Below are 56,721 nucleotides of genomic sequence, written 5' to 3' on the forward strand. Positions count from 1 at the left end.
GCTCTTCCGATCTACGCCCAGCTCGCTCTGGGCGTGCTGGGCGTCGCCGTGCTGATGACGCGGCTGGTGCCGCTCGAGGGGATGGGCGCCCACAAGGTCATTGAGGTCGACAATCTCGTGGTGCGTGCCGACCAGCGCGGGCGCCGGGTCGGCCGGCGTCTCCTGGCCGCCGCCGTCGAATGGTCCCGGCAGCGTCGCGCGGTGCAGGTCGAGGCCGTGGTGGGCGAGGGTGCCGCCAAGCGTTTCTACGAGAATTTCGGTTTCGCGGTGGCCAACGACCGGCTGGTGCTGGCGGCGTGAGCGTCACGACCCGCCCGGCGCGTCGCGACGATTACGAGACGCTGTGCACCCTGTTCGACGAGCTGGACGAGTTCCACCGCCAGGCGCGGCCGGACTTCTTCCGCCCGTTCGACGGCCCGGCGCGGCCGCGCGAGCAGGTCGAGCGATGGTGCGAGGGGCCGGGTTCGGCGGTTCTCGTGGCGGAGGGCGACGGCGAGGTCGTGGGACTTGCAGTCCTGCTGACACGCATGCCGATGGCATTTGCAGGTGCTGTCCCTCGGCACGTCATCGAGCTCGACAATCTCGTGGTGCGGGGCGATTGGCGCAGCCGCCAAGTGGGTCACCATCTGCTGGAGGCGGCGACGCAATGGTCCCGAGAGCAAAGGGCCACGCACGTCGAGGTGTCCGTCCATGCCTTCAATCGTGACGCGCGGCGGTTTTACGAGCGTTTTGGCTTCCTCCCGTCGATCGACCGGCTGATGCTGGCCGTTTGAGGGCCGGTTTCGCGATGTGAACAATGAGGGGTTCGCGTCGGACAATGTGTTATGGTTGGTTTTCTTGCACATCCAGTGCCGGACAATTGTGCAGGAGTAGTCGTGGCCAAACATTCGAAGCAAGCGCCCGAAGCGAAGGCGCCGGTTGGCGTCAAGCAGACGATGGCCAAGCCGATCTCGAGCTACACCGATCCCGAGCAGCTGCGCACCTTGATGCAGAATGCCAAGCGGATGGGGCGGGACGACATCTGGCGCCAGGCCTTCGACCAGCTTTGCTCGCTCGAAGGCGCCGACAAGGAAGATCCGCTGGAGCGGGCCTTCTACAGGACTCTGGCGGCCTATGAGCTGCTGCTGACGCAGAAGAACGGTCGTGCGACGCGGGCGAGCCGGACTCGCCTGAAGCTCAAGGGCAAGGGCGTGGTCGCCTGCCTGGAGGACTGGGCGAAGAGCAAGGAACCGCCCGAGTCCTTCGAGCTGCTGGTGGCGAATGGCATGGTCGAGCTGACGGGAGAGCAGCTGGTGCTGACCTATCCCGACAGGTTCTCGGCGGAAGCGGTCGCGGGCGCCACGGCGCGCCTTGCGACGCTCACCCAGACGGCGCCCGCAAGCTGACGTCTAGGCCGGCTCGGCGTCGCGGGCCGCCCACATCTTCTTGAAGGCCGGACGGGCCTGGCAGGCGGCGAGCCACGCCTTGACGCGCGGCGCGGTCTCGAACAGTTCCGGCGCGGGCTGGGCGTAGCGCACGATCTCGGCCGTGTTGAGGTCGGCCACGGTGAAGCGGTCGCCGACCAGCCAGCCACTCTTGGCCAGCGCCTTGTCGAGCACGGCGAACGGACCCTTCAGCGCCTCCACGGCGGCGTCGGCGATCTTCGGGTCCTTCACGCCGGTCGGATTGCCCAGGCGGTGATAGAGGACGTTGATCGCGTGCGGCTCGACGCCGGTCGCGGCCCACAGCGACCACATGGCGATCTCGCCTTCCTCGGCGACGGTCGCGCCGGCGACCGGCCCGCCATGCTTTCGCGCGAGATAGAGATTGATGGCGAGTGACTCGTGCAGCACCAGCCCGTCATCGTCGATCGAGGGGATGAGGCCGTTCGGATTGATCTTCAGGAACTCCGGCGACCGGGTGTGCAGCATCCCGGCCGGCACGCTGCGATAGTGCTGGATGACAGGGACCTGCTTGAACGGGATGCCGAGTTCCTCGGCCAGCCAGATGTTGCGCGACGCGCGGGACCGGTAGACGCCGTAGATCGTGAGCATTGAACTTCCTACTTTATCGAACTGTCTTCTTGACGGGATCGCGCCCGTTCTTAAGGCTTGCGACGTTCGAGGCACAGCAAAAAACCGGACCGGGCTCTCTCCAGGAAGGAGGATCGACGATGTCGGCACCAAGGACACTCGAAGCGGTTAAAGATGCCAGCCACCTCTACGAGGTCGAGCGGCGTGCCTACCACCTGCAGCGGCCGGGCTTCCGCGTCGCCGAGCTACAGCTCTCGCCCACACAGAAGGTGCCGTGGCACTTCCACAACAACATCAGCGATACGTTCTACGTGGTCGAGGGAACGATGCGTCTCTTTCTGCAAGAGCCCAAGCAGGAAGTGATACTGAAACCGGGCGAGAGTTTCGTCGCCGCGCCGGGGAGGCCGCACCTCGTGACCAACGGCGGCGACGTTTCGCTCACTTTCCTCATCATGCAGGGCGTCGGCGAGTACGACTACGTGCCGCTGGTTTGACTCAATGTCATCCTGAGCGAAGCGAAGGATCTCGCGCCGGCAACGGAGTCCGCTGGTCGCTCGGCAAGGTCCTTCGCGCTGCTCAGGACGACGGGGAGCGAACCGCCCTAACTGATCGCCGGGGCGTCCCGGCCGACGAACTGCGACCGCAGCTCGCGCTTCAGGACCTTTCCGGTGGCGTTGCGCGGCAAGGCGTCGACGAAGGTGACGGATTGCGGGACCTTGAACTTGGCGAGGCGGGCGAGGCAGTGCTGGATCACGTCGCCTTCGGCGAGGTCCTGGTCCGGTTTGCGCACGATGATCGCCATGCCGACCTCGCCCCAGCGCTCGTTGGGCACGCCGATGATCGCGGCGTCGGCCACGGCGGGGAGCTGGAACAGCACGTTCTCGACCTCGGCGGGATACACGTTCTCGCCGCCCGAGATGTACATGTCCTTCCAGCGATCGACGATGTAGACGAAGCCTTCCTCGTCGAGCCGCGCCGCATCGCCGGTGTGCAGCCAGCCGTCGGTGAAGCTGCGCTCCGTGGCCGCGGGATTGTTCCAGTAGCCCGGCGTGATGTTGGGTCCCTTGATCAGCAGCTCGCCGATGCCGCCGGCCGGCACGTCGTTGCCCTGGTCGTCGACCACGCGGATCGCGGTATGCAACAGCGCCTTGCCCGCCGATCCCAGCTTGCGGATGGCGTCGGCGGCGTCGAGCATCGTGCCGGCTGGGCTGGTCTCGGTCATGCCCCAGCCCTGGACCAGCGGTACGCCGCGGCCGGTCCAGGTTTCGAGGATGGCGAGCGCGCAGGGGGCGCCGCCGACGCCCGCGATGCGCAGGCGCGAGAGATCGGCCCCCTCGAACTTCGGATGCTGCATCATGAACTGGTAGGGGGCCGGCACGGCGAAGAAATGCGTGATGCCGAGCGCCGGATCCGAGAGGCAGTCGAGCGCCTGGCCGGGGTCGAAGTTCCGCATCACCACGATCGCGCCGCCGGCGTGGAGCACGGGATTGGCGTAGCAGTTGAGACCGCCGGTATGGAACAGCGGCAGCACCACGAGCTGCACCGTCTCGGGCGTGATCAGCGCGGGGATGCCGAGGTTCACGCAGTTCCAGAACACCATGCCATGCGTGATGATGGCGCCCTTGGGATGGCCGGTCGTCCCCGACGTGTACATGACCATGCCGATGTCGTCGTGTGTCAGCGGGGCGGCCGGTGGCGGAGGTGCTGCCGCGGCGAGCGCGCGCTCGTAGTCGCTATCGGGCCGCTCGTGGTCGATCTCGATAAGGTTCTTCGACAGCGCGGCGGCCTGTACCGCAAAGCCCTTGTCGTGGATCAGCAGCTTCGGTCCGGCATCGCCCAGGATGTACTCGAGTTCCGGCACGGTGAGCCGCCAGTTCAGCGGCAGCATGATGGCGCCCAGCCGGCCGCAGGCGAACTGGAGTTCGAAATACTCGGCGCAGTTTGGTGCGAGCAGCGCGATGCGGTCGCCCTTGGCAATGCCCCTTGCTGCCAGCGCCGAGGTCAACCGGCCGATACGGGCATCGAGGTCGGCGTAGGAGAGCTTCCGTCCGGTATGCAGGTCGTGGATCGCGAGCTGCCGCGGGCGCCGGCCCGCATGGTGCGCGATCCAGTCGTAGTAGGGAATCGAAGCCATCAGTTCACACCCCTGGTGAGACCCTGCCAGTAGGGTTCGCGTAGCTCACGCTTCAGGACCTTGCCGGCGCCCGAGAGGGGGAGCGGCGTGTGGCGGAAGTCGACGCTGCGCGGACATTTGTAGCCGGCGATCCGATTGCGGCAATGGTCGATCACCTCGTCGACGCCGAGCGCGACGCCCGGCCTCGGGACGACGATGGCATGGACCCGTTCGCCCCATCGTTCGTCGGGAATACCGATCACCGCCACCTCGGCGACACCCGGCATCGTCGAAATCGCATTTTCGACCTCGGCCGAATAGACGTTCTCGCCGCCGGAGATGATCATGTCCTTCAGCCGGTCGACGATGAACACGAAGCCTTCCTCGTCCATGTAGGCTCCGTCGCCCGAATAGTACCAGCCATCCTCCAGCACCGCCTCGGTCTCGACCGGCTTGTTCCAGTAGCCCTTCATCACGTTGGCGCCGCGGACGGCCAGCTCGCCGGTCGTGCCGCGCGGCACTTCCAGCCGGTCGGCATCGACGATCTTCACGTCGCAGGCGAGCGCGGCCTGGCCGCACGATTTGAGCCGCCCGGCGAACGGACCGTCGAGCACCGTGTAACGCGGGTCGAGCAGGGTGACGATGGGCGCGGCCTCGGTCATGCCGTAGCCGTGCATCAGCCTGACATTCGGCATCTTGTCGATCGCCTTGCGCAGCACGCCCTCCGGCATCGGCGAGGCGCCGTAGAGGATGAAGGAGAGGGCGCCGATGTCGAACTCGCCGAAGCGCTCGTGGTTCACCAGCATGTTGATCATGGTCGGCACGAACTGCGCGTGCGTCACCTTTTCGGTCTGGATCGTCAGCAGCACCTCGACCGGCTCGAAGCGCGGCACGAAGGCGTGGCGTCCGCCCGACAGCGTGACGCCGAAGGTCGAGGCGCCGTCGGCGAGATGGAACATCGCGCCCGAATGGAGGTAAGCCGTGTCCGCATCGAAGCCCATGCCTGCCACGCCGTTCAATGCGTTCACCACCAGGTTGGTGTGCGTGAGCATGACGCCCTTGGAGCGACCGGTCGTGCCGCCGGTGTAGAAGAGGCCGGCCAGATCGTCGTCACAGGCGCCGGCATCCTCCATCGCCTCGTAGCTCGTGAGGTCCTCGTAGCGGAGGATGCCTTCGGGGCTTGCCATGTCATCGAGCCAGACGACCTCGCGTACCGTAGGCGTCTTCCCGTCGAGCGCCGTCAGGTGATGCGACATGCCGGTGTCGACGAACAGCGCGGCCGCGCCGGAATCGTTCAGGATGTATTCGATCTCCGGCGTCGCCAGTCGCGTATTGACCGGAACCATCACCGCTCCCATCCAGGGCAGGGCGTACATCAGTTCGAGATAGCGGTCCGAATTGAGGGCAAGGATGGCCACCCGGTCGCCGCGGCGCACGCCCAGTGCGGAAAGGGCGCCGGCGACCCGGCTGATCCGGTCGGCGCTCTGCTGCCAGGTCCGGCGGCGGCCGGCGAAGGACGTGGAAAGACCGTTGGGTTGGGTCTGGACGGCGCGGCGAAGTCCCTGGGTGAGTGCAAACATGGTGCGATGCTAGGGGCTCGTTCGTTCGCGCGGCAAGGGGCTTCGTGGTAGAGAAAAAGGATGGACACCATCGCCCAGCCGACCGCACCTGCGAAGGACCTCGAGTTCAACCCGCTCGACCCGGCCTTCATCGCCGACCCGTATCCGTTCTATCGCCGGCTGCGCGAAGCCGCCCCGGTGCTGAAGACGCCGCAGGGCTTCTGGCTGATCACGCGCTATGAGGACGTGGCGCTGTCCCTGCGCGACAAGCGCTTCGGCAAGGACTTCGAAGGCAACATGCGTCGCCGCTACGGCGAAGACCGCATGAGCGAGCCCGCCGTGGCCAGTCTCGCGAAGACGATGCTGGTGCAGGATCCGCCGGATCACACGCGGCTGCGCGGGCTGGTCACCAAGGCCTTCACGGCCCGCCGCGTCGCCGACATGCGGCCGCGCATCAAGCAGCTTGTGGACGAGCAGCTCGACAGGGTCGCCGACAAGGGCGAGATGGACGTGATGCGGGACCTGGCGCATCGCCTCCCGGTCATCGTGATCTGCGACATGCTGGGCATTCCCGAAGAGCATCGCGCCCCCTTCCTCGCGGGCAGCAACGTCAATGGCCGCATCCTCGAACCGGTTCCGATGACGCGCGAGGAGCTCGACCAGGCCAACCGCAACACCCAGATGGCCGGCGTCTACTTCAACCAGCTGTGCGAGCTGCGCCGGCGGGAACCGCAAGACGATCTCACGACCGAACTGGTCAAGGCGGAGGAGGCAGGCGACAAGCTCACGGCCGAGGAGCTGCAGGCGAATATCGGCCTGCTGTTCGGCGCCGGGCACGAGACCACCACCAACCTGATCGGCAACGGCCTGCTGGCGCTACACCGCAACCCCGATCAGTGGGAGCGGCTCAAGGCCGACCCGTCGTTGATCCCCAACGCCGTCGAGGAGCTGCTGCGCTACGATTCGTCGGTCCAGATCACAGGCCGCGTCACCCATGCCGAAGTCGAGCTGGGCGGCGTGACGATCGGCGCGGAGCAAAGCATCGTCGCCCTGCTGGGCGCGGCCAATCGCGATCCGGCGCAATATCCCGATCCCGACCGGCTCGATGTCGGCCGCGAGCATATCCGGCCGATGTCGTTCGGCGGCGGCATCCATCACTGTCTCGGCGCGCAGCTCGCGCGACTCGAAGCCGAGCTGGTGTTCGCGGCGCTGATCGAGCGCATGCCGAACATGACCTTGCCCGAGAAGAACACGCCCGCCTGGCGCCGCAGCTTCACCCTGCGCGGCCTCAGCAAGCTCCCGGCAGTCTGGCACTGAAGGATTCGCTGAAAACATGACGACGCGATGGCGGGGCGAGGGCGGCCAGCATCAGGGCGCCCGCCCTTACCAGGAAGACAGTTGGCGTCTGGTGACGCTGGGCGACGGCTCGCTGCTGGCGGTGGTGGCCGACGGGATGGGCGGACATGCCGGCGGCGCGGTCGCCAGCCAGCTAGCGGTCGACGCCTTCATCCATGCGATGGAGCAGGGCGGCGGGCTGGACGACGGGCTGCACGACGCCAACCAGGCGGTGGGCCGGGGCGCCCTCGCGCGGCATGAACTCACCGGCATGGGCGCCACCCTGGTCGCCGCCCAGTTGCGCGGCGACGAAGTGCGCTGGATCAGCGTCGGCGATTCGCCATTTTATCTGGTCGAAGCCGGCAAGATCGTCCGGCTGAACGCCGATCATTCGATGGCGCCGCAGATCGACGCGCTGGTCGCTCGCGGCATGCTCTCGGCCGAGGATGCCGAGAATCATCCCGGCCGGCATACATTGCGCGAGGCGGTGATGGGCGAGCCGCTGACCCTGGTCGACCGCGGCAGCCGCCGGCTGGGGCCGGACGCGCGCTTGCTGGTGTGCAGCGACGGCGTGCACAGCCTGAGCAACGAACAGCTGCTGGCGCAGGCATCGCTGGCGGTGGATCGGATCATCGCCGCGGTGCTGGCGGTGGCCAAGGGGCATCAGGACAATATCACCGTTGTAAAGCTGGAGCGCGTGCGATGAGTAGGGGCCCTGTCGTCATCGAAGTCACGCGCGGACCGGTCGTCGAGAGTCGGCACGAGGGCATCGCTGCGGTCGTGAAGGCCGACGGCACCGTGGTCGAGTCCTGGGGCGACATCGATGCCGCGATCCTGCCGCGCTCGGCCAACAAGCCCATCCAGGCGATGGCCTTCGTCGAGAGCGGCGCGGTCGAGCGCTTCGGCCTGGGCGACGAGCACGTCGCTTTGTCCTGCGCCTCGCACAGCGGCGAGACGCGGCATGTCGAGACGGTGCGTGCCTGGCTGGCGAAGGTGGGCCTCCGCGAAGCCGATCTCGAATGCGGCACCCATGCGCCGCGCCTGCAGTCGAGCATCGAGGCGCTGGCCCGGGCGAATACCCTGCCGACGCCGGCGTTCAACAACTGTTCGGGCAAGCATAGCGGCTTCCTGACGACGGCTGCGCACTATGGCGAGCCGACCAAGGGTTACATCAAGTACGACCATCCGGTGCAGCGCCGGCTGCGCGAGACGATGAGCGCGCTGTGCGGCCTCGACGCCGACACCTTTCCGCACGGCACCGATGGCTGCGGGATCCCGACGCTGGCAACGCCGCTCAGGAGCCTGGCGCAGGCGATGGCGTCGATGGCCGATCCGTCGCGCCTGTCGAGCAAGAGGGCCGACGCCGCCAACCGCATCCGCCAGGCGATGAACGCCGAGCCCTTCATGGTGGCAGGCACCGGCCGCTTCTGCACCCGCATCAACGAGGCCGCGCCGGGCGTGATCCAGGTGAAGACCGGCGCCGAGGGCGTGTTCTGCGGCATGCTGCCGACGCTCGGTTTCGGGGTGGCGCTCAAGGTCTGGGACGGCGCGGGACGCGCGGCCGAGGTTGCGATGGCGACGCTGCTCGACCATCTCGGCGTGCTGCCGGCGGCGCAGCGCGACGAGGTGCTGCATCCGCCGATCAGGAATGTGGTCGGCCTGCTGGTCGGTGAGATGAGGCCGGCGAAGAGCTGGCTGGGCTGAGCTCCTCCCTCATGAGTGCATCGTGAGTATCACGCTCGACATCCTGGAAGTCGGCGCCCGCGGCGACGGCGTCGCCGATCTCGAAGGCAAACGCTACTTCGTCCCGTATTGTTTGCCGGCCGAGACGGTCGAGGCCGAACCGCTCGATAAACGCGGCGACGGCATCGCCTGCGAGCTGCTGGAAGTGCTGGCCCCGTCGCGCCATCGCGAGACGCCGCCCTGCGCGCATTTCGGCACCTGCGGCGGCTGCGTGCTGCAGCACTGGCGGCGCGACATCTACACCGGCTGGAAGAGCGAGCTGATTTCGAAGGCGCTCGCACAACGCGGCGTGAGGGCTCCCCGCTTCGAGGCGCCGGTCGCCTGTGAGCCGGGCGAGCGCCGTCGCGCCGACATCGTGCTGCGCCGCGAGGGCAGGCGGATCTTGGCCGGCTTCCACGAACGCGCGAGCCAGAGCGTGGTCGATGTCGGCACCTGCGTCGTGGTGCGTCCCAGGATCAGCGCCGCGCTCCCGGCGCTGCGCTCGGCCATGGCCGCGATCCTGCGCGACGGCACCTCGGCCGACGCGGTCGTGAACGAGACCGACACCGGCCTCGACGTGCTGATCCGCCCGCATCGCCGCTTCGACCTTACCCTGCCGATCCGCGAGGCGCTGATCGCGCTGGCCGAGAGCGCCGACTTTGCCCGGGTGAGCTGGGGCGATCGCGCCCGCGCCGAGCCGGTCGTCGTGCGCCGCACGCCGCTGCTGGTGCTGGGCGACGCGACCGTCGAGCCGCCGCCCGGCGTGTTCCTGCAGGCGACCAAGCGCGCCGAGCTGGTGATGCGCGCGGGAGTCACGGCCTGGGCGGGCGAGGGCGTACACATCGCCGATCTCTTCGCCGGCATAGGCGCGCTGTCGCTCGGCAAGCCGGGCAAGGCGAGCCTGTTCGAGAGCGACAAGACCGCGGTCGCGGCGGTCGATGCCGCGCTGCGCAAGGGGGCGACCAACCGCGCGACCGTGCAGCTGCGCGACCTGTTCCGCAATCCGCTGCGGCCGCCGGAACTCGCCGCCTTCGACGCCGTCGTGCTCGACCCGCCGCGCGCCGGCGCTGCGGCCCAATGCGCCGAACTCGCCGCCTCGACCGTGAAGCGGGTGGTCTACGCCTCCTGCGACCCCGCCAGCTTCGCCCGCGACGTGCGCACCCTGCAGGATGGCGGATACCGGCTGGAGAAACTCATGCCTATCGACCAATTCCTCTGGTCGGCGCATGTTGAGCTCATTGCTTTGTTGACCAAATGAATCGAGGAGACGACCGATGATGTTCGACCTTACCGGAAAGGTGGCCGTCGTGACCGGCGGCAGCCGTGGCATCGGCCGCTCCATCTGCGAACAGATGGCCGCCCATGGCGCCAAGGTCGTGGTGTCGAGCCGCAAGCTGCCGGCCTGCGAGGAGGTGGTAGCGGGCATCAAGGCGAGGGGCGGCGAAGCGACCGCCGTCGCCGCGAGCATCTCCGACAAGGCCCAGCTCGAGAACCTCGTCGCCGAGGCGCGCAAGGCCTACGGCCGCATCGACATCATGGTCTGCAACGCCGCGTCCAATCCGTATTTCGGCCCGCTCACGGGGCTGAAGGACGAGGTTTTCCTGAAGATCATGCAGAACAACGTGATGTCGAACCTGTGGCTGATGAACATGGTCGGCCCGGAGATGGCGGAGCGCAAGGACGGCGCTTTCATCATCGTTTCGTCGATCGGCGCTCTGGTCGGCTCGGCCCACATCGCGGCCTACAACATGAGCAAGGCGGCCGACCTGTCGCTGGTGAAGTCGCTCGCCATGGAGTGGGGCAAGCACAACATCCGCGTCAACGCGATCGCGCCCGGCCTGATCCAGACCGACTTCGCCAAGGCATTGTGGGACAATCCGCAGATCCGCGCCGCCCAGGAGAACAAGGCGGCCCTGAAGCGCATCGGCCAGCCCGACGATATCGGCGGCGTTGCGGTGTTCCTGGCCTCCAAGGCAGGCAACTTCGTCTGCGGCCAGTGCATCATCGCCGACGGCGGCGTCATCGGCGCCGGGGCGGAGTAGCTACGCGGAAATGATAGAATAGCCCGTCGTCCTGAGCGAAGCCGCCCGAAGGGCGGCGCAGTCGAAGGACCTATTTTCCGGCGCACGACGCGTCAAAACGAAAAGAGGTCCTTCGACTTCGCGCCTTCGGCGCTTCGCTCAGGACGACGGGGATTTTGCTAAACCACTCGTCTGGATCAAGCCGCCACGTCCAGTTCGCACCACACAGGGACGTGGTCCGACGGCTCGGTCTTGCCGCGTTCGGCTTTGTCTATGCCCACGGCGGTGAGGCGGTCGGCAGCCTGTGGCGAGAGCAACAGGTGGTCGATGCGCAGGCCGTTGCCCTTCGCCCAGGCGCCGGCCTGATAGTCCCAGAACGTGTACTGCTCACCGTCGGGATGGAACGCCCGCACCGCATCAGTTAGGCCGAGATTGAGCAGCTTGCGGAAGGCCGCGCGCGACTCGGGCTGGCAGAGCGCGTCGTTGGCGAAGGCCTTGGGATCGAAGACGTCCATGTCAGTCGGGCAGACGTTGTAGTCGCCGCACAGCACGAACATCTCCTCGCGCGCCAGCAGCTCGCGGGCGTGGGTAAGCAGCCGCTCCATCCAGGCAAGCTTGTAGGTGAACTTCTCTGTGCCGATCGGATTGCCGTTGGGCAGGTAGAGCCCGCCGACCGTCAGCGGCCCGCGCGGCGTGTAGACCTTTCCCTCGACATAGCGCGCCGGCTCGTCCTCGGCGGCGCCGGGCAGGGCGCGCGCCGTCACGTCGAACGCATGGTGGGACAGGAAGGCGACGCCGTTGAACCCCTTCTGGCCCACGATCGCCGTTTTGTAGCCGACGGCTTCGACCTCGGCGGCGGGGAACTGCGGCTCCTGCGCCTTGATCTCCTGCAGCACGACGATGTCGGGCTTGGCTTCCTCCAGCCACGACACCAGGTTGCCGGTGCGCTTGCGGACGGAGTTCACGTTCCAGGTCGCGATTTTCATGAGTTCAGGCTGCCTCTCTTGCCGCCCTCATAGCATGCCTCAGTCCTGCGGCTCGATCTTCGCGTCCTGCACGACCAGGCCCCGTTCGAGCAGCTTGGCGTGCGCCGCGGGAATGACGGCCCGCACCGCGCCGTTGAGGCGCTCGACGACCGGGGCCGGGATCTGCGGCGGGACCGAACAGGCCGACCCAGCCGCCCAAAGGTCCCTAGCTACGCTCGGGATGACAATTTTCGCCTAACTGACATCCCGCGCCATTTTCCCCGGACAGGCCTGTATTCGAATGGGAAGTGCCCCGTCTTACCGGACGATGGGGCCAGAACGGTCGTTCGTTCTTCGGCGCTCCCAGACATCGCTTCGCGATGTCTTGCCGCTCAACAGCCGAGCTTCGCTCGGCTTAAACGCTGAACGAGTTGCCGCAGCCGCAGGAGGAGGTCGCGTTCGGGTTCTTCACCTGGAACGCCGAACCCACCATCTCGTCGACATAGTCGAGCTGGCTGCCCTTCAGGAACTCAAGCGAGGTGCTGTCGACCAGGACGGCGGCGCCGTCGCGCTCGATGACCAGGTCGTCGTCGTTGCGCGCTTCCTCGAAGGAGAAATTGTACTGGAAGCCCGAGCAGCCGCCGCCCAGGACCGCCACCCGCATCATCACGGGCTTGGGCTCCTTGGAAGCCAGGAAGGCGATCCGCTTGGCCGCGCTGGGGGTCACGGAGAAGGTGGTGTCGGTCATGCCCACAAGATGTGGTTGGCGAGGCGATTCGTCAATCCCGACAAAAACCCTAGGAGATTAGGGCTTTTTTGCGCTGTCGCGCCCTGACCCTCTCACGGTGGAGAATGTAGAGGCCCGAGCCGATGACCAGCGGCAGGCCGTACCAGACGGTCCAGGAGGGCTCTTCCTGGAACCACAGATAGCCGAAGGCCATGGCCAGCACGATCGAGGCATAGTCGAAGGGCGCCAGGACGGCGGCTGGGGCCAGCCGCCAGGCCCGGGTGATCAGGATCTGGGCGACGCCGCCCAGCAGGCCGAGGGTCAGCAGCCAGACCCAGTCGAGCGGGGGCGGCCACTTCCATTCGGGGATGGCGCAGGCCAGCGATACGACGGTCCCCACGATCGCGAACCAGAACAGGGTCACGACGTCGGGATCGTGGCGACTGAGCCGGCGAACCAGCACGGTCGACAGGGCATAGCAGAAGGTGGCCGCCAGGATGACCAGCGAGACCAGGTGGAACTCGATCGCCCAGGGATCGAGCATGATCAGCACGCCAGCGAAACCCACGCCCACGGCTGTCCAGCGCCGCCAGCCGACCGGCTCGCGCAGGATCGGCACGGAGAGCGCCACCATGAAGAGGGGCGCCGCGAAGGAGATGGCATAGGCGTCGACCAGCGGCATGCGCGGGAAGGCATAGAAGAAGCCGAACATGCTGCCGAAGCCGATGCCGACCCGCAGCGCCTGCAGGCCCGGCTTGCTGCTGCGCACCACCCTGAAGCCGCCAGCGTGCCAGATCAGCACCGCAACGGGCACCAGCGCCACGGCGCTGCGGAAGACCATGAGCTGGAAGGAGCCGTAGGTGCCGCCCAGCCCCTTCACCATCGCGTCCATCGTGCAGAAGAGCACGAGGGCGCACATCTTGAAGTAGATGCCGTGCAGGGCTGTCTGGCTGGGGGCGTGCGGCAAGGTCGCGCTATTTGGCTCGCGCGCCATCCTCTGTAAAGTGAAGTTCGTGGGGGAGCAGAGGGTCAAAGGCGCATGAGCTGGTTGCTGCGCTGCATCAATGCGCCGCGTGCGCCGATCGTCATTGCGCTGCTCGTGCTTCTGGGGGCCCTCGTGCTGCGCATCGCCGATCCGTCGGCGGTGACCCGCATCCGCGATTTCGCCTTCGACGCCTATCAACGGATCGAGCCGCGCCCCTACAATCCCGAGACCCCGGTGCGCATCGTCGACATCGACGAGGCCGCCCTCCAGGAATTCGGCCAATGGCCGTGGCCGCGCACGATCGTGGCGCGGATGGTCGACAAGCTCACCGAGAAAGGCGCTGCCGTCGTGGCCTTCGACGCCGTGTTCGCCGAGCCGGACAGGTCCTCGATCAGCCGCATGCTGCGCGACCTGGTGGCCTTCACCGATCCCGAGACGGTACAGAAGCTGGCGGCGGCGGTGCAGGACAATGACAAGGTGCTGGCCGACGCCATGGCACAGTCGAGGGTGGTCACGGGGTTCGGTTTCGACGTTAAGGGGACGGGAAAGCCACCGCGTACCTTCCACGGCGTCGCCTTTGCCGGCGACCAGCCCAGCCAGTTCCTTCCGCAGCAGGGCGGCACGGTGAAATCCATCGACATTCTGGAAGCCGCGGCCAAGGGCAACGGCAGCGTCAACACCGACGTGGACAGCGTCGTGATCCGCCGGGTGCCGATGCTGTTCCGCGTCGCCGGATATGAGGGCCTCTTCCCGGCGCTGTCGATCGAGGCGCTCCGGGTGGCGCAGGAGGCGTCGTCCTATCTGATCAAGTCCTCGGGCGCGAGCGGCGAAATGTCGTTCGGCGAGAAGACCGGCATCGTCGCCATCAAGACCGGCGCCCTCGAGGTGCCGACCGACGCCCGAGGCCGCGTCGTCCTCTACGACACCGGCCACCAGCCGCAGCGGTTCATATCGGCCCGCGCCGTGTTGAAGGATGAAGTGCCGGCCGAGAAGCTGGAAGGCAACGTCATCTTTGTCGGCACCAGCGCCATCGGCCTCAAGGACCTGCGCAACACGCCGGTGCAGGACGGCGTGCCGGGCGTCGAGGTCCATGCCCAGCTCGCCGAGCAGATGCTGGAGCAGAAGTTCCTGGCGCGCCCCGATTATGCCGACGGCGCGGAATTCCTCTACCTGGCGATCATCGGCCTGCTGCTGGTCGTGCTGTTGCCGAGACTGTCGGCGGGCAAGATGGCCTTCGTCGCCGCGATCTTCATCGCCATCGGCCTGTTCGTGCCGTGGGTCGCCTACTCGAAGTACCACCTTCTGTTCGATCCGATCTATCCGCCGGTCACCTTCGCGGCCATCTATGTCGGTGGCACGGCACTCGCCTTCATGCGCACGGAGCGGGAGCGGGCGGAGATCCGTGGCGCCTTCGGCATGTACCTGTCGCCCGACCTGGTCGAGCAGCTCGCGCGCAATCCGAGCCTGCTGCAGCTCGGCGGCGAGCAGCGCGAGATCACGGTGATGTTCACCGACGTACGTGGCTTCACGACCATTTCCGAGCAGTTCGATCCGCACGGCCTGACGCGGTTCATGAACCGCTTCCTGACACCCATGACCGATCTGATCCTGGACCGCCGCGGGACGATCGACAAATACATGGGCGACGCCATCATGGCGTTCTGGAACGCGCCGCTGCCGGTCGAGCGCCACGCCGCGCGTGCCTGCGATGCGGCGCTGGCCATGCAGGCACGTCTCGCCGAGCTGAACGAGGAATGGAGGGCCGAAGCGGAGGCCGAAGGGCGCAAGCACATACCGGTCAATATCGGCGTCGGCCTGAACACCGGCCCGGCCTCGGTCGGCAATTTCGGCTCGACCCAGCGTTTCACCTATTCCTGCCTGGGTGACGACGTGAACCTGGCGTCGCGCCTCGAAGGCCAGTGCAAGACCTACGGAGTCGGCATCATCATCGGCCGCAAGACGCGCGAGGAGGTCGAGGATTATGCGACGCTGGAGATCGACCTCGTCACCGTGAAGGGCAAGACCGAGCCTGAGCGCGTGTTCGCGCTGCTCGGCGATTCGACTGCGTCGCGGATGCCTGCCTATAAGGCGCTGCTCAGGCAGCAGGACGAGTTCCTCGGGCTCTACCGCAGCGGTGGCTTCGCCGAGGCCATCGAGATGCTGGGAGCCTGCGAGGCGGCAGCGGCGGCGGCCGGCTGGCGCCAGGGCTATTACGAGATGATGCGCGGACGGCTCGACGACCTGATCGACGATTCGCCGGTGGACTGGAAGGGAGTTTATGTCGCCAAGGACAAGTGAGCCGGATCGCCGGATCGCCGCCATCGAGGCCCTCGTATGCCGCGATGTCGGCCGCAAGACCCGAGCGCTGATCGACGCCAATCGCGGCGGCCTCGCCGGGGCGGCGGCATCGCTGGCGAAGGCCACACGGGTGGGATTGATCACCGGCTTCTTCGTGCCGCGAGGCGACGTTGCCGCGCCCGAGACCGACGGTCCCGTCGGGACGGCGTTGCTTGCAGCGTCTCTCGTCGCCTGCGGAGTGCCTGCGCGCATCGCGGTCGATACGCCGAGCGTCGAGGCCGTGCGTTCGGCTGTTCGGGCGACCGGGGAGGCGGTGGTTGTCGACGAGGTCGTGCCCGGGAAAGACGGTGCCATCGAGGAACTGGCGAAGGTCTGGCGCAAGCAAGAGCTCACCCATGTCGTCGCCATCGAACGGTGCGGGCGCAGCGCCGACGGCAAGCCGCGCAACATGCGGGGCGTCGACGTCTCTCCCTGGACGCTGCCGCTCGATGAGTTGTTCGAGGGCGGGAACTGGACGAAGCTTGCCGTCGGCGACGGCGGCAACGAGATCGGCATGGGCAGGCTGCCGGCCGGTCTGATCGCCGAGCACGTGCCCAACGGCGCGGAGATCGCCTGCGTGACCTCGTGCGACCACCTCGTGGTGGCCGGAGTCTCGAACTGGGGCGCCTATGGGCTGATGGCGGCGCTCGCCGTTCTGCATCCCGACTGGCGTCCAACCATCGCGAAATTCCTGACCGCGGAACGCGACCTGTCCGTCACCCAGGCGACCGTGAAGGAAGCAGGCGCAGTGGACGGCGTAACCGCGCTTCGTGAAGCCACCGTCGACGGATTCGGCCCCGAGATTCATGGGCCTCTGGTCGACAGGCTCGGCCGCATTGCATGGGGAGAGGGCGCGCATTAGCTTGCGCGCCATGGAAAATCCCTACGCTCCGACGCACCCCGAGATCCGCGACGCGGTTCGCCAGCTCTGCCTGAAGTTCGACGGCGCCTACTGGCGCGAACTCGACCGCGAGCGCGGCTATCCGACGGCCTTCGTGAAGGCGCTAACCGAGGCCGGCTGGCTGTCGATCCTGATCCCGGAGGAATATGGCGGCGCGGGCCTCGGCATTTCGGCCGCCAGCGCATTGCTGGAGGAGATCCATAAGGCCGGCTGCAACGCCGCCGCCTGCCACGCCCAGATGTACATCATGGGCACGGTGCTGCGGCACGGCAGCAAGGAGCAGAAGGAACGCTACCTGCCGAAGATCGCCACCGGCGAGCTGCGCCTGCAGGCCTTCGGCGTGACCGAGCCGACCAGTGGCACCGATACGCTGAGCCTCCGCACCACGGCGGTGAAGAAGGACAACAGCACCTACGTCGTGAACGGTCAGAAAGTATGGACCAGCCGCGCCGAGCATTCCGACCTGATGCTGCTGCTCGCCCGCACGACGCCGCGCGACCAGACCAAGAAGAAGACCGACGGCCTGTCGGTGTTCCTGGTCGACATGCGCTCGGCGCTGGGCAAGGGCCTCACCATCCGGCCAATCCGCACGATGATGAACCACAACAGCACCGAAGTGTTCTTCGACAACATGGAAGTGTCGGCCGAGAACCTGATCGGCGAGGAGGGGCAGGGCTTCCGCTACATCCTCTCCGGCATGAACGCAGAGCGCGTGCTGATCGCCTCGGAGTGCATCGGCGACGGCAAGTGGTTCATCGAGAAGGCCGTGAACTACGCCAAGGAGCGCAAGCTGTTCGGCCGCGCGATCGGCCAGAACCAGGGCGTCCAGTATCCGATCGCGCGCGCCTATACGCAGATCGAGGCGGCGGACCTGATGGTGCGCAAGGCGGCTTCGATGTACGAGGCGGGCATCAACGCCGGCGCCGAGGCCAACATGGCCAAGATGCTGGCGTCGGAAGCCTCATGGGCCTGCGCCGAGATGTGCGTGCAGACGCACGGAGGTTTCGGCTTCGCCGAGGAATACGACGTCGAGCGCAAGTTCCGCGAAGCCCGTCTCTACACGGTGGCGCCGATCTCGACCAACATGGTCCTGAATTTCGTCGCCGAGCACGTGCTGGGACTGCCGCGGTCGTATTAGCTCCGAACAGCTTGTCGTCCTGAGCGAAGCGAAGGACCTATCGGAACGCGCAGCGCACTCCCTGGCGGGCGCGGGATCCTTCGCTGCGCGCAGGATGACAGTGACTACGCCCCCACCGCTTCCACGATCATCTTCTGGAAGTGGATGACGAGGTGCTCGCTGTTGGTGAGGAAGCGGCCCGTGTCGGGAATCCCGGCGAGCAGACCGCGCTGGACTGAATCCGTCAGCGCATCGTCTTCCGCCGCGACCTGCTTGTTGAAGGCGACGAGTGACCTCGCGAAGTCGTCGCTGACGCCGGGGCCGAAGAACTGCTCGGAGAAGCCCTTCGTCGCGTTGGGCCCGTCCGGAGTCCAGACGTCGATCGACAGGTTCGGGAAACCGGGATTGATGTTGATGGTCACGTTCGGCCACAGGAAGTGATACTGCGACTGCGCCAGCGCGCCCGACACGTCGTACAGGTCGGTCTTTGCCTGGCCCGCGAGGGCTGTCGGTCGCACCGGTCCGGTCTGGCTCAGGAAGTAGCCGTGGGCCTTCAGCGCATAGACGTCCGGGCGAACGTCGATCGCGGCGTTGAAGCCGGGATGGGCGACGGCGCAGTGATAGCATTCAAGATAGTTCTCGAGCATCGTCTTCCAGTTGGCGTTCGAACGCCATTCCTCGCGGCTGTAATGCACGAGCGTGTCCAGCACGACGCCGCATTCGGCGATCAGGTCGAGGACCGGTCCGTAACAGGACGCAGCCGTCGGCGCCTCGGGGTCGAGGTTGACGAAGACGAACGGTCCCAGCGCTTCAGCGCGGATCGGCAGCAGCGGAAAGTCGGCGAGATTGAAGTTCGGCTCCGACTGCGACCGCGGCACGCGCTTCAGGCCGCCGGTCAGGTCATAGGTCCAGGCGTGGTAGCCGCATTGCAGGCTCTTCGCATTGCCGCGGCCCTTCAGGACCTCGTGCCGCCGATGACGGCACACGTTCACGAGGCCCGCCAGGCCGCGCTCGTTGCGCACGACCGCGACCGGTACGCCACCGGCATAACCGGTCACGTAGTCGCCAGTCTCCGTCAACTGGGAGAGGGGGCCGACATAGTTCCAGCTCTTGCGGAAAATCCTGGCGGTCTCGCGTTCGGTGATCCCAGGATCGGTGTACCAGCGCGCCGGAAGCGATTCGCCGCGGTCTAGGGCGGCGAGCAAGTTGGGAGACGTATCGACAAGCAAGGTCATGGCGGCAGCTCACGTTGTAGCTAGCCGAAGATAATCGCCTTGAGGGTCGAAATTGCGGCCGAGATCGCGGCATGGCCGACCATTAGGAGAAACACGGTCCAGCAGAGGGTAACCGCGGTCAGTAGCCATCCCAAAATGGCCATCAAACCGTCATCTTCGATCAGGGCGAAGCAGAAGAAGAGGATGGCCCAGGCGGGGAAAAAGTTGTCGAAGGGAATCGGCAACGCGAGGATCAGGACATCCAGCGACCAAGCCAGCAGCATCAGCCGGCGTGGCAGGCCGTTCACCCACCATTCGTAACGCGCGTGGACGGTGTTCTCGAGCCAGCGGATGAAGCGTCGCGCGCGGTCGAGGAAATCCTGCAGCTTGCCGCGCGGTAGGCCTCGCTTCCCGATCATGAGAGGCAGCGATGGCACCGGCTTTCCGGCGAAGTATTGCGCCAGAAGGTAGAGCATTGGCGCGCCTGTGATCGTCGACAGCCACGGAATGCCGGTCGGAATGACATTCGCGATGTTCAACGCCAGGACGGCGAAGGCATAGGACCGCCCTTCGAGCTCCTGGAGGAATTCGTTCAACGTGAGGACGGATCGACGGTCGCCGCCGAACAGCCGATCGAGCGTGTCAAGAAGGCCGAAATTGTCCTTCATCCACCCTTCCGCGAGACCAGCCGGCGCGCCAGCACGAGGTGCGGCTTGTCGAGCATCTTGCCGTCCATCGTGAGAACGCCGGCGCCGGGATTGCCTTCGAAGGTCGCGATGACTCTCGTTGCCCAGTCGATCTCGGCTGCGGTCGGCGTGAAGACCTCATGGATGATGGCGACCTGGTCGGGATGGATGGCGATCTTGCCGCCGTAGCCCATGCGCCTTGCGTCGTGCGCTTCGGCGCGCAGGCCCTCGACGTTGCGGATGTCGGGATAGACCGTGTCGTAGGCGGTGACGCCTGCGGCAACCGAGGCCATCAGGTTGACCGTGCGCGCCAGCTTGAACGTGTCGTCGTAGACGCCGGGCGAGGGACCCTTCGCCAGCGCGCCGAGATCGGCCATCAGATCCTCGCCACCCCAGGAATGCCCGATCAGGCGGGCGTGCTTCGCCGGCGCGGCGGTGAGCGCCAGGATCGCCGCCGCGCTCTCGGTGGCGATGGTCAGGATGCGGGTCGCGCCGGCCTCGATTCCCTCGCGCGCTTCGAGGGCGTCGAGATAGTTCGACATCAGGTCGAGATCCGCCTGGCCGACGCATTTCGGAAAGACGATGCCGTCGGGCTTGCCCTGCATGACGGTGGCGAGATCGCCCAGGGTCAGGCCGGTATCGAGCGCGTTGACGCGGACGTAGAGCTTGGGGCCGGCGCGGTCGGCGTGGTTCAGATAGGCGAGAGCCATGTCGCGCGCGATCCTCTTGCGGTCGGCGGCGACGGAATCCTCGAGGTCGAGGATAAGCCCGTCGGCGCCCGAGGCGGGGCCCTTGGCGAGCTTGCGCTCGGAATCGGCGGGGACGAACAGGAAGGATCGCACGGTCTTCAGCTCCTGGGCTTCTTGCGCATCAGCGCCTGGCGGGTGCACTCGGCCACTGTCTCGCCGCGCTGGTTGATCGCGGTGTGGACGAATTCGACGATGCCGGCATCGGGACGCGACTTGCTCTCGCGCACACTCGCCACGCGGGTCCGCACACGCAGCGTGTCGCCGTGAAAGACCGGCTTAGGAAAGCGCACGTCTGTCATCCCGAGATTGGCGATGGTGGTGCCGAGCGTCGTGTCGTTCACGGTGATGCCGATCATCAGGCCCAGCGTGAACAGGCTGTTCACGATGCGCTGGCCGAACTCTGTCTTGGAGGCGAACTCCTCGTCGAGGTGCAGGGGCTGGACGTTCATGGTGAGCGAGCTGAACAGGACATTGTCCATCTCGGTCACGGTGCGCGTCCATTCGTGCTCGAACACGCGGCCGACGCTGAAATCCTCGTAATAGAGCCCTGCCATCTTTCTCCTCGCGGAAGTCGAGCCTTCCTAGCATGGATGGACGCTGGCCGGCTCGCCATCGTATCAAGGGCGCCACAGGATGAAACACCGGGATGGGGAGTACGACGATGCGCGCGATGCTGAGCGAAACACCGGGCGGGCCGGAGAGCCTGAAGCTTGTGGAGATGCCCTCCAAGCCGCTGGGCAAGGGCCAGGTGCGCATCGCGACCAGGGCCGCGGGCGTCAACTTCCCCGACACGCTGATCATCCAGGACAAATACCAGTTCAAGCCGCCGCGCCCCTTCGCGCCCGGCCACGAGATTGCGGGCGACATCACCGAGGTCGGCGAGGGCGTCACCGGCTACAAGGTCGGCGACCGCGTGATCGGCATGATCGGCCATGGCGGCTATGCCAGCGAGGCGGTGGTCGACGAGATCCAGCTCCTGCCGATGCCGAAGAACATGAGCTACGAGGATGGTGCGGCGTTCACCATGACCTACGGCACCTCCTACTACGCGCTGAAGCAGCGCAGCAGCTACAAGCCGGGCGAGACCCTGCTGGTGACCGGCGCCTCGGGCGGTGTCGGCCTCACCGCCGTCGAGCTGGGCGCCCTGATGGGCCTCAAGGTCATCGCCGCCGTGGGCTCCGACGAGAAGATGGAGATCTGCCGGAAGTACGGCGCCACGATGTTCGTGAACTACGCCAAGGAGAAGATGCGCGACAAGGTCAAGGAACTGACCGGCGGTAACGGCGCGGACATCATCTACGACGCGGTCGGCGGCGATGCCTTCGACGAGGCCGTGCGCTGCATCGCCTGGTACGGCCGCCTGCTGGTCGTGGGCTTCGCCGCGGGCCGTATCCCGTCGCTGCCGGCCAACCTGGCGCTGCTGAAGAGCTGCGACGTGCGCGGCGTGTTCTACGGCGCCTGGCGCGGCCGCGAGCCGGCCGAGGCGCGCAAGAACTTCGACGAGATGCTGGCCTGGTACGGCGAGGGCAAGCTGAAGCCGCACATCTCCATGCGCTTCCCGCTGGAGAAGGCGGCCGACGCCATGAACGCGCTGCTGTCGCGCAAGGCGACCGGCAAGGTCATCATCGAGGTCGCCTGAGAAAGACGGAGGCCCGCATGGGCAGACTGGCTGGCAAGATCGCGATCGTGACGGGCGCCGCCTCGGGCATCGGGGCGGCCTCCGCGAAGCTCTTTGCCGAGGAGGGCGCGCAGGTCCTGGCGGTCGACCGGCCGGAATCGGCGATCGACACCGTCCATGTGGGCAACAGGTCGATCGAGCCCTTCGCGGCCGACATCACCGGCGACGACGCGCCGAAGAAGATCGTGGCGGCCGCCCTCGACCGGTTCGGGGCGCTCGACATCCTGTTCAACAATGCCGGCGTCAGCGGCCGTGCCTTCGTCGAGGAAATGACCGACGAAATGTGGGACCGGGTGAACGCGGTGAACGTGCGCGGCATGTTCCGGCTGTGCCGGGAAGCCATCCCGGCGCTGAAGGAGCGGGCGAGGCAGAAGGGCCGCGCGCGCATCGTCAACACCGCGTCGGTGATGGCCTTCGACACCGACTACGGCCTGGCGGCCTATTGCGCCTCCAAGGCGGGCGTCGGCGGGCTCACGCGCACGCTGGCGTTGGAACTCGGCAAGTTCAACATCACCGCCAACTATGTCTGCCCGGGCGCCATCTACAGCGGCATGACCCAGACCAACTTCGACAAGCCGGAGATCCGCGAGGTCTGGGAGAAGAAGGCGGCGCTGCGCCGGCTCGGCCAGCCCATCGATATCGCCCGCGGCGCGCTGCTGCTGGCCTCCGACGAAGCCGACTTCATCACCGGCCACGAGCTGGTGGTCGACGGCGGCCTCACTTTGCGCACCTGAGACGCAGGCCAGAAGAGTACGAAGCAACGGCATAACTAAGCGAACCGAGCGCTATCGCGACCTGCAATGGTAAGCAGACGCACGGCTACGAGGGCCGCGACGCTTTTTTAATAGCCTGCTTCACTGCGCTCGGTATCGCTCAACCCTCCGCCGCCTCCGTGCGTCAGACAAAGCAGCGATGGAGAATCCCGGACATCAGAGAGTCGGGAATCTCAGCCGCTGATATGAAAGCACATAGCCGATAGCAGTATCGAGGCCGGTCGGCAGTTCGCCTCGAGATTTGACGCTTGCAAATTCAAAGTCCGGCTCATCAGGAACTCAAGGGCTCGCTTCTCACAGGAGAGATGTCTTTGAGAACATTTGATGCCCCGGGCGACGATACTGCCTGTCCCTCCTTGTCGCCGCCCCCGTTGCCGCGTGCCTTGTCGCGGCCATCGAGAACCGATCATCCGGAAGGCTGACCTCGCGGCGTAGCTGCAGACCGCCGCATCGACCGGGTCGGGCGCGCCGAAGTCACCAGCACCAACGAGCAGACGATGACCGGGGCTGTCCGGGCGTCGGAGCCGCTTTCCTCTTCGATGCGGAACGCGACGGCAGGAACGCCCAGCAAGCCCCGATGGGCCGCTGAACGGAGACCGACATGGCAAGCATCATGACAGAAGGGCTGCTCTCGGCAGCGCCTGCCGCGGAACCATGGCTGCGCAACGAGCTTGAGGGCGACAGCCCGCTTGGCCTTCAGGCCGACGAGATGTTCGCGCGCCAGCTCGACACCCGGTTCGCGGGCGCGGTGCGCGGCCTGGTGACCGATCCGGCGACCGGTCTCGCGGGCAAGGACCCGGAGGAGGCGCTGGCCGGGATCACCGAGACCACCCGGCTTCTGGGCGCGCTGAAGGACCGCTATCTGGCACAGGCGATCGGGCCCCGCCAGAAGGCCCTGCTCGAACCGGTGATCGACCGGCGTCTCGACCGCGCCGGCGGCGACCTCGGGCGGATCGCGGAGCAGGCGACGTCGGTGCTGGACGACCGCATCGTGGCCGAGCGCCTCGCCGATCTGCGGCAGGACGCGGCGCTGTCCTGGCACGACCCGGCCCATCTGCGCACGCTGGGCGTCACCACAGTGGGCGAGCTGCGCTACCAGGGCGAACGCAAAGGCTGGGACGCGGGCCGGACCGATACGGCGGTGCGCACCGGCCTGAGCGATCTCTATGCCGGCGCGGTCGAAGCCGCGATCGGCCAGAATCCCGAGCACGCGGCGAAGCTCTACGACCACGCACGCGACGTGATCCAGCCGGAGCGGCGGGCGGTGGTCGAGCGCAGGATCGAACAAGCGCGCGCGGAGCGGCGCGTGACGGAGATCGTCGGCGGCCTGGCCGACACGCCGGACGATCCGATGCGGCGCCCCGACCTCGACGACTACCAGGCGCGCGCCGCCGAGGCGACGCCGCCGGACGCCTCGCCCGAGGTGCGGGCGCAGGTGACCCGGATGGCGCGAATCGAACAGGCGCGCGCCGACCGGGCCTGGCAGGCGGCGCGGGGACGTGCAGCCACGGATGCACTCGATTGGCTCGGTGCCAATCCCGCGGCGCCTCTGATGGCGATGCCGACGGCGCTGCGCGACGGGTTGAGCCCGGAGCAGATGCAGGCGCTCGACCGGACGGCCATGAATGGCGGCCGCGTCGTCACGGACCGCGGCCTCTACGACAGGCTCGACGACCAGGCGGTGCACGAGCCGGAAAGCTTTGTCGGCCTGGATCTCACGCAACACAGGCTGTCGCTCGGCGACGGTGATTACAACCGCCTGACCAAACTCCAGAAGACTCTGGCCGAAGGCAAATCCGATCCGCCCTTCGAGCGCCACCGTCTCGGCCGCCTGTTCCTGGGCGAGGGGTTGCGCGCTGCCAACGTCGATCCCGACGGCGAGGAGGCCCGGACCGCACGGCAGCAACTCGACACGCTCCTAGGCGCGTTCGAGCCTGTCGAGGGCAAGCCGCCGACGATGGCGGACATTCGCGGCCTTGTCGACGACGTGCTGCCGCGCGGCGAAGCCGATCCGAATACCGTCCGGACGTCGGGCGGCGAGCCAGTCGAAGCAAGCGGCAATACGGAAATTGCGCCGCTGCAAGAGCCAATCGACTCGCCCCGGCAGGTTGCGCCGCCAACGAAGCCGGTTCCGCGCAGTTCTGAATTTACGGTGAAGGGTGCATTCGATGCGGCGGAGCCCCGCATCGTCCACAACGACGACGGCAGCGCGGAGGTCACGGCCGGCAAGATCCCGACGCCGGGCGGCCCGGCCGACGCGACCATCCGCATTGACCGCGACCGGTCAGGCGCGTCGTCGGAGATGGTTCTGCCCAACGGACATCGGGTCGAGAGCCGGCGGACCAGTTCCGACGGCGGGACCTGGTCGCAGATCGACACGACCCGAGATCCGCAAGGCGCGGTCGTCGGCACGCAGACGACCACTTTCGACGGCACGCGCGTCACGCAGACATGGGAACCGGTCAATCGCCCGGCACAGACGGCGAACTGGGAAGCGGAGCCGCCGTCCGGGGACGTGCACCTGGCGAACGCCGGCATTGGCGCTCTTGGAGGTCTCGGCACCGCGGGATCGCTGGCTGCGGACTCGCTGACCGCTACCGCCAAGGCCATCGCGGGCGACATGCTGGCACTGGGAGCGAGAGCTCTCGGCCTGGCTGGTGCCGCAGTGACCGGAGCCGCGGCCGGAGTCGCGGCAGGCGCTGCGGTACTCCTCACACCGACGAACAGCCAGGGCACCACGGTCGACCTGGGCGATGGCGTGCGTCTGCGCCAACCGCCGGGAGATTCCAGCGGCGTCATCGAGAAGAGCGTCCTCGGCGGCAGCCTGTGGGACCGCACGCCCGTGGCAGTGCACATCCAGAATGGCGCCACCTCGGATCGCCCGCGGATACTGACGGTCGACGCCACGGCTCTCGAGAGGGCGATCGGGCCGGAGGCGGCCGACCGCGTGCTGGCAGAAGCTGCGACGCGCTTCGATGTCGTGCCGATCTATTCGAGCCGTCCACTGGTCAAAGAGGGGCGACGCGACGGCAACGGAAATCCCACCGCAGCTAGCCCGAACAGCTCGCCGCCCGAAGAGCCCGACTTCGGGGAATTCAGGCACATTGTTGAGTGGCTGGTCGAGAGGAAGTTCCGGGCCGACAAGGACAAATACAAGGCCGCCGACGGCACAGACACAGCTATCGGCGTCCGGCTCGATCCTCGCGTCGGCGAACCGGCGGCAGGGCGAGACTACCAGCCTAACCACCCGAACCATCGCAAGGGATTGGAAGGAGAGTTCGGTCTGGTCAACGAATTCGCGCGGCAATTCCCCGACCACACGATTGTCGACTTCGGCCGCAAGGCGGGCGAGCACGGGCCGGATGTGATCTCGGTCGACCCCAACGGCAAGATCACCGTCTTGGATTCCAAATGGCGCGGGGCTGATACGTCGATCAGTCCGAGCAGGCGGGCACATCAGACGGAAGGGTCACTCCAAAATACCCTGAGACGCATCGGACTCAGCATCGACGCGGCGATGAAGAGCGGACGCGTGTCGCCAGAGGCCGGCGCCACGGCGATGGAGAATTGTAGAAACGGGAACCTGACAATCGTCACGGTGGGTACTGGCAACGCACGCAACGGTGTGATTGAACGAATTGTCGGGGACGAGCGAGCGGTCGTCCATCCGAAACGGAGGCCGTGATGTCAAGGACACTCGATTTCGAAAAACATCGCCAGTTCTACTTAGACGTGTATTTGCCACGCATAATGAAGTTCGAACCGGAAAAGACTGGTCCATCCAATCGCTCGCACTACGTGGCGTGTAGCTTGAGTGAACTGATCCAGGCTTACTTGTTGGGCTTGCGCGATCGGGTGCTGCCGAACGCGCAGGCGCTCGTCGCCTGGATGGAAGTACAAGCCGCTCCCCCAGAGGGCAAGGATAGCCGCGAATCTTTCCGTGCTTACCAATGGTGGGAGACATTGGGGGTGTGCAAGTGGCTGATCGACGGCGATCCGGCGGTAGCCGAGTTCGGGCGCTCGAGCGAAGCCGTCTGGCGGCAGTGGGACAAGTTCGACCGCCTCCTGCCTAACGGGAGGAAGCTGCTGATGCGGGAAGTGCTCGAAGAAGCGTTGCCGCTCAACTTGGCGGCGCGACGCCATGACGTCGGCCTGAAGCTCTGTCAGGAGGCGGGACTCACCTCCAAGGCCTCGTCGGCGCCGGCCATCTCGCGGGCGGAACTGATGTACGGGCAATGGGCCTGTCGTCATCTCGCCGACGGTGGCAAGCCCGACGCGGCCTATGTCGCCAAGGGCGAGGAGATGCTGCGCAAGACGACGATAGAGCGCTTCATCCCGAACGGGTCCCGAATCCCGATGGCGATGTGGCTGAAGGCGATCTACCACGACAGCGGCGTCACGCGGACGCCGGAGGAGACGATGCTCAAGGCCTACGACACCATGACCGGCGTCGAAAAGCCCGCCTTCGCAAAGATCTGACGTCGGACGAGCAACTTCAGCAGCAGAGGCTGTGGCCGGCCAGCGAGGGTAGTGCTCTCCCGTACCGGGACGCCCGGCCGATCGATGGGGTGACGACAAGAACGCCTTTCAGGCCCGGTGAGTCGACGAGATGTTCGCGCGCCAGCTCGACACCCAGTTCGCGGGCGAGGTGCGCGGGCTGGTGACCGATCCGGCGACGGGTCCCGGGGGGCCGCGACCCCGAGGGCGCGCTGGCCGGGATCGCCGAGACCACCCGGCTTCTGGGCGCGCTGAAGGACCGCTATCTGGCGCAGGCGATCGGGCCCCGCCAGAAGGCCCTGCTCGAACCGGTGATCGATCGGCGTCTCGACCGCGCCAGCGACGATCTGGGGCGGATCGCGGAGCAGGCGACGTCGGTGCTGGACGACCGCATCGTGGCCGAGCGCCTCGCCGACTTGGCGCGTGACGCGGCGCTGTCCTGGCAAGACCCGGCCCATCTGCGCACGCTGGGCCGCACCGCGGTGGGCGAGCTGCGCTACCAGGGCGAGCGAAAAGGCTGGGACGCGAGCCTGACAGATACGGCGGTGCGCACCGGCCTGAGCGATCTCTGCCGGCGCGGTCGAGGCCGCGATTGGCCAGGATCCCGAGCGCGCGGCGAAGCTCTACGACCACGCGCGCGACGTGATCCAGCCGGAGCCGCGGGCGGTGGTCGAGCGCAGGATCGAACGGGCGCGCGAGGAGCGTCGCGTGACGGAGATCGTCGGTGGTCTGGCCGACACGTCGGACGATCCGACACGGCGGCCCGGCCTCGACGACTACCAGGCGCGGGCCGCCGAGGCGACGCCGCCGGACGCCTCGCCCGAGGTGCGGGCGCAGGTGACCCGGATGGCGCAGATCGAACGGGCGCGCGCCGACCGGGCCTGGCAGGCGGCGCGGGGACGTGCAGCCACGGATGCACTCGATTGGCTCGGAGAGGATCCCGCGGCGCCCCTGATGGCGATGTCGATGGAGCTGCGCGAGGGGTTGAGCCCGGAGCAGAGTGACGCGCTCGACCGGACGGCCATGAATGGCGGCCGCGTCGTCACCGATCGCGACTTCTACGACAGGCTCGACGACCAGGCGGTGCGCGACCCAGAAAGCTTTGTTGGCGTTGACCTCACGCAATACCGGCTGTCGCTCGGCAACAGCGACTACGACCGCCTGACCAAACTCCAAAAGACTTTCGCCTAAGGCAAATCCGATCCGGCCTTCGAGCGCCACTGTCTCGGCGGTCTGTTCCTAGAGGAAGGACTGCGCGCTGCCGACCTCGATCCCGACGGAGAAGAAGCCCGGGCCGCAGGGCAATAGCTCGACAGGCTTTTCGGCGCCTTCGAGTCCGTGGAAGGCAAGCCACCGACGATGGCGGACATTCGCGGCCTCGTCGGTGACGTGCTGCCACGCGCGGGCGGCGGTTCGACACCGGGTTCGCGGGCGAGGTCCGCGGGCTGGCGAACGACCCGGCGACTGGCGCGACGGCAAGAACGCGCTTCAGGCTGCGATGGGCCGTCGAACGGAGACGACGATGACAAGCATCCAGTCTTCCGCAACGTCGTGCTCAAGCCCATCGATCTCGACCCATAGACCGGGCTAATTTGGTATGTGTTCGCCATGTCTCCTTCCCAAACAACAGGGAGGAGTCTGACGGCGTCTTTTGAAATGTGTGAATCTTTGGGCGAGGTATCGTCGACCATGAACAACATTGCCTCCTTCGCCGCCGACTACAGCGAGGCGCGCGAGAAGTTCCTGGCCGCCGCGCGGCTCGCGGATGCGACGACCTTTCGCTACGACAATCCGACCAAGGGACCGAAGGGCGAGGCGCTGTCGACCGACGTGGCCTGGGTCGGGCCGGCCGACGCCTCGAAGGTCATGGTGACGATCTCGTCCACCCATGGGGTCGAGGGCTATTGCGGCTCGGGCTTCCAGGTCGACTGGCTGGCCGGCGTCGGCGCCGCGGGGCTGCCGAAGGGGACCGCGGCGCTGTTCGTGCACGCGATCAACCCCTACGGCTTCGCCTGGACGCGGCGGGTGACGGAGGAGGGCAACGACCTCAACCGCAACTATGTCGATCACTCCAAGCCCTATCCTGTGAACGAGGGCTATCTGGAGATCGCGGACGATCTCGTGCCCGCGGATTTCAGCGACGCGGGGCGGGCCGCGGCCGATGCCAGGTTGGCGGCCTATCGCCGGAAGGTTGGCGACATCGAGTTCTTCCGCGCCGTCTCGGGCGGGCAATACACTCATGCCGACGGCATGTTCTTCGGCGGCGGCGGGCCGTCCTGGTCGAATCGTACCCTGCACGCCATCGTCGACCGCTATTTGAAGGGCCGGGAGGACGTGGCGGTGGTCGATTTCCACACCGGGCTTGGCCCGTATGGTTATGGCGAGCCGATCACGCATTACGACATCGGCACCGGCGGGTCGCGCCGGGTGCGGAACTTCTGGGGCGAGTCGGTAACGGAATCGAAGAGGGGCCAGACAGCTTCCCAGGCGCGCGACGGGCTCGGCCACTACGGACTGAACCGCGTCCTGAAGGAGCCACAGACCCGGCTCACCATGTGCACCCTGGAATACGGGACGTTCGATCGCGAGAGCGGCCAGAAGGCCTTCCGCGCCGACCACTGGCTGCACAAATACGGCGATCCGCTGGGCAAGGAAGCCGAGCCGGTGCGCAAGGCGATGCGGCGCCAGTTCTACCCGGAGACCGACGACTGGAAGGAGGCCGTGCTGTTCCGCGGCCACCAGGTCGTGCGCCAGGCGATCGCCGGGCTGCAGCGCGGGCCCCTCTAGCTTTTGGGGACAACAAGCCCTCGAAAAGCCATACGTCCGCTCAGCGATCCTGCTACAAGCCTCCCCATGCGTGCACTCGTGGCGCTGCTGGCTTTCGCGGTCGTGGCGGCTCTCAATTTCCTGTGGTGGTGGGTTCCGAACCGGCCGGTCGACATAGCCGGCTGGAGTGCGGCACCTCTCCAGAGCGTCTCTTTCGCGCCCTACCGGCCGGGCCAGAGTCCGCTGACGCGGACCTTCCCGACCCCGGAGCAGATCGACGCCGACCTCAAGCGCCTCCAGGGCAAGGTCAAGGCAGTGCGCACCTATTCTTCGGGCGAGAACCTCGAGGCGGTGCCGCAGCGTGCGGGCAAGTACGGGCTCAAGGTCTGGCACGGCGCGTGGCTGAACAACAACGACAAGGAAAATCTCGAGCAGATCAACCTGCTGATCGACCATGCCAACAAATACAAGGACACGGTCGAGCGGGTGATCGTCGGCAACGAGGTGCTGCTGCGCAAGGATCTCACGGCCAACGAACTGCGCCGCTACATCCGGCAGGTGAAGCAGCGCGTCACCCAGCCGGTCACCTACGCCGACGTCTGGGAATTCTGGCTGCGCAACCCGTCGCTGGCCGACGAGGTCGACTTCATCACGATCCACATCCTTCCGTACTGGGAAGACGAACCGATCGGGCTGGATCGAACCGAGGCCGACGGCAAGCTCGCCATCGAGAAGCACCTCGTGGACATCTACAAGAAGGTCCAGGAGCGCTTTCCCGGCAAGAAGATCGTGATCGGCGAGACCGGCTGGCCGAGCGACGGCCGCATGCGCTCGGACGCGCGGCCGGGCCGGGTCGAACAGGTGAAGTATTTCTCGATTTTCCGCACCGCCGCGGAGCGGGAGGGCTTCGACTACAACGTCATCGAGGCGTTCGACCAGTATTGGAAGGCTCGCCAGGAGGGTACGGTCGGCGCCGCCTGGGGGCTGCTCGACGCCCAGCGTCATGACAAGTTCGAACTCGGCAAGCCGGTGAGGGCGGAGCCGCACTGGCAGATCCTGTTCACCATTTCGACGATTGCCGGGGCGCTGCTGCTGCTGGCCTATGCCACCCAGCGCAAGGCGGGTCACTGGAAGGGCATTTTCATCTTCGCGCTCTTCGCCCAGCTCGTGGCGACCTGCTACGTCCAGGCGACCTGGACCGACCTGACGCGCAACTTCTATTTCGAGCGCACCTTGGGCGTCGCCTTCTGGGCGATCCTGCTGGCCGCGTTCAGCTACGCGCTGCTGCGCGGCATCTCCGACAGCCTGACTGGCCAGATGGCCGATCCGTCGCTCTACAGTGCGCGGGTCCGTGAATCCTGGCGGGCATGGCGGGAGCTGCCGCGTTACCGGATCCTGCGGCGCGTCGACCTGCTGGCGCAGATGCTCTATCTGGCGCTTACGGTACTCTGCATCTTCTACCTGATCGTGATCAGCATCGACTGGTACGACGGGGTGATCCGCATCGGCGACTGGTTCCGGCAGATCGCCATCGACGGCCGCTATCGCGATTTCCCGATCTGGAGCTTCGTGATCCCGAGCATCGTGCTGATGCTGTGGAAGACCATCACCATCCTGCGGACCGAGCCGGTGGCGCGCGATCATCGCTTCGCACGCGCGCTCTCGTTCGGCCGCCTGCTGGGCTACGACGGCAGCCGCGGCTTCGTGCGCATGGACCGCCGGCTGAGCCGCTTCGCGCCGGTCCTGCCCGAGATCGTCCTGGTCTCGATGCTGGTCTTCTGGGCGATCGTGCTGGTCGTCACCGAAGGCGCCATCAAGTTGCACGATGGCGGCGCCGGCGGGTTCGTTTCCGCCGACGGCGGCCGCTGGGTCATCCGCACCTTGTTCTGGAACACCCAGGCCAACTGGTTTGCGTTCCTGGCGCTGCTGATGGCCGTTCCTTATGCCGCCACCATCTACCTCTCGGTGCGCGAGCCACTGGCAGAACTGCCGCCGGACTCCTATACAAACAAATGGTAGGCGCTGAGCCGGGAGTTACGAGATGGAAATCAAGGGTGAATACAGGATCGGTGCGTCGCGCGAGAAGGTCTTCGCGGCGCTGAACGACCAGGCGATTCTGCAGGCGTGCATTCCCGGCTGCGAATCGCTGGAGATGCTTTCTCCTACCGAGATGACGGCCAAGGTCCGGCTGCGCATCGGTCCGGTCAGTGCGGCCTTCGGTGGCAAGGTCACGCTCTCCGACATCGATCCGCCGAACGGCTACCGCATCACCGGCGAAGGGCAGGGCGGTGTCGCGGGATTCGCCAAGGGCGGTGCCGTGGTGACCCTCACGGAAGACGGCAGTGACACGATCCTGAAGTATGACGTGGACGCCCAGGTCGGCGGCAAGATTGCACAGGTCGGCGCGCGTCTGATCACGGGCACGGCGAAGAAGCTGGCCGATCAGTTCTTCGGCAAGTTCGCCGAGAGCGTCGGCGCGCCTCCGCCGGTCGCAGCCGCCTGATGACGATGCCTTCGGGCGATCCCTCGGGAGACCCGCCGCCGCCGGTGCCCTCTGCTGCAGCGCAGCGTGGATTTCGTCACTGGACCGTCATCGGCGTCGGCGCCGTCGTGCTGATCCTCGTATTTCTTGCGAGTCGCTAGCAGCTGGCGTTCGACGCCAGCAATTCCCTTGACCGCTACATGGGGGGCTTGTCAGAGTCCCGCCCAACGCCCGGCGGCCGTTTCTGGTTGCGGCCGCGCAAACCAATACGTGAGGGGAGATTGAGTATGACCATTTCCGTCGCCATGACCGTCAACGGCAAGTCCGTATCGGGCAAGGTCGAGGCGCGCACGCTGTTGGTTCAGTTCCTGCGTGAGCATCTCGGCATGACCGGCACCCATGTCGGCTGCGACACCAGCCAGTGCGGCGCCTGCGTGGTGCACGTCGACGGCAAGTCGGTGAAGTCCTGCACCATGCTCGCGGTCCAGGCCGAGGGCGCCAAGGTCACTACCATCGAGGGGCTCGCCGAGAGCGCTGAGAAGCTGCACCCGATGCAGGAAGCCTTCCGTGACAACCATGCCCTGCAGTGCGGCTTCTGCACGCCCGGCATGGTGATGAGCGCAATCGACATGGTGAAGCGCCACAACTACCAGCTCGACGAGGCGACGGTGCGCCGCGAGCTCGAGGGCAACCTCTGCCGCTGCACCGGCTACCACAACATCGTGAAGGCAATCCTGGCCGCAGCTCCGGCCATGAAGTCAGCAGGAGTGTAGCCCCATGACCTCCGCCACCGGAATCGGCGCCCGCGTCCTGCGTACGGAAGACAAGCGCTTCCTGACCGGAACCGGTCGCTATGTCGACGATCTGCCCCTCGCCCGGGCGACCTACGCGTACTTCCTGCGTTCGCCGCATGCCCATGCGAAGATCAAGAGCATCGACATTTCGGCGGCGGAAAAGCTTCCAGGCGTCGTCAACATCTTCACCGGCAAGGATCTTGTCGATGCAAAAGTGGGCGGCCTGATCTGTGGCTGGGTGGTGAAGGACAAGCATGGCGAGCCGCACAAGGCGCCGCCGCACCCGGTGATGGCGGTCGATACCGTCCGCTATGTCGGCGACACCGTCGCCATGGTCGTGGCCAACAGCCATGACGAGGCGAGGGATGCAGCCGAGGCGATCAAGGTCGAGTACGAGGTCCTGCCGGCCATCGTCGATCTCGCCAGGGCGCTCGACAAGGGTGCGCCGCAGGTCCACGCCGAGGCGCCGGGCAACCTGATCTACGACTGGGAGATCGGCGTGAAGGCCGATGTCGAGGCGGCATTCGCCAAGGCGGCGCACGTCACCAAAATGGACATCGTCAACAATCGCCTGATCCCCAATGCGATGGAGCCGCGCGCCGCCGCGGCCGAGTACGACAAGGGCACGGGCAACTACACGCTCTGGTCGACCTCGCAGAACCCGCATGTGCTGCGCCTGATCCTGTCGGCCTTCGTGTTGGGCATTCCCGAGCACAAGCTGCGCGTCATCGCCCCCGACGTGGGCGGTGGCTTCGGCAGCAAGATCTTCTGCTATGCGGACGAGACGATGGTCTGCTGGGCGGCCTCGCGGGTCGGCCGGCCGATCAAGTGGACGGCCGAGCGCAGCGAGTCGTTCCAGACCGATTGTCATGGCCGCGACCACGTCACCCATGCCGAGCTGGCGCTCGACAAGGAGGGCAAGTTCCTGGCTCTCAAGGTCGAGACGATCGCCAACATGGGCGCCTATCTGTCGACCTTCTCGACGGCGGTTCCGACCTATCTCTACGCCACCCTGCTGGCCGGCCAGTACACGACGCCGCTCATCTATGCCAACGTGAAGGCGGCAGTGACGCACACGGCGCCGGTCGATGCCTATCGCGGGGCGGGACGCCCCGAGGCGACGTTCGTCGTGGAGACCATCGTCAGCAAGGCGGCGGCCGAGCTGAAGATGGATCCGGCCGAGCTGCGCCGGAAGAACTTCATCCCGTCGACGGCCTTCCCGTACCAGACGCCGGTGGCGCTGCAGTACGATTCGGGCAACTACCCGCCGATCATCGACGAGGCGATGAAGATCGCCGACTATCCGGGCTTCGAGACTCGCCGGGCCGAGGCCAAGGCGCGTGGCAAGCTGCGCGGCATCGGCTTCTCGTCCTACATCGAGGCTTGCGGCCTCGCGCCCTCGCAGGTGATCGGCCAGCTGGGCGGCGGCGTCGGCCAGTGGGAGTCGGCGCAGATCAAGTTCAACCCGACGGGCAACGTGCAGGTCATCACCGGCTCGCACAGTCACGGCCAGGGACACGAGACGACCTTCGCGCAGCTCGTCCACGACCGGCTGGGCGTGCCGATGGACCAGATCGAGGTGGTTCACGGCGATACGTCGACGACCACCTTCGGCATGGGCACTTATGGCAGCCGTTCGCTGGCGGTCGGCGGCTCGGCCATCATGAAGGCGACGGACAAGATCATCGCCAAGGGCAAGAAGATCGCGGCCCATCTGATGGAAGCCGACGCGGCCGACGTCGTGTTCGAGAACGGCACCTTCAAGGTGGCGGGCACGGACAAGGCCGTGCCACTGGCGCAGGCCGTCTTCGCCGCCTACGTGCCGCACAATTATCCGCTGGCCGAGATCGAGCCGGGCATGGACGAGAACGCCTTCTACGATCCGGCGAACTTCGTCTATCCCTCGGGCACGCAGATCTGCGAGGTCGAGATCGATCCGGACACCGGCATCGTCGAGGTCGTCGCCCACACGGCGGTCGACGATTTCGGCAACATCATCAATCCGATGATCGTCGAGGGGCAGGTCCATGGCGGCATCGTCCAGGGGGTGGGCCAGGCGCTGTTCGAGGGCGCGGTCTACGACAAGGAGACGGGGCAGCTGCTGAGCGGCTCGTTCATGGACTACACCATGCCGCGCGCCGACAACTTCCCGTCGTTCAAGCTTGGCTACAAGGTCACCCCGTGCCCGCACAATCCGCTGGGCGTGAAGGGATGCGGCGAGGCGGGGGCCATCGCGGCGCCCGCGGCCGTGATGAATGCGGTTCACAACGCGCTGGCGCCGATCGGCGTCAAGCATGTCGAAATGCCCGCCACACCGCTCAACGTGTGGCAGTCGATCCAGGGCGCCCAGCACGCGGCGGCCGAGTAAACGGAGGAAGTCCAGATGTACGATTTTGCCTACCATCGCCCGAAGTCGGTCGCCGACGCGATTGCCCTGCTCAAGGGCAAGGAAGAGGCCCGTCCGATGTCGGGCGGCATGACGCTGATCCCGACCCTGAAGCAGCGCCTGGCCCGGCCGAGCGACGTCGTGGATCTCGGCGGCGTCAAGGAGCTCGCCGGCATCAAGGTCGAGGGCGACAGGGTCGTCATCGGCGGCATGACCAAGCACGGTGACGTTGCAACCTCGGCCGACGTGAAGAAGCTCATTCCGGCCCTGGCCGACCTGGCCGGCCACATCGGCGATCCGCAGGTCCGCAACCGCGGCACGATGGGTGGCTCGGTCGCCAACAACGATCCGGCGGCGGACTATCCCGCGGCCGTTGTGGCGCTGAACGCGACCGTGACGACGAACACCGGCAAGCATGCGGCCGACGACTTCTTCAAGGGCCTGTTCGAGACGGCGCTGGCGGACGGTGAGATCGTCACCTCGATCAGCTTCCCCAAGGCCGAGAAGGCCGCCTACATGAAGTTCCCGAACCCGGCCTCGCGTTACGCGATGGTCGGCGTGTTCGTCGCCAAGACCGCCGCCGGCGTGCGGGTCGCGGTGACCGGAGCCGGCCCGTGCGTCTTCCGGGTGAAGGCGATGGAGGAAGCGCTCTCCAAGAACTTCTCGTCGGACGCCATCAAGGACATCAAGGTGCCGGCCGATGGCCTGAACAGCGACATCCACGGCAGCGCCGAATATCGCGCCCATCTGGTCGGTGTGATGGCCCGCCGCGCGGTCGACAAGGCCAACAAGTAGCCGCCGGCCAAAGCAGGGACTAACGTCGGGGCGCCCCAACGGGGCGCCCTTTCGTTTGTCTGGAAGAGAGTACGACATGAAGGCTTTGGTGACGGGTTTCGATCCGTTCGGCGGCGACAAGGTCAATCCCTCGTCCCTGGCGGTGAGCCGGCTGAAGAAGAAGATCGGGAAGGTGACCGTGGTGACGGCGGTCCTGCCGACCTCCTACGCCAAGTCGGCCAGGGTGCTGCGCGAGGCGATCGACAAGGTCAGGCCCGACATCGTGTTGTGCGTCGGCCAGGCCGGCGGTCGCACCGAGCTCTGCCTCGAGCGGGTCGGCATCAATGTCCAGGATGCGCGCATTCCCGACAACGACCGCAAGCAGCCGATCGACGTCCCGGTGCGGACCGACGGCCCCGCGGCCTATTTCGCGACCCTGCCGATCAAGGCCTGCGTCGCGGCAATGCGGAAGGCGGGCCTGCCGGCCGCCGTCTCCAATACGGCAGGCACCTTCGTCTGCAACCACATCCTCTATTCGCTGATGGACATCATCGAAAGCCACCCGGCGAGGATGCGCGGCGGCTTCCTTCACATCCCCTATGTGCCGGAGCAGGCGGCGCGGCTGGGCGGTGCACCGTCGATGGCCGTCGACGACATCGCCCGCGGCATCGAGATCATCATCGCGACCAGCGCGGCGCGGACGACGGACATCCACACGGCCGAGGGCCGGATCTCCTGACGTTCGACCTCATCGGGGCGCGAAACTCCAGTTACGCTCTTATTGCCGCTACCGACAAAGTCTGAGCGCCACAGGAGTGGCGCGCTCCATTGTTCGAGGCCTCGCTACTCCGCCGCGATGGCGAGCGGCGGCGGGATGTGGCGGGTCGGCGCGGTCTCCGTCGCGGCGGCCGGCCTCTTGACCCGGAACCAGGCGGCGTAGAGTGCCGGCAGGAAGAGCAGGGTGAGGGCGGTGGCGACCAGCAGGCCGCCCATGAGCGCCACGGCCATTGGGCCCCAGAAGACGCTGCGCGACAGCGGGATCATGGCGAAGATCGCGGTGCCGGCGGTCAGCAGGATGGGGCGGGCACGGCGCACCGTGGCGTCGATCACCGCGTCCCATTTGGTGTGGCCCGCCGCGATGTCCTGGTCGATCTGGTCCACCAGGATCACCGAGTTGCGCATGATCATGCCGGCGAGCGCGATCACGCCCAGCAGCGAGACGAAGCCGAAGGGCTGGTTGAACAGCAGCAGGAACAGCGACACGCCAATCAGGCCGAGCGGTGCGGTGAGCAACACCAGCGCCAGCTTCGAGAAGCTCTGCAGCTGCAGCATCAGGAAAAGGATCATCAGGAAGGCCATCAGCGGCATCATCTTGAAGATCGAGGCCTGGCTCTTGGCCGATTCCTCCTGGTCGCCGCCGACCTCGATGCGGTAGCCGGGTGGCAGGCTGGCGCGGACCGGCGCCAGAGCCTTGTCGATGCGGGCGGCCACGTCGGGGCCCTGGACGCCGTCGGCCACACCGGCGCGAACGGTCATCAGCAGGTCCTTGTTGCGGCGCCACAGGATCGGCTCCTCGAGCTCGAACTTCAGCGTGGCGAGCTGTGCCAGCGAGACGACGCCGCCCGTGGAGGTACGCAGGTTGATCGCCTCCAGGCCCTCGACGCTCAGCCGTTCCGGCGCGACGGCGCGGGCGACTACGTCGATCGACTCGGTGCGGTCGCGATACTGGGTGACGGTGATGCCGGTCAGCAGGGTCTGCAGCGAGTTGCCAAGCGCCTGCGAATCGACACCCAGCGCGCGGGCTTTCGCCTGGTCGACCTCGAGGCGTACTGTCTTGGCCAGCTCGTTCCAGTCGAAGTTGATGTCGCGGGTCGCGGGATCGGCTTTGAAGACCTGCCGGACCTGTTCCGCAACCTTTCGCACCTGCTGCGGATCGTCCCCCAGCACGCGGAACATGACAGGGTAGCTGACGGGCGGGCCGTTCTGCAGGCGCTGCACGCGGGCGCGCACGGCCTCGAAATCCTTCTTGAAGAGGCTGTCGAGTTCGGCGACGACGCGCTCGCGCGCCACCAGATCCTTGGTCATGACGATGACCTGGCCGAAATTGGCGTTGGACAATTCAGGCACCGTCGGCAGGTAGAAGCGCGGGCTGCCGGCGCCGACATAGGCGGTGTAGGAGGCGACGTCGGAACTGTTGCCGAGCCAGGTTTCCAGCTTGCGGACCTCGGCGTCGGTCGCGGCCCACGAGGCGCCCTGTGCCAGCTTGAGGTCGACGATCAGTTCAGGCCGGTTGGCGGTCGGGAAGAACTGCTTGGACACGAAGCCGAACGCCGCGAGCGAGCCCACGAAGGCCAGCGCCGTGATGACGATCGTGGTCTTGCGCCAGGTAACGCACCACACGACGATCTTGCGGAAGAGCGTGTAGAGGCGCCCGTTATAGGGATCGTGGTGCTGCACCTTGGGCGTCGGCAGCAGATGGTAGCCCATCCAGGGCGTGAACAGCACGGCCACGAACCACGATATGATCAGCGACAGGCCCACCACCCAGAAGATCGAGTTGGTGTATTCGCCGGCGCCGGAGCGCGCGAAGCCCACCGGCACAAAGCCGACGGCCGTCACGAGCGTGCCGGTCAGCATGGGGAAGGCGGTGGAAGTGTAGGCATAGGTCGCGGCTTCCATCCGGCTGGCGCCCTGTTCGAGCTTCACCATCATCATCTCGACGGCGATGATGGCGTCGTCGACCAGCAGGCCGAGCGCGATGATCAGCGCGCCGAGCGAGATGCGCTGGAAATCGATGCCCAGCAGCAGCATGCCGACGAAGGTTATGGCCAGCACCAGCGGCACCGACAGCGCCACGATCACGCCGGTGCGGATGCCCAGGCTGATGAAGGACACCACCAGCACGATCGCCAGAGCCTCGAGCAGCGAGGAGCTGAATTCCTCGAACGATTTGCTCACGACCTCGGGCTGATTGGCGATGCGATGCACCGTGATGCCGACCGGCAGGCCGGCTTCCACCTCTTCCATGGTCTTGTCTAGGGCAGCGCCCAATTTCTGGACGTTGCCGCCGGGCGCCATGACGACGCCGAGGCCGATCACCGCCTTGCCGTTGTAGCGCATGGCGAGCTGGCGCGGATCCTGGTAGCCGCGCTTGATCTCCGCGACGTCGCCTAGGGTCAGGGTCTGGCCATTGGCGGTGAAGGGCAATGCCAGGAGTTGCTCTGCCGAGGTCGGCGCGCCGTCGACGCGGACGGCGACCCGCTCGCCCTTGGTTTCGACCGTGCCGGCCGCCACGATCGCATTCTGCCGGCGCACGACCTCGAGGATCTGCTCGACCGGAACGCCCAGCAGGGCGAGTCTCGTGTGGCTGAACTCGATGTAGATCTTCTCGTCCTGCAGACCGAACAGGTCGGCCTTGGTGACGTCGGGCACGCGCAGCAGGCGCTGGCGCACCGCCTTGGCGATCTCCTTGACCTCGGCGGGCGAGAAGCCGTCGGACTCGAAGGCCCAGATCAGGCTGTAGGTGTCGCCGTACTCGTCGTTGAAGAAGGGGCCAACCACGCCCTGCGGCAGCGAGCTCCGGATGTCGCCGACCTTCTTGCGCACCTGGTACCAGAGGTCCGCGACCTTCGAGGGCGGGGTGTCGTCCCGCAGCGAGACGTAGATCACCGTCTCACCGGGCTTGGTGTAACTCTGGACGTTGTAGAAGAAGGGCAGCTCCTGCAGCTTGGTCTCGATCTTCTCCGTGACCTGCTGCTCTACTTCGCGCGATGTGGCGCCGGGCCAGGCCGCCGACACGACCATCTGCTTGATGGTGAAGGGCGGATCCTCGGCGCGGCCCAGATTGAAGAAGGCGTAGAATCCGGCCAGGGTCAGCGCGATCATGAAGAACACGGTGAGCGTGCTGTACTTGAGCGCCAGCGCCGAGAGATTGGTGCGTGTCGTCATGGATCGTCTCCCCTGGAGCGAAGTCGGGGCGGTAGCCGCTAGCGGGCCGCCTGCTGCTGCGACTGGAGCGGCTTCACCTTCTGGCCGGTCTCGAGCTTGTGCACGCCCGCGGTGGCGATCAGCTCGCCCTCCTTGACGCCCGACAGGATCGCGGCGGTGTCGTCACGCCAGCGCGCGATCGTGACGGCGCGCAGTTCGACCGTGCCGCTGTCGCGGTCGACCACCCAGACGGCGGGTTGGGTGCCGCGCTGGAAGATGGCGGAGAGGGGCACTTCGGCGACGGGCGTGCGATCGGGCCGTTCGAAGCCCAGCGTCGCGGTCATGCCGAGCCCGATGAACTGCGGAGGCTCCAGCACGCTGAAGCGCGCGGCGTAGGTGCGGGTCACGGGATCGGCGCTGGGCGAGAGTTCGCGCAGCTTGGCGGCATGACGCCGGCCCGGATCGGACCAGAGTTCGAAGCTCGCGCCCTGCGCCTCGCGCACGGCCTTCAGCCGGTGCTCGGGGACGCCGACCAGGATTTCCAGCTCGTCCGTTCGGGCGAGGCGGATCACGCCCTGGCCCTGCGCCATGACCTGTCCCACCTCGGCCTGGACGGCGGTGACGACACCAGCCGCGTCGGCGCGCAGCACCGTATAGGCGAGGTTGTTCTCCGCCGAGGAAAGCTGGCTCTTGGCCTGGTCGACGCGAGCGAGCGCGGTCGAGGCCAGCGACTGCCGCTGGTCGAGCGTCTGCGGCACGAAGGCCATGCTGCCGCGCAGGTTCAGGTAACGCTCGTGATCGGCCTTGGCGCGCACATGGTCGGCCTCTGCCGATGCGAGCGCAGCGCGCGCATTGTCCACGGCGAGCTGGTAGTCGCTTGGATCGAGCGCGGCGATGACATCTCCCGGCTTCACGACCGCACCGACATCGACCGACCGCTGGGTGATCTTTCCAGAGACACGGAAACCCAGCGTGCTTTCGATGCGGGGTACGACCGTGCCGGCCAGCAGCAGCGTCTGGCCTTGCGTCCTGTAGGAAATCTCCGCGACCCGGGCAGGCCGGGTGACCGGCTCTGCGCTGGCCAGTGGGGTATTGTGCTTCGAGGTGAAAGAGTAGGCGGCGAATGCCCCGCCCGCGAGCGCCAAGCCAACGGTGCCCAGCACCACCAGCTTCTTTGCAGAGGGACGCGGCAGGCGAACGTTCGGGAGACGCATGGCGGGGCTTCCTTCGGACGTCTACAATGGGCTGAAGAATCTAAACGCCGTTAACTTACCATTGATAAGTTATCTGTGTTAATATAATAGTCAAGGGTAGGAGAACCCGATTGAACGCTTTTTCGACAGCGGCGACGGGCGGCCGGAAGAAACGCGGCGAGGGGCATACCCGCCGCGAGGAGATCCTCCAGGCCGCCAAGGAACTGTTCCTGGAGCAGGGTTACGAGGCCACGACGATCCGACGGATCGCCGACCGGGTCGGCGTGTCCGCGCCCGCGCTCTATCTCTACTTCCCGGACAAGGAGCAGATGATGCTCGCGCTCTGCGATCAGACCTTCGGGTACCTGATCGAGAGCATCCGTGAGATCGAGAGCACCGTCAGCGATCCGCGCGAGCGCATCCGGCGCTTCGGCGAGGCCTATCTGAAGTTCGGCTTGGCCCATCCCGACGAGTACAAGCTCGTGTTCCTGGGCTCCAACATCCCCGAATCGGTGCGCAAGCTCGGGCACAGGATGCCCACGGACGATCCGACGCGGCCGGGCATCGGCGGCGCGATCGTGTTCCAGCGTCTCGTCTCGATCATCGCCGAGGCCGAAGCGTCGGGCCTCGCACTCAACTACCCGGCCGACACCTGCGCGGAACTCTGCTGGATGGCCATGCACGGCGTCGCCTCGGCCCTGATCCTGAAGCCCGAGTTCCCGTGGTCCAATCGCGATCTGCTGGGCACGGGCATGCTCGACATCGTGATGAAGGGCATCATCCGGGGCGGCTGACGATCAGGCCGCGGGACGCACGGCCTTCGGTGCCGACGCCCGCGCGTGCAGTAGTCGCGTGAGCCCCCAGGTGGCTGCGGCCCCGACCACCAGCACCGCGATCCCGATCAACGGCCGGTACCACAGCCAACCGAACGCGATCACGATCGGCGCGATCGCCACGGTGCAGACCAGCGCGACGAGGAACGTGCCGGCTCCGATCACGTCGCCCAGCAGCGGAATGACGCTGCCGGCCACGGCCAGCGGACGGAGCACGAAGTTGAAGCCGATCAGCATGAAGACCACGCAGATCAGGCGCAGCACCCAGGTCATGGTGACGTTCTCCTCCTCGGCGTGCTGGAACATCACCTTGGCCGGCACGGCGCCGGCCGCGATCAGCTCGACGGTCGTGCCGGTATGGGTGGGGAAGGGCGCGAAGCCCGAACCGGACTGGGCGGCGACCACACTGGCCGTCTGCAAAGGCACCTCGCCGAACGAGATGCGCATGTCGCCGATCGCCGGCTGGGACGAGTCACGGCCGACATAGAGAACGCCGTCGTTCACGGCGACAGGCTTGTTCACGCGGATCTGAAGGGCATTCGCCTGCACCTCCGTCGCGGCGACCCTCCTGGCCTCGCCGAAGCCGCGCAGCAGAGAATCTGGAACGGCGAAGGCGCCGAGCCGCGTGCCGGCAGCCACCATGTCGCGGGACTGATAGACGATCACCGGGTTGGTGTGGCCGCGCGGCTCCTTGAAGCGATCCGAGTCGATTGGCTTGTCCGACCAGGCGCGGACATACTTGTAGGTCGTGGTGCGTTCCTCGCCTCCACCGAACTTCGTGCGTGTCTCGCTGTGGGTCTCTTCCTTCCATTGATAGACCTCGACATGGCGCACCAGCCGCACGCCATTCACCCGGATCGCGAAGTCGGGATCGGTCACGGGGCCGGCCGTCGAGAGCATTCCGGTCACGTGGATCAGCCGGCCGTCGTTCGACCGATCCACCGAATCCGCGGGAACGCTGCGCACGATGCCGGCGCCCTCGGCGAGCCCCTGCGCCGTATGGATCGCACGGCCCTCGTTCCAGAACAGCACGCCGATCGACACCACGACGAAGACGAAGCCGATGAGGACGCCGACGACCGCCTGCCCGAGGCGGGTGAACCACGAGGTATTGGTGACCTCCGTCACCTGATCGACGCCGCGCTCTTCCATTGAACCTGCCCTCGGAAATCGCGAATAGAAAACAAAGTCCGTCGCCTCGACCGCAGCCGAGCATAGCGAGGCGAACTGGAGAGGCCTTCTATCCACCACAAGCCGGCAAATCGAGGAGGCGAGGTCTCTCCGCTCCGCACCTTCGGTGCTCCGGTCGAGACGACGGAATATTCCGTCAAGCTTTACCGCCTCGGCCAGACTCTCGGGAAGAGGTCGCAGGTCATCGGGGCGCCGGCCGCGAGGTCGGGTGTGTGGGGGAACTGGAAGGTTCCGGGCCGCGGGTCGTAGCGGGCATCGTCGCCGGTATAGCGCAGCGACAGGCCGCGGCGGCGGGCACCCGGCGTGTCGTTGCCCGGCGCGCCGTGCACGATCATGGCGTGGAAGACCAGGCAGTCGCCGGGCTCCATCGTCCAGGAGCGGATGTCGTACTTGCCGCGATCCGAGTCGATGTCGGGGATCTGGACCAGGTCGCTCGACGTGAACTTCGCCTCGTGGCCCTTGCGGAAGGGCGTCGGCCGGTAGTTGATCCCCCAGCGATGCGAACCGGCGATGAATTCGACGGCCCCGTTGCTCGAGTCGATATCGTCGAGGGCGATCCAGACCGAGGTGATCTGCCGGCCGGTCACGGGCCAGTAGGGCAGGTCCTGGTGCCACGGCGTCGGATGAGCCGTGCCGGGCTCCTTCACGAAGAGCTGGTCGTAGAAGAAATCGACGCCTTCCGAGCGCATCAGGGCGGCGGCGATCTCACCGGCCGGCGAGGTGAGGGCGGCGAGGCGGAAATCGTTGTCCCTCCGCCACATGAACATGTCGCCGAAGAATTTGCCCGCCGTGCTGCCTTCCGCGAAGTTGGTTGCATGCGGTCCCGGCTGGAGGAGGTCGCGCTCGACCGCCTCGCACAGGATTCCGACCCACACGGCGTCGAAGGCGCCGCGCAGGCAGACGACGCCGTCGCGTTCGTACGCGGCGACGTCCACTTCGGTGACGGGAATCAAGCGTTCTGCAGAACGTGGACGGCGCGGTTGGCGAGCAAATCCTTGTTCTTGGCCGCATAGGCCTTCATGTGCTCCGATGCGCCATGGGCCTTCAGATCGTCCATGCTCTCCCACTTCTCGACCACGACGAACGTGTCGGGACCGAACTTCGCGAACGGACCGCCGTCGATGTCGACGGTCGCGCCGTACTCGACGCAGCCCTTCTCGGCGTGCACGGCCGGGACGTTGTCCTTGAAGTTCTTCAGGACTTCGTCGCGCAAGCCGGGCTTGGCGGTGATGATGGCGATGACGTGGATCACTTGTCTCTCTCCCTGAAATTCAGCCTTACGCGGCGTGGCCATGTCGTAGCAGACGACCGGGCAGCTTGTCGTTGGCAGTGACGGTATCTTTGTTGTCCCGGCGAATGAGCTTGCCATTGACAATGACGGCCTCGATGCCGCTCGCCTCCGACACGAGACGGTCGGCGCCGGCCGGCATATCGTAGACGCGCTTCAACGGGCCGGGGTTCACGGTCTTTGGATCGAAGACGACGACGTCGGCCGGTCGGCCCTCCGCGAGCACGCCGCGATCGGTGATGCCGAACATTTCGGCCGGGCGCTGGGTGAGATTGTGCACCGCCTCCTCGAGCGTGAAGACCTTGCGGTCGCGCACCCAGTGGCCGAGCAGGTGGGTCGAGTAGCAGGCGTCGCAGAGCTGGCTGGCATGGGCGCCGGCATCGGACAGAGCGATGATCGTGTTCGGATCGGTGATCAGCTCGGCCACTTCCTTCTCGTCGAAGTTCATGACGGCCATGCGGAAGCGGGTCAGCAGGTCGTCGGCCAGCGAGATGTCGAGGGCGAGGTCGACCGGATCCTTCCCGAGCTTCGCGGCCGCGAGAGTGAGCGGCTGCTCCTCGAGTTCGCGATGCGACGGCGACCAGGCGATGACCACGCGGTCCCACCAGTTGCGGAACAGCGGCGTGACCTCGCTGCGGAGCTTCTCGCGCCACGCCGGATCGGCGTAGGCGCGGCGGCGGGCGCCGGGTTCCCGGGCGTCGGCTTTGGCGAGCTCGTTCATGAACGGCATCACGTCGAAGATGAAGGGTTCGGCGAAGGTGACCTCGAAGTTCAGCGGCCGGCAGCTCACCTGCGGAATGACGAGGGCGCCGGACTTGCGCTGCTCGGCGGCGAGGTCGAGCTGCTTGCGATGGCCGCCCGGGCCGTAGAGGTGGGAGAGCAGGGCGGTCCAGGTGACGGGAATGTTGTACTTGCGGCTGACCTCGGCCATGTGGCGGGTCGAGAAATCGCGGCCGATGGTGATCTGCATCAGGCCACGCTTCAGCTCGCCCATGACCGAGACCAGCGAATCCATTTCCTCGGGCGTCGCCTGGCGGCTGGGAACCGGCTTGCCGCCGTAGCCGCTGTGGCTGACCGAGACCGAGGTGCCGAAGCCGATCGCGCCGGCGTCCATCGCCTCGCGCACCAGTACCTTCATTTTCCCGATCTCATCGGCCGTCGCGGCGCGCTCGGTCGATTCCTCGCCCATCACGTAGAGGCGCAGCGGCGTGTGTCCGAACAGGGCAGCCACGTTGATCGCCGAGCCGCGCTTCTCCAGCGTGTCGAGATACTGCGGGAAGGTCTCGAACGGCCACGCCGTGCCGAGGCCCGCTTCCAGCGCCTCGAGGCTCATGCCTTCGACCTTTTCCAGGGTCTGCATGATCATCTTGCGGTGGATTTCCCGGGTCGGCGCTACGCCGAAGCCGCAATTGCCGATCACGGTCGTGGTGACGCCATGCCATGGCGAGATGGTGAGCATGCGATCCCACAGGATCTGGGCGTCGTAATGCGTGTGCACGTCGACGAAGCCCGGCGAGACGACCTTGCCGGTGGCGTCGATCGCCTGCGTGGCGGGACCGTCGGCGTTGCCGATTGCGACGACCTTGCCGTCCTTGATGCCGATATCGCCGACGAAGCCCGGCTTGCCGGTGCCGTCGACGATGGTGCCGCCGGTAATCTTGAGGTCGAACGTCATGGCCACTCCGGGGTAAACGCTTGTTCATATTGGCGCGGGTCAACCGCAGGGGCAATGCCGCGCTTGCATGGCTAAGGCGCGCTGCTACGTTCCGCGCGGTTCGGGAGGATTTTCAATGGCCAAGCACAAGATCGCACTTATTCCGGGTGACGGAATCGGTAAGGAAGTTCTGCCGGAAGGCGTGAAGGTCCTGGAAGCCGCGGCGCGGCGTTTCAACTTCGAGCTCGAGTTCACCGATTTCGACTGGTCGTGCGATCGTCTGGTCAAGACCGGCAAGATGATGCCCGATGATGGCATGGAGCAGCTCAAGGCATTCGAGAGCATCTTCCTCGGGGCCGTCGGCTGGCCGGGCGTTCCCGATCACGTCTCCCTGTGGGGCCTGCTGATCCCGATCCGCCGCGACTTCGACGAGTATGTGAACCTGCGTCCCGTGCGCCTGTTCGAGGGCGTGCCGTCACCGCTCGCCAACCGCAAGCCGGGCGAGATCGACTTCTGGGTGGTGCGCGAGAATACCGAGGGCGAGTACAGCTCGATCGGCGGCCGCATGTTCCAGGGCACCGACGACGAGATGGCCATTCAGCAGTCCATCTTCACCCGCAAGGGCGTCGACCGCATCCTCAAGTTCGCCTTCGACTTCGCCAGCACGACGAAGAAGAAGCACGTGACCTCGGCCACCAAGTCCAATGGCATCATCCATACGATGCCGTTCTGGGACGAGCGCTTCGTCGAGATGTGCAAGAAGTATCCGAGCATCAAGGCGGACCAGTATCACATCGACATCCTGACGGCGCATTTCGTGCGCAACCCGGATTGGTTCGACGTGGTCGTCGGCTCCAACCTGTTCGGCGACATCCTCTCGGATCTCGGCCCGGCGCTGACCGGCTCGATCGGCGTTGCGCCGTCGGGCAACATCAACCCGGAGCGCAAGTACCCGTCGATGTTCGAGCCGGTGCACGGTTCGGCGCCTGACATTGCGGGCAAAGGCATCGCCAACCCGATCGGCCAGATATGGTCCGGCGCCATGATGGTCCGCCACCTCGGTTATCCGGAGGCTGCCGAGGCGATCGAGCGGGCCATCGCGGCCTCGCTGGTCGAGGGCGGTCCGCGGACCAAGGATCTTGGCGGCAACGGCGACACCAAGACCGTCGGTGCGGCCATCGCGGAACTGGTGAAGACGGCGTAGAGCGCCGTCTTACTTGAGTGCCATGTCGATGAGGCGCACGGTCGCCGCGGGCAGGTCGAGCCCGAGGGCGGCGGTGTGGCCGGTCGCATCCATCTTGCGCAACGTCTTCCTCAGGATGTCGGCGAGCTTGGCGTCGTCGTAGTCTTTGTGCTCGGCGACGAATTCGTCGAGGTAGTGCTGGACGAAGACGACGGCCACGACGTTCTCGAGAGCCTGGCTCTCGGGGTCGCGCTTGAGCTGTTCCTTGCGGATGATCTTGACGACCTGCGCGATCTCGCCGTCCGGGTATCCGTGGCGGCGCAGGATGGCAGAGGTGAGCGCCGCGTGATGATCCCGGCAGGCGGCTCGCCAGGCGTTGTAGCCTTCACGGCCGAGCGGAAATTCCTTCCTGGCGATTTGCCAGCGGCAGATGTGCTGGGCACGCGCGGCGATGCGCAGGGCTTCCGATGCTTCCGGATAGAGCCTCGACAGGCAGTCCGACATCCGCTCCGAATAGACGACCTCGCGCGGACGTGGCGTGCCGGCGACCAGGTCGCGCCGAGGGTCCTGCGCATTGGCGGCGTCGATCTCCGCGATGACGGCCTGGAAGCGGGGCGAAAGGGAAGTCACCACACCCTCATAGGTTCGTCTGGCGACCGGGCAAAGAGGCAATCGACGGCTGAGTGTGCCCAATAAGTAGCCAGGCCGATCGCCGGCGATTTCCCGGTCGCTGCGCAGGGGCGTCTGGCACCTGTGTTTCCCAACCTCCCCGGTTTGGCACGGTTCATGCTCTGTACTCGGTGAGGCAATGAAGCCTCTTCAATGGGCGTCCAATGGCGGGCGCCTCCGGCAAAGCTGCCAACGGCTATTCGTCCCCTTCCGCGGGGCGTGGGCCTGTTGGGCAGCTTTTTTGTTTTGGGGGGTCCGCCAGAAGCATGACTGAAAAGCTCGTCATCATCGGAAACGGCATGGCGCCCGGGCGCATGCTGGAGCACCTGCTGGAGGCCTCACCCGGTCGCTACCAGGTGACGATCTTCAACGCCGAACCGAGGGTCAACTACGATCGCATCATGCTCTCGCCCGTGCTGTCGGGCGAGAAGGATTTCGAACAGATCATCATCCACGGCGACGGCTGGTATGTCCGCAACGGCATCACCCTCTACAAGGGCCACAGGATCGAGGCGATCGACCGCGCCGCGAAGACCGTGACGTCCTCGGGCGGCGTGACCGAGAGTTACGACAGGCTCGTCATCGCCACGGGCTCCAATCCGCTCATCATCCCCGTGCCTGGCCACGACTTCGCGGGCGTGCTCACCTACCGCGACCTCGACGACGTGAATGCGATGCTGCTGGCGGCCCAGTCGCGTGCCAAGGCGGTCGTGATCGGCGGCGGCCTGCTCGGCCTCGAAGCCGCGGCCGGACTTCAGTCGCGAGGCATGGACGTCACGGTCGTGCATCTGATGCCGACCCTGATGGAACGGCAACTCGATCCCGCTGCGGGCTACCTGTTGCAGAAGGCGCTCGAGGAGCGGGGCATCGAGGTCCTCACCTCGGCCAACACGAAGGCGATCCTGGGCGACGGCAGGGTCGAGGGTGTCGAACTCGCCGACGGAAGAGTCATCCCGGCGACGCTGGTCGTCATGGCGGCCGGCATCCGCCCGAACGTCGCGCTCGCGAAGAGCGCGGGCCTCACGATCGGCCGCGGTATCGTCGTGGATCACTCCATGCGGACGTCCGATCCCGGTATCCTGGCGCTCGGGGAATGCGCGGAGGTTGGCGGCCATGTCTATGGCCTGGTGGCGCCGCTCTACGAGATGGCGCGTACCGCGGCGGCCCATCTCGCCGGCGACGACGCGGCCCGCTTCGTGCACATCGACACGCCGACCAAGCTCAAGGTCACCGGCATCGACGTCTATTCGTCGGGCGATTTCGCCGACGGGGACGACCGTGAGGAGATCGTCCTGCGCGACGCCTCGGCCGGCGTCTACAAGCGCCTCATCCTGAAGGACGACAGGATCATCGGGACGGTACTGTTCGGCGAAGTCGCCGACGGCGCGTGGTTCAACGACCTCAAGAAGAAGTCGGCGAACATCTCCGAGATGCGCGACACGCTGATCTACGGGCCGGCTTTCCAGGGCGGCGGTAGGGCCGATCCCTCGGCGGCCGTCGCGGCGCTGCCGGACGATGCCGAGATCTGCGGCTGCAACGGCATCTGCAAGGGCAGGATCACGGACGCCATCAAGACGAAGGGACTGACCACGCTCGACGACGTGCGCGCACACACCAAGGCCTCGGCCTCGTGCGGCACCTGCACGGGCTTGGTCGAGCAGCTGATGGAGCTGACCCTGGGCGACGCCTTCGATCGGAGCGCCGTCCAGCCGATGTGCACCTGCACGACGCTGGGCCACGACGACGTGCGCCGGCTGATCGTCGCGAGATCGCTGAAGACGATGCCGGCGGTGATGCAGGAACTCGAGTGGAAGACCTCGTGCGGCTGCGCCAAGTGTCGTCCGGCGCTCAACTACTACCTGGTCTGCGACTGGCCCAACGAATATGCCGACGACTATCAGTCGCGCTTCATCAACGAGCGCGTCCACGCCAACATCCAGAAGGACGGCACCTTCTCGGTGGTGCCGCGCATGTGGGGCGGCGTCACCAGTTCGACGGAGCTTCGGGCGATCGCCGACGTCGTCGACAAGTTCGCCATCCCGACCGTCAAGGTGACGGGCGGCCAACGCATCGACATGCTGGGTGTCCGCAAGGAAGACCTGCCTGCCGTATGGGCCGATCTGGGCAAAGCGGGCTTCGTCTCGGGGCATGCCTATGCCAAGGGGCTGCGGACGGTGAAGACCTGCGTCGGCACGGACTGGTGCCGGTTCGGCACGCAGGACTCGACCGGCCTCGGCATCCGTATCGAGAAGTTCATGTGGGGTTCGTGGACGCCGGCAAAGGTCAAGATGGCGGTCTCGGGGTGTCCGAGGAACTGTGCCGAAGCCACCTGCAAGGACGTGGGCGTGATCTGCGTCGACTCGGGCTATGAAATCCATTTCGCCGGCGCCGCCGGCCTCGACATCAAGGGCACGGAGATCCTGGGTCAGGTGAGGACCGAAGACGAGGCGCTCGAGCACATCGCGGCGCTGGTCCAGATGTATCGCGAGCAGGCCCGCTATCTCGAGCGCATCTACAAATGGGCCAAGCGCATCGGCCTCGACGAGATCAGGCGCCAGATCGTACAGGATGCCGGGAGACGCCGCGCCTACTTCGACCGCTTCGTCTTCTCGCAGAAGTTCGCCCAGGTCGATCCATGGTCAGAGCGCGTCTCCGGCAAGGACAAGCACGAGTTCCGGCCGATGGCGACGGTCGGCTTCGCGGAGGCGGCCGAGTGATGACCATGAGATGGATCGAAATCGGCACCATCGACGACGTGCCGAGCCGGGGGGCGCGCTGCGTGAACACGCCGGAGGGCCGGATCGCGGTGTTCCGCACGGCCGAGGGCCAGGTCTTCGCCATCGAGGACCATTGTCCGCACAAGGGTGGGCCGCTCTCGCAGGGCATCGTGCACGGCACGTCCGTGACCTGCCCGTTGCACAATTGGGTGATCTCGTTCGAGACAGGCAAGGCGCTCGGCGCCGACGAAGGCACGGTCAGGACGGTGCCGGCGAGGGTGGAAGGCGGGCGCCTTTTCATCGCGCTGGGGGCAGCGGCGGAACAAGCGGCGTGAAAATCCCCAGCCGGGCATTTTCGCCCCGCGCCGCAGCAAGCATCGCCCTGACATGTGTCGTTTTGGCGCGACCGGCCCCTTTTGCCTGCCCGGCCGGTCATTGCAGAGCCTGTGACCAGGGTGTAACTCGCATTCCCAGACCATCAGGGAGTTGTTTATGAAAAGACGTGTCCTGCTGACGGCCGTTGCTGCCATGGGCGTTGCCGCCATGCCGCTCGGGGCCATGGCGCAGACCTACCCGACGAAGCCGATCACGGTCATCGTGCCGTTCGCGGCCGGTGGGCCGACCGATGCCCTGGCCCGCGTGCTCACGGCCCGCATGGGCGAGGCGCTCGGCCAGACGATGATCGTCGAGAATGTCGGCGGCGCCGGCGGCACGATCGGCGTCAACAAGGCCGCCAAGGCGACGCCCGACGGTTACACGATCCTGTTCACGCACATGGGCACCCTGGCGGTGAACATCGCGCTCTACAAGACGCTGCCCTACGACAGCCAGAAGGACCTCGAGCCGGTCGGCCTCGGCGGCACGAACCCGATGGTGCTGGTCACCAAGAAGGACCTGCCGGCGAAAGATTTCAAGGAGTTCGAGGCCTATGTGAAGGCCAACCAGAAGAAGGCGCAGTACGGCATGGCCGGCATCGGCGCCGCCTCGCATCTCGGCGGCCTCATGCTGAACAGCATGATGAAGGTCGACGTGCTGGAGATTCCCTACAAGGGGACCGGTCCGGCCCTGAACGACCTGGTGAGCGGGCAGTTCGACTACATGGTCGACCAGGCGGTGAACGTGCTGCCGCAGATCAACGCCGGCACCATCAAGGCACTGGGCGTCAGCACGCTGAAGCGCCTGCCGCAGCTGCCGAACGTCCCGACGATCGACGAGTCGGGCCTCAAGGGCTACGAGGTGACGATCTGGAACGGCTTCTTCGTCGCCAAGAATACCCCGAAGAACGTCATCGACACGCTGAACAAGGCGTTGGTCACAGCGCTCAGCGACGAGAAGGTGCGCGCGCGCCTGACCGAGCAGGCGGTCGAACTGCCCGAGCCGAAGGACGCGACACCCGAGGCGCTGCGTGCCCAGCTCAAGGCCTCGATCGACAAGTGGGTACCCGCCATCAAGGCCGCCGGCGTCCAGCCGCAGTAACGATTTCGACAATCGCCGAGGGAGGGCCGCCCATCGAGGCGGCCCTTTTCGTTTCTACAGGATGCCCAGCGCGTCGAAGGAAATATCGACGGCCCGCCGCGTGTCGCCGCTCTCGTCGCGCAGCGCCAATAGAAGGGTGCGTGCCGGCCAGTCGATCTCGACCACGCCGAAGTTGGCGGCGGCGAAGAGCGCGCCGAGGCGGTTGGGGCCAGGCTCCTTGGCTGCCCAGTACACCATGTTGAGGCCGCTCGATGTGGCCTCGTACAGCGGATAGAGGCCATCGGGCACCTCGCGATAGAGAGCACCGATGTGGCGGTCGCCGGACAGCAGAACGACACCCTTGGCACCGCTGGTGCGGATCGTGTCGACGAGCTTCTGTCTTTCGAGCGGGAAATTCCCCCAGCGCTCCCAGCCGTGGCCCTCGGCGAGGACCTGCGTGCTCGACACGATCAGGCGCAGCTCGGCTGGCTTGCGCAGTTCTCCGGCCAGCCACGCCCATTGCTCGGACCCCAGCATCGTCTTTGCCGGATCGGGGTCGGGCAGGTAGCGCTGCTTGCCCGGCGCGCCGCGCTGGTCCGTGATCCTGAGCGGCGAGCGGAACCAGCGCACGTCAAGCAGGATCACCTGCACTCTCTGTCCCGGCGGGCCGACGACCCGGGAATCGTAGATGCCGCCGCGCGTGCGGCGAATGTCGTTTGCCGGCACCTTCCAGAAATCGAGGAACAGCTCCTTCGCCACCATCTTGTGGGCAAACTCAGCGCCGCCGTCGTTGACGCCGTAATCGTGGTCGTCCCAGACGGCAAGATGCGGCACCGTCTCGCGCAGCTTCGCGTAACCCGCGATGTGCGCCGCTTCCGCGTAGGCGCCCTTCAGATCCGCTGCATCCGGCGAATGGAAGTCGCCATAAACATTGTCGCCGGCGAAGATGAAGAGGTCCGGCCGGTAGGCGAGGATGGGCTCCCAGATCGGCTGTGGAAGCGTCTGCTTGGCGCAGGAGCCGAAGGCGATACGCGACAGCGGCTTCCCGGACTGCGCCCGGGACGCGGCGGGTGCCAGCGAGGCGGCGCCCGCGAGTCGGGCGAACGTGCGGCGAGTGAACATGGTAAACACCATAATGACATTTTGTGTGGTTTGGATGGCGGCAGCATGAAGCGCCATTTGAAACGTGCCCTGGAACTGATCCTGATGCCCCTGGCGGCGGCCGTCGTCTTCTTCGAAGACGTGCTGCTGCATTATCTGGGCGTCGCCATGGCGGCCTTCGCCAAGTGGCCGCCGGTTGCCCGGCTTGAAGCCTGGTTCGCGCGTCTTCCGCCCTGGGGTGCCTTGGTCGCCTTCGTTGCGCCTTCCGCGCTGGTGTTGCCGATCAAGCTGGCGGCCTTCGGCTTCGCCCTGCACGGAAAGTTCGCGCTGGCGACGGCCAGCATCCTGATCGGCAAGATGCTGGCGACCGCGCTGGTCGCCCGCCTCTACAAGATCCTGCGGCCGACGCTGATCACGATGCCATGGTTCCTCGCCTCCGAGACCTGGCTCTTCAGATGGCGTGACAGGCTCTATGCCTTCGTACGGTCCCTGCCGGTGTGGCAGAAGACGAAGGCCATGGTGCAGCGCCTGCGCCGCTGGCTGTCGGGCCTGGTGGCGGGCCTGTTGGCGCGTTAGGCCGACTTTTCAGACGCCAGGCCAAGGCGGACCAGCACGCTTCCGCTCTCCGGCTCGCGCCTTTTGTGACCGCCCGCTCTTGCGTTAGGTTCGTAGTGAATTTCACGGGAGTCGCATGGCCATGCCGGAAGTCGTCCCCAACAAAGCCGCCCTGGGCGCGCGCATCGAGGGACTCGATCGCGCGTCGGCGAACGAGCCGGCAGTGGCCGCGATGCTGAACCGGGCGCTCGCGGAGCATCTGCTGGTGGTGATTCCGGGGGATCCGATGACGCCGGAACAGACGCGCGAATTCTCGAAGGCATTCGGCGTGCCGCAAAGGCAGTTGCTGCGATACAAGCGCAGCGGCGCGGTGCCCGACGTGTCGGTCATGGTGAGCACGCTGATGGCCGACGGTACGACCGACAAGACGGCCATCCGCGCGGAAGACTGGCACACTGACGATTCCTACTTCGCAGTGCCCGCCAAGGCGACCCTGCTGCACAGCATCGAGATTCCGAGCCATGGCGGAGCCACCTGGTTCTGCAACATGCACTCGGTGTTCGAAGCCCTGCCGGAGGCGACGCGCAAGCGTATCGACGGCCTGAAGGCCATCCACGGCTACGACACGCCGCGCGCGCGCAACCGGCCCTCGGTGCGGACGCCGGAGGAGATCGCCGAGACGCCGGATGTCGAGCATCCGCTGGTGCGGACGCATCCGGAGACCGGCCGCAAGGCGCTCTACCTCAACCCGAACCGGCTGGATCGCATCGTGGGGCTGGAGCGGGCGGAAAGCGACGCCCTGCTCGACGAACTTGCCGACGAGGCGCGCAAGCCGCAGCACCATCACGGCCATGTCTGGACCCAAGGTGACATCGTGGTCTGGGACAACCGCGCCACCATGCACCGCGTCGTCATCGACTACCCGGTGGGCGAGAGGCGGATCATGCATCGCGTGCTGATCGAGGGCGACCGGCCATACTGATGGACGAACCCGCCCCATCACGCCGACCCTCCCTGCGGTCGGGGCTGGTCCTCGCCGTGCTGACGGTCGTGATCTGTCTGCTGGGGGCGGAGATGGCGCTGCGGCTGCGCACGTCGGCCAGCCTCCTGTGGCACTATCCGAACTTCATTCAGCTCGATCTTCGATCGGACGAATCGAAACGGCCGCAGCTCCGCTACGACCGCGAGCTGGGCTGGGATCTGCAGCCCGGCGCGTCCGGCCTTCTCGCGGGCAAGCCGATCTCGATCTCGGCCGACGGCATGCGACACCATTCTCCCGGCGCACGAGCCGACAGCGGCCCGACGATCCTCGCATTGGGCGATTCCTATACGGAAGGGTTCGCGGTCGCCGATGACGAGACCTGGCCCGCCCATCTCGAACGCCATACCGGCCGGCGTGTCCTGGCTGGCGGCGTGCGCGACTACGGGCTGGATCAGATGATCCTCAAGGCCGAACGCCTGGTGCCGACCCTGAAGCCCGGTACCGTCGTGCTGGCCTTCATCGCCTCCGACATCGACCGTACCGGGCGCGCGGCCCGGAACATGCGACACAAGCCCTATTTCGTCGCGGCCGGGGAGGGGCTCGAACTCCGCAACGTTCCTGTGCCCACGACGCCGGTGGCCGGTCCGGACACGCTGCCGCGCCGCGTGCTGGGCCATTCCTATCTCCTTCACTTCACCATGGGCCGGCTGGGCGCCCATGAGCTCTGGCATGGCGATACGATCCACACGGGGGAAGACAGCGATCTGATCTCCTGTCGTCTGATGGCCCGGTTCGCAGCTTTGGTGCAGCGGGAGAGCATCCAGGCCCTGGTGGTCGCGTTTCCCCGCTATGAAGACTGGGCCTGGCCGGAGAGTGGGAAAACGCAGCATCGGCGTGTCGCCACTGTCCTCGACTGCGCGATCAATGCCGGGTTGAAGACGCTCGACACCTACGACCTATTCGCAAAGGAGGGCGTGGCGCAGGACCCCGAAGCCTTCTTCGTCGACTGGCACTTCAACGATAAAGCCAATGCGCTGGCCGCGCGGATGATCGCGCCGGCTTTCTAGAGCGTCCTGACGATCGTACGGTATCGGGGTGCGGGGATCGGGCCTGGATATCGCCTCTAGCGTTGTCTGCTGAGGAATCCGATCATCTCGACCTGCGCGTCATGGCGGCTCTCCGAAGAGATCAGTGCATGATCCATGCGCGGTACGATGCGTATTTCTGCGCCGGGATAGCGGGTCAGTGCGTCGGGCTCGAGGGTGAATTCGCGCCTGAACATTTCGAGGTCCACCTTCGCCGGCGAGAACAGGAAGAGCGTCTCGACACGGCGCTCGCAGAGTTCCGACAGGGACGATTGGGCGAACGAAAGCTTGCGGA

52 protein-coding genes (1 of these 52 only partly in view) are annotated in these 56,721 nt (G+C 66.3%); 33 read left to right on the plus strand and 19 right to left on the minus strand.

The window, feature by feature from the left end; translation table 11 throughout:
* The 3 genes from EPO41_RS23880 to EPO41_RS23890 all read left to right on the plus strand — a co-directional run.
* The coding region (locus tag EPO41_RS23880; protein WP_296330808.1) for a GNAT family N-acetyltransferase at positions 1–300 on the plus strand (300 nt) is incomplete at its 5' end.
* Positions 297–773, plus strand: coding sequence for a GNAT family N-acetyltransferase (locus EPO41_RS23885; RefSeq protein WP_296330811.1), 477 nt, complete (start codon positions 297–299; stop codon positions 771–773). The genes EPO41_RS23880 and EPO41_RS23885, both read left to right, overlap by 4 nt.
* A gap of 102 nt (positions 774–875) precedes the next feature.
* Positions 876–1,385 (plus strand): hypothetical protein, encoded by a 510-nt coding sequence (locus tag EPO41_RS23890; RefSeq protein WP_296330814.1) that lies wholly within the window; start codon positions 876–878, stop codon positions 1,383–1,385.
* A gap of 3 nt (positions 1,386–1,388) precedes the next feature.
* On the opposite strand, the gene EPO41_RS23895 is transcribed toward EPO41_RS23890, so the two are convergent.
* Positions 1,389–2,033 (minus strand): glutathione S-transferase family protein, encoded by a 645-nt coding sequence (locus tag EPO41_RS23895; protein WP_296330818.1) that lies wholly within the window; start codon positions 2,031–2,033, stop codon positions 1,389–1,391.
* Between the two features lie 119 nt (positions 2,034–2,152).
* On the opposite strand from EPO41_RS23895, the gene EPO41_RS23900 reads away from it, so the two are divergent.
* The gene (locus tag EPO41_RS23900; protein ID WP_296330821.1) at positions 2,153–2,506 is read left to right on the plus strand and encodes a cupin domain-containing protein; all 354 of its coding nucleotides are present in this window, start codon (positions 2,153–2,155) and stop codon (positions 2,504–2,506) included.
* Positions 2,507–2,613: 107 nt separating this feature from the next.
* Here EPO41_RS23900 and EPO41_RS23905 read toward each other — a convergent pair whose 3' ends face one another.
* Both EPO41_RS23905 and EPO41_RS23910 read right to left on the minus strand, forming a co-directional pair.
* Positions 2,614–4,146 (minus strand): long-chain fatty acid--CoA ligase, encoded by a 1,533-nt coding sequence (locus EPO41_RS23905; protein ID WP_296330824.1) that lies wholly within the window; start codon positions 4,144–4,146, stop codon positions 2,614–2,616.
* Positions 4,146–5,705 carry a long-chain fatty acid--CoA ligase gene (locus EPO41_RS23910; protein WP_296330827.1) on the minus strand — a complete coding sequence of 520 codons (1,560 nt, stop codon included), beginning with the start codon at positions 5,703–5,705 and terminating at the stop codon, positions 4,146–4,148. Before EPO41_RS23910 ends, EPO41_RS23905 begins: the two co-directional genes overlap by 1 nt.
* A gap of 60 nt (positions 5,706–5,765) precedes the next feature.
* Between EPO41_RS23910 and EPO41_RS23915 the strand changes: the two genes are divergently transcribed.
* Genes EPO41_RS23915 through EPO41_RS23935 form a run of 5 tightly spaced genes read left to right on the plus strand, consistent with a single transcriptional unit; the run spans position 5,766 to position 10,783 of the window.
* Positions 5,766–7,001, plus strand: coding sequence for a cytochrome P450 (locus EPO41_RS23915; protein WP_296330830.1), 1,236 nt, complete (start codon positions 5,766–5,768; stop codon positions 6,999–7,001).
* 16 nt (positions 7,002–7,017) lie between these two features.
* Positions 7,018–7,725: a protein phosphatase 2C domain-containing protein gene (locus EPO41_RS23920; protein WP_296330833.1), complete on the plus strand. Its 708-nt coding sequence runs from the start codon at positions 7,018–7,020 to the stop codon at positions 7,723–7,725.
* The gene (locus tag EPO41_RS23925) at positions 7,722–8,723 is read left to right on the plus strand and encodes an asparaginase (protein WP_296330837.1); all 1,002 of its coding nucleotides are present in this window, start codon (positions 7,722–7,724) and stop codon (positions 8,721–8,723) included. The genes EPO41_RS23920 and EPO41_RS23925 overlap by 4 nt, the downstream gene beginning before the upstream one ends.
* 22 nt (positions 8,724–8,745) lie before the next feature.
* On the plus strand, positions 8,746–9,999 hold the full coding sequence (locus EPO41_RS23930; RefSeq protein ID WP_296330841.1) for a hypothetical protein: 1,254 nt from the start codon (positions 8,746–8,748) through the stop codon (positions 9,997–9,999).
* Between the two features lie 16 nt (positions 10,000–10,015).
* On the plus strand, positions 10,016–10,783 hold the full coding sequence (locus tag EPO41_RS23935) for an SDR family oxidoreductase (RefSeq protein WP_296330843.1): 768 nt from the start codon (positions 10,016–10,018) through the stop codon (positions 10,781–10,783).
* A gap of 176 nt (positions 10,784–10,959) precedes the next feature.
* Here EPO41_RS23935 and xth read toward each other — a convergent pair whose 3' ends face one another.
* The 3 genes from xth to EPO41_RS23950 form a co-directional block, all read right to left on the minus strand.
* On the minus strand, positions 10,960–11,748 hold the full coding sequence (xth, locus tag EPO41_RS23940; RefSeq protein ID WP_296330846.1) for an exodeoxyribonuclease III: 789 nt from the start codon (positions 11,746–11,748) through the stop codon (positions 10,960–10,962).
* A 394-nt stretch (positions 11,749–12,142) separates the two neighbouring features.
* Positions 12,143–12,475 (minus strand): iron-sulfur cluster insertion protein ErpA, encoded by a 333-nt coding sequence (gene erpA / locus EPO41_RS23945; RefSeq protein WP_296330850.1) that lies wholly within the window; start codon positions 12,473–12,475, stop codon positions 12,143–12,145.
* 49 nt (positions 12,476–12,524) lie between these two features.
* Entirely contained in the window at positions 12,525–13,421 is an 897-nt protein-coding gene (locus EPO41_RS23950; RefSeq protein ID WP_296330852.1) for a DMT family transporter, read from the minus strand.
* A 72-nt stretch (positions 13,422–13,493) separates the two neighbouring features.
* Here EPO41_RS23950 and EPO41_RS23955 point away from each other — a divergent pair, with 72 nt between their 5' ends.
* The 3 genes from EPO41_RS23955 to EPO41_RS23965 are packed head-to-tail and all read left to right on the plus strand — an operon-like array spanning position 13,494 to position 17,815.
* Positions 13,494–15,737 carry an adenylate/guanylate cyclase domain-containing protein gene (locus EPO41_RS23955; protein ID WP_296330856.1) on the plus strand — a complete coding sequence of 748 codons (2,244 nt, stop codon included), beginning with the start codon at positions 13,494–13,496 and terminating at the stop codon, positions 15,735–15,737.
* The gene (locus tag EPO41_RS23960; RefSeq protein WP_296330859.1) at positions 15,718–16,638 is read left to right on the plus strand and encodes a glutamate cyclase domain-containing protein; all 921 of its coding nucleotides are present in this window, start codon (positions 15,718–15,720) and stop codon (positions 16,636–16,638) included. Before EPO41_RS23955 ends, EPO41_RS23960 begins: the two co-directional genes overlap by 20 nt.
* 10 nt (positions 16,639–16,648) lie before the next feature.
* Positions 16,649–17,815, plus strand: a complete 1,167-nt coding sequence (locus EPO41_RS23965; protein ID WP_296330861.1) for an acyl-CoA dehydrogenase family protein — start codon at positions 16,649–16,651, stop codon at positions 17,813–17,815.
* A 104-nt stretch (positions 17,816–17,919) separates the two neighbouring features.
* On the opposite strand, the gene EPO41_RS23970 is transcribed toward EPO41_RS23965, so the two are convergent.
* Genes EPO41_RS23970 through EPO41_RS23985 form a run of 4 tightly spaced genes read right to left on the minus strand, consistent with a single transcriptional unit; the run spans position 17,920 to position 20,997 of the window.
* Positions 17,920–19,029 (minus strand): aromatic ring-hydroxylating dioxygenase subunit alpha, encoded by a 1,110-nt coding sequence (locus EPO41_RS23970; RefSeq protein WP_296330863.1) that lies wholly within the window; start codon positions 19,027–19,029, stop codon positions 17,920–17,922.
* Positions 19,030–19,049: 20 nt separating this feature from the next.
* The gene (locus tag EPO41_RS23975) at positions 19,050–19,676 is read right to left on the minus strand and encodes an exopolysaccharide biosynthesis protein (RefSeq protein WP_296330867.1); all 627 of its coding nucleotides are present in this window, start codon (positions 19,674–19,676) and stop codon (positions 19,050–19,052) included.
* Positions 19,673–20,536, minus strand: a complete 864-nt coding sequence (locus tag EPO41_RS23980; protein ID WP_296330869.1) for a CoA ester lyase — start codon at positions 20,534–20,536, stop codon at positions 19,673–19,675. The genes EPO41_RS23975 and EPO41_RS23980 overlap by 4 nt, the downstream gene beginning before the upstream one ends.
* Before the next feature lie 5 nt (positions 20,537–20,541).
* Positions 20,542–20,997 (minus strand): MaoC family dehydratase, encoded by a 456-nt coding sequence (locus EPO41_RS23985; protein ID WP_296330872.1) that lies wholly within the window; start codon positions 20,995–20,997, stop codon positions 20,542–20,544.
* A gap of 107 nt (positions 20,998–21,104) precedes the next feature.
* On the opposite strand from EPO41_RS23985, the gene EPO41_RS23990 reads away from it, so the two are divergent.
* From EPO41_RS23990 to pcp, 13 genes are all read left to right on the plus strand, one after another.
* Positions 21,105–22,082 carry an NADPH:quinone oxidoreductase family protein gene (locus EPO41_RS23990; RefSeq protein WP_296330875.1) on the plus strand — a complete coding sequence of 326 codons (978 nt, stop codon included), beginning with the start codon at positions 21,105–21,107 and terminating at the stop codon, positions 22,080–22,082.
* A gap of 17 nt (positions 22,083–22,099) precedes the next feature.
* Complete coding sequence (locus tag EPO41_RS23995; RefSeq protein WP_296330880.1) at positions 22,100–22,855, plus strand: SDR family NAD(P)-dependent oxidoreductase; 756 nt, start codon at positions 22,100–22,102, stop codon at positions 22,853–22,855.
* A 640-nt stretch (positions 22,856–23,495) separates the two neighbouring features.
* Positions 23,496–26,579 carry a hypothetical protein gene (locus EPO41_RS24000; RefSeq protein WP_296330882.1) on the plus strand — a complete coding sequence of 1,028 codons (3,084 nt, stop codon included), beginning with the start codon at positions 23,496–23,498 and terminating at the stop codon, positions 26,577–26,579.
* Entirely contained in the window at positions 26,579–27,373 is a 795-nt protein-coding gene (locus EPO41_RS24005) for a hypothetical protein (protein WP_296330885.1), read from the plus strand. The genes EPO41_RS24000 and EPO41_RS24005 overlap by 1 nt, the downstream gene beginning before the upstream one ends.
* 660 nt (positions 27,374–28,033) lie before the next feature.
* Complete coding sequence (locus tag EPO41_RS24010; protein ID WP_296330887.1) at positions 28,034–28,582, plus strand: hypothetical protein; 549 nt, start codon at positions 28,034–28,036, stop codon at positions 28,580–28,582.
* Positions 28,583–29,080: 498 nt separating this feature from the next.
* Positions 29,081–30,178: a M14 family metallopeptidase gene (locus EPO41_RS24015; RefSeq protein ID WP_296330890.1), complete on the plus strand. Its 1,098-nt coding sequence runs from the start codon at positions 29,081–29,083 to the stop codon at positions 30,176–30,178.
* Between the two features lie 66 nt (positions 30,179–30,244).
* The gene (locus EPO41_RS24020; RefSeq protein WP_296330893.1) at positions 30,245–32,176 is read left to right on the plus strand and encodes a hypothetical protein; all 1,932 of its coding nucleotides are present in this window, start codon (positions 30,245–30,247) and stop codon (positions 32,174–32,176) included.
* Between the two features lie 22 nt (positions 32,177–32,198).
* A complete protein-coding gene (locus EPO41_RS24025; protein WP_230548651.1) occupies positions 32,199–32,660 on the plus strand; it encodes a carbon monoxide dehydrogenase subunit G in 462 nt (153 codons plus the stop codon).
* Positions 32,660–32,800 carry a hypothetical protein gene (locus tag EPO41_RS24030; RefSeq protein ID WP_296330900.1) on the plus strand — a complete coding sequence of 47 codons (141 nt, stop codon included), beginning with the start codon at positions 32,660–32,662 and terminating at the stop codon, positions 32,798–32,800. Before EPO41_RS24025 ends, EPO41_RS24030 begins: the two co-directional genes overlap by 1 nt.
* 126 nt (positions 32,801–32,926) lie before the next feature.
* The gene (locus EPO41_RS24035; RefSeq protein ID WP_295136776.1) at positions 32,927–33,412 is read left to right on the plus strand and encodes a (2Fe-2S)-binding protein; all 486 of its coding nucleotides are present in this window, start codon (positions 32,927–32,929) and stop codon (positions 33,410–33,412) included.
* A gap of 4 nt (positions 33,413–33,416) precedes the next feature.
* A complete protein-coding gene (locus EPO41_RS24040; RefSeq protein WP_296330902.1) occupies positions 33,417–35,801 on the plus strand; it encodes a xanthine dehydrogenase family protein molybdopterin-binding subunit in 2,385 nt (794 codons plus the stop codon).
* 15 nt (positions 35,802–35,816) lie between these two features.
* Positions 35,817–36,614: a xanthine dehydrogenase family protein subunit M gene (locus EPO41_RS24045; RefSeq protein WP_296330904.1), complete on the plus strand. Its 798-nt coding sequence runs from the start codon at positions 35,817–35,819 to the stop codon at positions 36,612–36,614.
* Positions 36,615–36,690: 76 nt separating this feature from the next.
* Complete coding sequence (pcp, locus tag EPO41_RS24050) at positions 36,691–37,332, plus strand: pyroglutamyl-peptidase I (protein WP_296330907.1); 642 nt, start codon at positions 36,691–36,693, stop codon at positions 37,330–37,332.
* A 104-nt stretch (positions 37,333–37,436) separates the two neighbouring features.
* On the opposite strand, the gene EPO41_RS24055 is transcribed toward pcp, so the two are convergent.
* Positions 37,437–40,541 (minus strand): efflux RND transporter permease subunit, encoded by a 3,105-nt coding sequence (locus EPO41_RS24055; RefSeq protein WP_296330910.1) that lies wholly within the window; start codon positions 40,539–40,541, stop codon positions 37,437–37,439.
* A 38-nt stretch (positions 40,542–40,579) separates the two neighbouring features.
* A complete protein-coding gene (locus tag EPO41_RS24060) occupies positions 40,580–41,734 on the minus strand; it encodes an efflux RND transporter periplasmic adaptor subunit (RefSeq protein ID WP_296330913.1) in 1,155 nt (384 codons plus the stop codon).
* Positions 41,735–41,844: 110 nt separating this feature from the next.
* Between EPO41_RS24060 and EPO41_RS24065 the strand changes: the two genes are divergently transcribed.
* On the plus strand, positions 41,845–42,507 hold the full coding sequence (locus EPO41_RS24065; RefSeq protein ID WP_296330915.1) for a TetR/AcrR family transcriptional regulator: 663 nt from the start codon (positions 41,845–41,847) through the stop codon (positions 42,505–42,507).
* A 3-nt stretch (positions 42,508–42,510) separates the two neighbouring features.
* On the opposite strand, the gene EPO41_RS24070 is transcribed toward EPO41_RS24065, so the two are convergent.
* From EPO41_RS24070 to EPO41_RS24085, 4 genes are all read right to left on the minus strand, one after another.
* Positions 42,511–43,698, minus strand: a complete 1,188-nt coding sequence (locus EPO41_RS24070) for a TMEM43 family protein (protein WP_296330918.1) — start codon at positions 43,696–43,698, stop codon at positions 42,511–42,513.
* 182 nt (positions 43,699–43,880) lie between these two features.
* Positions 43,881–44,672 carry a phytanoyl-CoA dioxygenase family protein gene (locus EPO41_RS24075; protein ID WP_296330921.1) on the minus strand — a complete coding sequence of 264 codons (792 nt, stop codon included), beginning with the start codon at positions 44,670–44,672 and terminating at the stop codon, positions 43,881–43,883.
* Between the two features lie 14 nt (positions 44,673–44,686).
* The gene (locus EPO41_RS24080; protein WP_296330925.1) at positions 44,687–44,989 is read right to left on the minus strand and encodes a putative quinol monooxygenase; all 303 of its coding nucleotides are present in this window, start codon (positions 44,987–44,989) and stop codon (positions 44,687–44,689) included.
* A gap of 25 nt (positions 44,990–45,014) precedes the next feature.
* On the minus strand, positions 45,015–46,700 hold the full coding sequence (locus EPO41_RS24085) for an amidohydrolase family protein (protein ID WP_296330928.1): 1,686 nt from the start codon (positions 46,698–46,700) through the stop codon (positions 45,015–45,017).
* A gap of 115 nt (positions 46,701–46,815) precedes the next feature.
* Here EPO41_RS24085 and EPO41_RS24090 point away from each other — a divergent pair, with 115 nt between their 5' ends.
* Positions 46,816–47,883 (plus strand): tartrate dehydrogenase, encoded by a 1,068-nt coding sequence (locus EPO41_RS24090; protein WP_296330931.1) that lies wholly within the window; start codon positions 46,816–46,818, stop codon positions 47,881–47,883.
* Between the two features lie 9 nt (positions 47,884–47,892).
* Here EPO41_RS24090 and EPO41_RS24095 read toward each other — a convergent pair whose 3' ends face one another.
* On the minus strand, positions 47,893–48,492 hold the full coding sequence (locus EPO41_RS24095; protein ID WP_296330934.1) for a DUF4202 domain-containing protein: 600 nt from the start codon (positions 48,490–48,492) through the stop codon (positions 47,893–47,895).
* Between the two features lie 305 nt (positions 48,493–48,797).
* Here EPO41_RS24095 and nirB point away from each other — a divergent pair, with 305 nt between their 5' ends.
* The 3 genes from nirB (at position 48,798) to EPO41_RS24110 (ending at position 52,724) form a co-directional block, all read left to right on the plus strand.
* Positions 48,798–51,248, plus strand: coding sequence for a nitrite reductase large subunit NirB (gene nirB, locus EPO41_RS24100; protein ID WP_296330937.1), 2,451 nt, complete (start codon positions 48,798–48,800; stop codon positions 51,246–51,248).
* Positions 51,248–51,583: a nitrite reductase small subunit NirD gene (gene nirD / locus EPO41_RS24105; protein ID WP_296330942.1), complete on the plus strand. Its 336-nt coding sequence runs from the start codon at positions 51,248–51,250 to the stop codon at positions 51,581–51,583. The genes nirB and nirD overlap by 1 nt, the downstream gene beginning before the upstream one ends.
* Positions 51,584–51,740: 157 nt before the next feature.
* Positions 51,741–52,724 (plus strand): tripartite tricarboxylate transporter substrate-binding protein, encoded by a 984-nt coding sequence (locus EPO41_RS24110; protein WP_296330945.1) that lies wholly within the window; start codon positions 51,741–51,743, stop codon positions 52,722–52,724.
* Between the two features lie 54 nt (positions 52,725–52,778).
* On the opposite strand, the gene EPO41_RS24115 is transcribed toward EPO41_RS24110, so the two are convergent.
* Positions 52,779–53,825, minus strand: a complete 1,047-nt coding sequence (locus tag EPO41_RS24115) for an alkaline phosphatase D family protein (RefSeq protein ID WP_296330949.1) — start codon at positions 53,823–53,825, stop codon at positions 52,779–52,781.
* 45 nt (positions 53,826–53,870) lie between these two features.
* Between EPO41_RS24115 and EPO41_RS24120 the strand changes: the two genes are divergently transcribed.
* The 3 genes from EPO41_RS24120 to EPO41_RS24130 all read left to right on the plus strand — a co-directional run bounded on the left by EPO41_RS24120 (position 53,871) and on the right by EPO41_RS24130 (position 56,408).
* Entirely contained in the window at positions 53,871–54,380 is a 510-nt protein-coding gene (locus tag EPO41_RS24120; protein ID WP_296330953.1) for a hypothetical protein, read from the plus strand.
* Between the two features lie 121 nt (positions 54,381–54,501).
* Entirely contained in the window at positions 54,502–55,341 is an 840-nt protein-coding gene (locus EPO41_RS24125) for a TauD/TfdA family dioxygenase (RefSeq protein ID WP_296330955.1), read from the plus strand.
* Positions 55,341–56,408, plus strand: a complete 1,068-nt coding sequence (locus tag EPO41_RS24130) for a hypothetical protein (RefSeq protein ID WP_296330957.1) — start codon at positions 55,341–55,343, stop codon at positions 56,406–56,408. The genes EPO41_RS24125 and EPO41_RS24130 overlap by 1 nt, the downstream gene beginning before the upstream one ends.
* A 56-nt stretch (positions 56,409–56,464) precedes the next feature.
* On the opposite strand, the gene EPO41_RS24135 is transcribed toward EPO41_RS24130, so the two are convergent.
* Positions 56,465–56,721 carry the 3' end of a hypothetical protein gene (locus EPO41_RS24135; RefSeq protein ID WP_296330958.1) on the minus strand. The gene runs 1,648 nt beyond the window's last position, so 257 of the gene's 1,905 nt are visible here — the last part of the coding sequence; its start codon lies beyond the right edge, outside the window; the stop codon is at positions 56,465–56,467.

Source organism: Reyranella sp., assembly GCF_004297265.1.
In the GTDB taxonomy this organism is placed as follows: domain Bacteria; phylum Pseudomonadota; class Alphaproteobacteria; order Reyranellales; family Reyranellaceae; genus Reyranella.

What these genes read in the sequence shown, in the direction of transcription:
- EPO41_RS23895 (WP_296330818.1), bottom strand. Translation starts at nt 2,033, where the DNA reads ATGCTCACGATCTACGGCGTCTACCGGTCCCGCGCGTCGCGCAACATC.
- EPO41_RS23900 (WP_296330821.1), top strand. Translation starts at nt 2,153, where the DNA reads ATGTCGGCACCAAGGACACTCGAAGCGGTTAAAGATGCCAGCCACCTC.
- EPO41_RS23905 (WP_296330824.1), bottom strand. Translation starts at nt 4,146, where the DNA reads ATGGCTTCGATTCCCTACTACGACTGGATCGCGCACCATGCGGGCCGG.
- EPO41_RS23910 (WP_296330827.1), bottom strand. Translation starts at nt 5,705, where the DNA reads ATGTTTGCACTCACCCAGGGACTTCGCCGCGCCGTCCAGACCCAACCC.
- EPO41_RS23915 (WP_296330830.1), top strand. Translation starts at nt 5,766, where the DNA reads ATGGACACCATCGCCCAGCCGACCGCACCTGCGAAGGACCTCGAGTTC.
- EPO41_RS23920 (WP_296330833.1), top strand. Translation starts at nt 7,018, where the DNA reads ATGACGACGCGATGGCGGGGCGAGGGCGGCCAGCATCAGGGCGCCCGC.
- EPO41_RS23925 (WP_296330837.1), top strand. Translation starts at nt 7,722, where the DNA reads ATGAGTAGGGGCCCTGTCGTCATCGAAGTCACGCGCGGACCGGTCGTC.
- EPO41_RS23935 (WP_296330843.1), top strand. Translation starts at nt 10,016, where the DNA reads ATGATGTTCGACCTTACCGGAAAGGTGGCCGTCGTGACCGGCGGCAGC.
- xth (WP_296330846.1), bottom strand. Translation starts at nt 11,748, where the DNA reads ATGAAAATCGCGACCTGGAACGTGAACTCCGTCCGCAAGCGCACCGGC.
- erpA (WP_296330850.1), bottom strand. Translation starts at nt 12,475, where the DNA reads ATGACCGACACCACCTTCTCCGTGACCCCCAGCGCGGCCAAGCGGATC.
- EPO41_RS23955 (WP_296330856.1), top strand. Translation starts at nt 13,494, where the DNA reads ATGAGCTGGTTGCTGCGCTGCATCAATGCGCCGCGTGCGCCGATCGTC.
- EPO41_RS23960 (WP_296330859.1), top strand. Translation starts at nt 15,718, where the DNA reads ATGTCGCCAAGGACAAGTGAGCCGGATCGCCGGATCGCCGCCATCGAG.
- EPO41_RS23965 (WP_296330861.1), top strand. Translation starts at nt 16,649, where the DNA reads ATGGAAAATCCCTACGCTCCGACGCACCCCGAGATCCGCGACGCGGTT.
- EPO41_RS23970 (WP_296330863.1), bottom strand. Translation starts at nt 19,029, where the DNA reads ATGACCTTGCTTGTCGATACGTCTCCCAACTTGCTCGCCGCCCTAGAC.
- EPO41_RS23975 (WP_296330867.1), bottom strand. Translation starts at nt 19,676, where the DNA reads ATGAAGGACAATTTCGGCCTTCTTGACACGCTCGATCGGCTGTTCGGC.
- EPO41_RS23985 (WP_296330872.1), bottom strand. Translation starts at nt 20,997, where the DNA reads ATGGCAGGGCTCTATTACGAGGATTTCAGCGTCGGCCGCGTGTTCGAG.
- EPO41_RS23990 (WP_296330875.1), top strand. Translation starts at nt 21,105, where the DNA reads ATGCGCGCGATGCTGAGCGAAACACCGGGCGGGCCGGAGAGCCTGAAG.
- EPO41_RS23995 (WP_296330880.1), top strand. Translation starts at nt 22,100, where the DNA reads ATGGGCAGACTGGCTGGCAAGATCGCGATCGTGACGGGCGCCGCCTCG.
- EPO41_RS24000 (WP_296330882.1), top strand. Translation starts at nt 23,496, where the DNA reads ATGGCAAGCATCATGACAGAAGGGCTGCTCTCGGCAGCGCCTGCCGCG.
- EPO41_RS24005 (WP_296330885.1), top strand. Translation starts at nt 26,579, where the DNA reads ATGTCAAGGACACTCGATTTCGAAAAACATCGCCAGTTCTACTTAGAC.
- EPO41_RS24015 (WP_296330890.1), top strand. Translation starts at nt 29,081, where the DNA reads ATGAACAACATTGCCTCCTTCGCCGCCGACTACAGCGAGGCGCGCGAG.
- EPO41_RS24020 (WP_296330893.1), top strand. Translation starts at nt 30,245, where the DNA reads ATGCGTGCACTCGTGGCGCTGCTGGCTTTCGCGGTCGTGGCGGCTCTC.
- EPO41_RS24025 (WP_230548651.1), top strand. Translation starts at nt 32,199, where the DNA reads ATGGAAATCAAGGGTGAATACAGGATCGGTGCGTCGCGCGAGAAGGTC.
- EPO41_RS24030 (WP_296330900.1), top strand. Translation starts at nt 32,660, where the DNA reads ATGACGATGCCTTCGGGCGATCCCTCGGGAGACCCGCCGCCGCCGGTG.
- EPO41_RS24035 (WP_295136776.1), top strand. Translation starts at nt 32,927, where the DNA reads ATGACCATTTCCGTCGCCATGACCGTCAACGGCAAGTCCGTATCGGGC.
- EPO41_RS24040 (WP_296330902.1), top strand. Translation starts at nt 33,417, where the DNA reads ATGACCTCCGCCACCGGAATCGGCGCCCGCGTCCTGCGTACGGAAGAC.
- EPO41_RS24045 (WP_296330904.1), top strand. Translation starts at nt 35,817, where the DNA reads ATGTACGATTTTGCCTACCATCGCCCGAAGTCGGTCGCCGACGCGATT.
- pcp (WP_296330907.1), top strand. Translation starts at nt 36,691, where the DNA reads ATGAAGGCTTTGGTGACGGGTTTCGATCCGTTCGGCGGCGACAAGGTC.
- EPO41_RS24055 (WP_296330910.1), bottom strand. Translation starts at nt 40,541, where the DNA reads ATGACGACACGCACCAATCTCTCGGCGCTGGCGCTCAAGTACAGCACG.
- EPO41_RS24060 (WP_296330913.1), bottom strand. Translation starts at nt 41,734, where the DNA reads ATGCGTCTCCCGAACGTTCGCCTGCCGCGTCCCTCTGCAAAGAAGCTG.
- EPO41_RS24070 (WP_296330918.1), bottom strand. Translation starts at nt 43,698, where the DNA reads ATGGAAGAGCGCGGCGTCGATCAGGTGACGGAGGTCACCAATACCTCG.
- EPO41_RS24085 (WP_296330928.1), bottom strand. Translation starts at nt 46,700, where the DNA reads ATGACGTTCGACCTCAAGATTACCGGCGGCACCATCGTCGACGGCACC.
- EPO41_RS24090 (WP_296330931.1), top strand. Translation starts at nt 46,816, where the DNA reads ATGGCCAAGCACAAGATCGCACTTATTCCGGGTGACGGAATCGGTAAG.
- nirB (WP_296330937.1), top strand. Translation starts at nt 48,798, where the DNA reads ATGACTGAAAAGCTCGTCATCATCGGAAACGGCATGGCGCCCGGGCGC.
- nirD (WP_296330942.1), top strand. Translation starts at nt 51,248, where the DNA reads ATGACCATGAGATGGATCGAAATCGGCACCATCGACGACGTGCCGAGC.
- EPO41_RS24110 (WP_296330945.1), top strand. Translation starts at nt 51,741, where the DNA reads ATGAAAAGACGTGTCCTGCTGACGGCCGTTGCTGCCATGGGCGTTGCC.
- EPO41_RS24115 (WP_296330949.1), bottom strand. Translation starts at nt 53,825, where the DNA reads ATGTTCACTCGCCGCACGTTCGCCCGACTCGCGGGCGCCGCCTCGCTG.
- EPO41_RS24120 (WP_296330953.1), top strand. Translation starts at nt 53,871, where the DNA reads ATGAAGCGCCATTTGAAACGTGCCCTGGAACTGATCCTGATGCCCCTG.
- EPO41_RS24125 (WP_296330955.1), top strand. Translation starts at nt 54,502, where the DNA reads ATGCCGGAAGTCGTCCCCAACAAAGCCGCCCTGGGCGCGCGCATCGAG.
- EPO41_RS24130 (WP_296330957.1), top strand. Translation starts at nt 55,341, where the DNA reads ATGGACGAACCCGCCCCATCACGCCGACCCTCCCTGCGGTCGGGGCTG.